This window comes from Acinetobacter sp. NBRC 110496 (genome assembly GCF_000876115.1).
Taxonomy (GTDB): Bacteria; Pseudomonadota; Gammaproteobacteria; order Pseudomonadales; family Moraxellaceae; genus Acinetobacter.
This window is the reverse complement of the sequence record NZ_BBTF01000007.1, coordinates 1-57,671: the sequence shown is the minus strand read 5'-3', so window position 1 is coordinate 57,671 and position 57,671 is coordinate 1. Positions and strand designations below refer to the sequence as shown.

Genomic DNA, 57,671 nt, shown 5'->3' with positions numbered 1-57,671 from the left:
ATATCTTTTACAACAAATTCTGATTTCTCAATATACACACTTAAGTTATTAATAAAATGATGTTTTTTATTTTTTGGTGGAATGCATTTAGAGATATCACAGTCAAAAACTCTACGCAATCTAGTTTACAATCACTAAAATCCAAAAAAAATTTTGAATTATTTTTTCCTAAAAATTTAATTTCTCTCAAAGTTCCAGAGAATTTGCACTCAATCCAATTCCAGGAATGCAAACTAATATCCCTGAAATTACAATTTTTTATTTCACATTTGGTCCATTTTGCACTATCTAAATTTAAGCCCCTCATATCACATTTTTCAAAAAAACATTTTTCAAATTGTGTTCTAAGCAAACCCACACTTCTAAAATCACAATATTCAAAGATACAACCATCGAAAATAACATTCGAAAAAAAACGGCAATTGCTTAAATTACAATTTCTAAAAATGCAGTTTTTGAAGCTACACGCTAAAAATACTGCTCTGTTGAAATCACAGTTAGATGCAGAAAAATCAAAAAAAAGAGCATCCTTATATTCTTGTATTTCTGGGAAATTAATATTTTTAAAAATTTCAGTTGAAGTAAGCTTCATCAATATTACCAACACTTTTTTTAATTTAGCTTTTTTTATAACATCAAAATAATGAATTTAATTGGATTTTTATAATTTGGCATATATTAACAATTAATATCTCCCAAACTGTCTTTCTTCAAGTTTAGTTTCCAACTGATCTCTAAGTGCTATGGCTGACCATGTTTTTGGTGTGATTTCAGCTTGTTTAATTAACTCAATCAGCTTTTGATTGATTGGTGCTTTTAAATTTAGTTGCGTTGCTAAACGAACAACTTCTCCATTAATCCAGTCAATTTCCGTTGCTCGCCCCGCCATAAGATCATCTGCCATTGATGATCGTGCCAACGGATCAATCGCCAGCATTTTCTTGCTCAGCAGATTGAAAATCGTATTTGGCAGTTTTAATACAAATGGAACGAACTGTGCAGGTAAAGCGGTCAATTGTGCAGGCTTAATTTTTGCGATTTTAAGTAGCTCTAAAGCTTCAATCTGCGCCATTGCCAAGCATTGACGATAATCTCTGATTGAAAGCTGCTGCTTTAAAGGAAGCTGCGACAAGGCATTCACTGCATTATTTAAATTCAGCAATAATTTTGCCCATTGAATCGCCTGCATATCTTGTTCAAGTTTCAGTTCAAGTTTGGCATTTTTGAATGCAGCCACAAGCTCAGTTAAAGCAGCATGTTGTTTCACATACAAAGCACCATCCGTACCTTGATGGAAGACCCCATTTCCTAAAGCAGCCACATTAAAAGGCACCATGCCTGCAAGAATGGTTTGCTCTGGTAAAATTTGTTTTAAAAGATCGACATTGCTTAAACCATTCTGAAAACTAATCACGATGGTCTTTTTCTTCAAAACCCCTTTTAGCGCCTGTGCAACTTGTTCTGTAGCTGCTGATTTTACACAGACCAGAATCAAATCTGCCTGAGCCGCAATATTGGGATCATTACTCAGTTGAAGTTTAGTGATCGGGATAGTTTGCTTATTTGCTAAATAATCTGAAACAATAAGACCATATTGTTGCAACTGTTGCTGTATTTTAGGTCGTACAATGAAATCGACATCTGCTCCTGCAGCAGCCAGTCGCCCACCAAGATAACATCCAATACTACCTGCACCATAAATACATATCTTCATGCAATGCCCCAACTGACTTCAATGCCTTTACTATTTCAATATAATCAAAAAATAGCTTGAAGTTGTCACATAGCTGACAACTCTATTTTTATCAGACTATTTTTTAATAGAAGTCGTCACTGATTTATTTCCAATACAGATTCTTCTTTAGGTATTCGTATTCCACGCCATTCTTCAAGTACGTATCCCATGCCATAGACATTATGAATGAGCTTGGGAATGAAATTGCGATCAATTTTATTTCTTAACCGACTGATTGCAACCTCAATCACTTTACTATCACGATCATGATAGCTATCCCATAGTTGTGAAGCAATCAAAGCCCGAGGCAGAATTTCCCCACGTCGACTCATAAACAGTTCAATGAGTGCATATTCTTGAGCCGTAAGATTGATACGTTTTCCTGCACGACGTACACAACGTTTCCATAAATCGAGTTCAAGATCGGCAACACAAATCTGGTTGGTGTTATCATTTCGCTGTTCTCTACCCAATAAGTTTTTGATCCGATTAAGCAGTTCAACAAAGGTAAATGTTAGGCCAAAATCTTTAATACGCTCCTCAATTTGATCACGCGCAATTAAAAACAAGAGCGGCATCGTTTTTCCACTCCTCCCGACATCTTGCAAAATATTCCAACCATTCAAGCCTACGAACATTACATCCAGTATCACAAGATCATATTCACTAAACAATAATGCAAGGTGCTTTCCTATTATTTCATCTGTAACCCAGTCAATCATATAACCTGCATCTGATAATTTTTGGTTCAGATAGCTGCCAATTTTTTGCTCATCTTCGACTAGTAATATTTTCATCTTAAACCTGTTAAAGCCTTGCTTAAGAGGATAATAACGTTGTAAAACTTTAAATAGTTTCAAATGACAGAAATGTAATTTTGGTGTCAGCCAAATGTTCATTTTTGGAATAGTGCAATAGATAGATATCGAAATCTGGTTTAACAACATCATTTATCTCGATACTTTATAGGTAAAAGCCCAACAACAAGGTTGGGCTCTTATCTATTGCAACATCTACAATTATTGAAGATCAGGATCTGCCAATAACGTTGTAGCTGCAAGTTTTCCAAGGTTATTTGACGCCAGCGGGCTATCGCCTGTTAATAATTTACGATCTTGATGAACTTGTCCTGTGATTCCTTTATTCAGTATTTCGACCCCAAGCTTTTCAAGGTTTTCACCAACCAACCAAGGTAATTGACCTGGCATATAACCAATATCAATATTGGCACCTTTATCGAGTGAATCAGGGAATACACAAACTTGATAATCTTTAAAAATATAATCTTTTGGATTTTCATCAACTGCTGCTGCAAGTAATGAGGCTGGGCCATGACATAAGGTAATCACGTATTTATCATTTGCAACTGCCCATTTTAACAGTGCTTTGACCTCTTTACTTTGTGGAATCTTCGCCAGTACACCATGCCCACCTGGAATAAAGATACCTGCATAAGGTGAATCTGCACTTAAGGCTTGTTCCAAAATATCTGCCAACTTCAGTGGTGCTTTGAGTTGTTTTTCATATTTTTTATAGGTATCTAAGACCACTTGCTCTTCATGCGGCATTGCCCACATTTCTAACTTAACCGGATTGCCAGACAGTGTTGCAACATCAAAAGCAAAACCAGCATTGTCCAGATGAAACATCGGCAATAACATTTCGACAGGGTGATTGCCTGTAGAAAAGAATTTTTCGTTTTGCATCAAGATATAACGTTCATCTGTTGCAATCATTAAAATCTTTTTATCGCCTTTATATGGGTTTAGATACGTTGTACCGTCATAATCTGTCTTAGCCGATGTATATTGGCTTAACGAATATGGCGATGGGAAAAAAGCATTGTCTTCTGCATGGTCTGGACTAGGATTGCGATCATCAGGATTTGTAGTCATTTTCAAAGTTCCTCATCATGTCGTTATGTTTAGATACATACTGCTTTAATGGCCTGTTGCACTCAAGTTCTGAGTATGAACAGGCATGGATTGAATATAATTAGGCAAATTCAGATTTAATTTCGAGTACCACTTTGCCCGTATGCTGACTGCTCTCTAGGCATTGATGCGCCTGAGCAACGTCATCAAATGCAAAAGTTTTATAGATCATTGGCTTGCATTGATCTGCTTCTATCAGAGGCCAGACAAACTGCTCAAGTTCTTGGGTAATTTGGGCTTTTTCAGCATTGGTTCTGGCACGCATGGTCGAACCTGTCACTACTGCACGTTTTAGCATTAGTTCCTGTATATCAAAACCATCAACTTTTCGACCACCCATAAAACCGATAATGACCAATCGACCATCACGTTTTAACAATCGCAGGTTTTGATTGAAATAGGCGGCACCAATAATATCGAGAATCACATCAACGCCCTGACCATCCGTTTGGGCCAAAACTTCTTGTTCAAAATCCTGCGTTTTGTAGTTAATTACCTGTGACACCGAAGCTAATTTTTCTACTTTGTCATCACTCCCAACCGTAGAAAAGTTTTTAATACCCATCGCATGACACAAGCTGATTGCTGTGGAACCAATACCACTGGCTCCACCATGAATCAGTACGGTTTCATTCTTCTTTAATTGTCCAATCTGAAACAGATTGGCCCAAACTGTAAAATAAGTTTCAGGGATAGCAGCAGCCTCAACAAAACTCAAATTCTTGGGGATTGTTAAAGTTTGATTGGCAGGCACCGCACAGTATTCCGCATAACCACCACCATTGGTCAGTGCACAGACTTTATCTCCAACTTTAAATTGTGTGACATGTTCACCTACTTCACTAACCACGCCTGAAACTTCTAGTCCGGGAATTGGCGTTACCCCTTTAGGCATCGGATAGAGACCTTGACGTTGTAAAATATCAGGTCGGTTAATTCCTGTTGCGTAGACTTCAATAAGCACTTCATCTGCTTTAATCTCTGGTCGAGGTCCTTGAGCCACTTGCAAAACTTCAGGACCGCCAGCTTGTGTAATTTCGATATATTTCATTTGTTCTACGCTATTTTGATTCATTTAATCATGACTCCGTTTCAGTATTAAATTCAGCGTGTTTGGGTGGAAAACCAAACTGCTTTTTAAATTCTCGGCTAAATTGAGAAGAGCTCTGATATCCAACAGCATAAGCCGCTTGAGCCACACTTTGGTCTGGGTTTTGCAACAATTGTTTTGCCTTATGCAACCGAACCACTTTCAAATATTGTAAAGGCGAATGCTGCGTCACCTGTTTAAAGGCTTTATGGAAGGCAGAGGTACTCATATTGGCTTGTTCTGCAAGCATCTCAACCGTTAACTTTTCGGTAAAATGATGTTGAATATATTCACAAATTTTATAAATCGGTCTGAGATTTCCCTGAGCGACCAGCCCTTTTAATGCATCGGCACCTGAATGTTGAATAACGCGATAGAGCAACTCCCGTTTAATTTGATCTCCCAAGATCAATACATCCTGTTCAGAAGTCAGGGTATTTAACAAACGGATGAGGACATTAGATATCGTTTGATCATACTGGATCACACTCATTCCTGTGGTGAGTGGCTTAAACTGGTAATTTTCAAAATAGGTTTTAGCCAATAGCTCATTCACCATATCCGCTTCCAATTTCATGCTGATCGCAATCATCGGTGTTTCTGGACTGGCTACGGTGTCACAATCAAATGGCATAGAAACCGAAACAATTAAACATTCGCTTTGCTTGAATGAATAAGTTTCTGTACCAATATAGCCACGCTTTTGACCTTGCAAAACAAACACTAAGGTTGGTTCTTGTAATACTGCAATCGGTGGTGTGTTGTGGTCAACACGCATCAAGGTTATGCCATCAATAGATGTGGCAAAAAAACCTTCTTTATGTACCAGTTTTAGAAATAAATTGATCAGTGTTTGGTCATTCATCATGTGTCATCTGATGATTGGAAATGTGATTTTTATTATTAAATAGCAAACAGATAAAAACTGTTAGTTTTATGCAGAATTAGGCATGGAAAAGAGAGTTTTGTGAAGCCTAGCTTTTATGTACTATTACATGGCTAAATCATCCAAAATTAATGCGCATGACTTGACCAAAAATCATTTTTTATTGTCGGAATGAGATAATAGAAAAAAGAATATTAGTGTTACAAATAGCCCTAATCCTGAGCTTATTAGAATAATTTCTAGATTTAAAAGTTCCCTTAATAAGCCATGTGCACCCCATGAGCCATCATCAAATCCACTATCATCAAAACGACGTCCAGTAAAACAAGAACATAAAAATCAATACTTGAGATCAAGAATATACTTAAGGAAATTTTCCATAATTTAAATCTTGAAAGCAATGCCGCTAAAGCCATACCTAATACTGTAACAGCAGTATGCTATCAAAGCATATTTTCAGTTATCCATGAAAATCCAAACATTTATATTTAAATACCCCCTAAAAAATAAAATACAATTTCAAAATCATCTTAAAACCTCAACCTAGCAACATATAAATTCAGAATAAAACCATGTTCAACTTATATTTTTAACAATCATCAACTTGAAAAACTCTACTATTTTCAATATAAAAACAACCATCTGCTGAAACAGGACCTCCTTTTACATTATAATAGTACTTTTTATTCTCTTTTAAATTTTCAGCAACATGTACAGTAGTAAACCCTTTAGGAACAACACCATACTCAATCAAGTTTATTTTTTGTATTTTCTTGTCAATCTTAACCCCATAATATTTAAACTCCCAAATCACCTTAACCAAATCTTCATTACTTTTTCTTGGTTCATAAAAATATAAACCTGAAAGAACAATAGATTTTTTCATACTATTTTCATCCACCATTTCAACGAACACACCATTATTTATGTCTCCATAAATTTTGGTATTAAAAGAATCGTCGCATGCCGTTAAAAGGATACTAATAGTTACAAAAATAAAAAAACGAATAATACTCACATTAAACTCCTAACAAAAAGAGAGCTGGCGTATACCAGCTCCTTATAAATCATCAATAAGACCAATTATTCCATTTTATTATATTCGTTAATTTTCCTCTATAAATATCTTCTGCAATCTGACCTTGTTGCTCTATATTATATCCATTAAATGGTTTGTTTGGAATAAAAATATAATCATATACGGGAATATTATTAACCATATAATTCCACTGTAAAGATTTACCTTCGCCTATTACACTTATACCATTTTGAAATTGCATAACATGAGTCATCTCATGAATAAAAGTTGCTCTTTCTCCTAGTTTTTGAGTTGAAAAATCTTCACGATATTTATCTTTGGGGTAATAAATATTTCCATCAGGCGCCATAGCTCTAGATTGTAGAGGATTATTTAGCCATGGACGATTAAAGACTCTAGGTTGAGAATAATCAATTTTATTCCCAAAAACAGGTTGAGACATTTTAATTTCACCATCACTTAATCCTCTACTATTACCAATTAAATTTATATTCTTTAATTGAAGATCCCACATTCTAGTATTTAATAGGGGATTCTCCAATTGTGATAAATCAAATCGCATCATTTGATCAAAATTCATAGGTTCAAGCTTCAAACCTTTGGAATCATTATTCATTATAGGATTACTTCCTGCATAGGCATACGGATTACTGCCACCTGCCAATCCAATTGGGTCAGGCTCCATATAGCGGCCTAATTCAGGGTTATAGAACTGGTTTGTACCTACATCATAGTACTGACCAGGGAAACGAAGATTAAAAGTAATAGAAGCTGTTGGATTCCCTAAACTAAAGGCTCTTGCGCAATGACAAAGCTTCAACCGCTTTGTTTATCATTGCTCATCCCATTCCCAGACTACTGCATGGCTAGCAATGTCGTCTTTTATTTATTATCAGACAAAAGAATGGATAAGAAGAAGATTAAAGTTATAAATGCACCTACTCCCAAGCTAATTATTATTATTTCTAGGTTCAGAAATTCCATCAATACACCATGTGCTCCCCATGGACCATCATCAACACCTCTATTATCCGAACGGCGTCCTAGTACTACAAGAATACAAAATCCTATACTTGAAACTAAAAAAATACTTAGCGAAACTTTCCACAATCTAAAACCTGTTAGTATAGAAACCAAACTCATCCCAACCACAGTTACAATCGATGCTATAAAAGCATAATCCCAATTATCCATAAAAATAATTTTTAAAGAGTAAACCTAATCCAATACCAAAAAAATATGAGGTATAGCAATAAAACCATAATTCATCTGGTATATATTGGGATAGCAATAATATATACAAGAAGAAAAATATAACAATAATTACTGACAAAATAAATGAGACAACTTTCTCAACTCCCCTATTAATACCAATCTTCATCATTGTTTTAGATAAAAAAAATAAATTTTTATTAAAAACTAAAACATAATACCTCCCAAATAAAAAACCTAAAATTAGACTGAAAGAAACAATTAGCGACACACTATTAATCATGTAAAAAATCTCTAATAACAGAGAAAGCATCCTACTTTAACGGTAAGACACCTTGATAACAATAGCTATAAGGGTTACTACCGCCAGCCAATCCAATTGGGTCAGGCTCCATATAACGACTAAGCTCAGGGTTTTAATAGCGATTGTGGTTATAGAACGGGTTGTACCTACATCATAGTACTGACCAGAGAAACGTAAATTAAAAGTAATAGAGCCTGTCGGACTACCTAAACCAAATGCTCTTTCGTAATGACAAAGCTTCAAAAACTTTGTTTATCATTGATTATCAAATACCCAGACAGCTTCACTTCCTATGCAACTAATGGTTTATCCCTTAACAAAATATACACAATTAAAGAAGTTTCATAAGCACCATATACATTCACTATGTATTTAAGAAAAAACCAATTACTCATTCATGAGTAATTGGTTTTTAGGTGCTGTGGATCAAGAGTCAAGACACATCAAAAAACATCATTCCGTATTGCCCAAACAGATAAGCTAAGTAAAAATGCAACTAGCCCCCCAGCACCGCATACTACAAGTAACATATCAAGTGCCAACTCATTTGGTGCTAATTTTCCACCAGAGAAAAACTGTACCTGCTCCCAATCCGAAGGAAAAGATTTCGCCAATATAACAAGTACAAGTAAAGCAGTTCCTAAAAAGCTTAATGGTGCAAGATACCTTATTTTCCACCCTACTCTTACGATTAAAGCACCAATTAATAATAAGCAGATAAAATAAAATAAATTTTCCAAAATGGACATAGTTTTCTTACCACCTATTATAGTAACCAACCATATTGTTCATCTGAGCTTGACGTATCATTTCAGTAGAATCAGTTGCTTGGATTTTAATGGACGAGAAAGTAAATGCCTTTACTTGATTCTGAGGTAAATAGAAATTTCGGGGTTGGTTAAACTGTTGATTAAGCATTTGCTGATTCATCTGTTGATTTAATCTCCGAGCCTCTTGTTGACTATTATAACTATCAAATACTAGACCTGTTGATTGTTTACCAAGCATCAAATTCGCTGTAATCACTGCACCACCTGTAGTTGTATATTCTCGCATTTTATTTGTCACAGTATTTGCCCCAGCAGCAATAACTTTTTGTCCGAGAGTTGCACTTTCTGGTAATACAGCTTTAGCAAGATGTATATCTGCTGCTAAAAATGCTGCTTTACCTATACCACCAAATACTGCACCTGCCACCATTTGCTGACCTAAGTCAACACCAGAAAATGAATTAGAAAAATTACTAAGTCCCTCTCTAAAGCTCAGGCCTTTTTCCCTTGCATCAAGGAATGCTTTAATACCAATTTTTCCAATATAAATACCTCCTCCAATGCCAGCTCCAACTCCCATAGCAACAAGACTGGGCTTTCTCCTGCTATGTCTACATACATAATCGGATTATTTAAAGTATACGCTACGGATTCAAACCACCTTCCAATCCAATTGGATCGGGCTCCATATAGCGGCCTAGCTCAGGGTTGTAATAACGATTGTGGTTATAAAATTGACCAGTACCTACGTCGTAATACTGCCCTGGGAAGCGCAAGTTAAATGTTACTGTTCCCATTGGTTCACCCAGACCAAAGGCTGTTGAGTCCCATGCCCATACTATCGAATGGCTAACACTATCTACTAAACGCCTTGGGGTATTCTGCACATCACTAATAATGTAATAGATCTTGGTTGCTGTACCATTGCCATAAATCGCTGCAATAGGTTTATCGCCTAGCCAAACATATTCAACCTGTACACCATTCTTGTCATATTCACCAATTAAATGACTTGTTCATCATAGATAAACTGGGTCATCACCGTAATAGCACCTGTACTATTTTTATTGATGACTGTATTTATTGATCCATCATTATTAAAACTTTGCGTAATGAACTTACATAAAAGCCAGCTGCCTTTCTGAACATCAAACTAATAAAACTGACTCGAATCCAGCATCTGTAAGGTAATTTTTTTCACTTCATCACGACTTTGCATAATATGCGCTTCAATTGCATTAATCGCTTGTTCAGTGTGTCGATCAAAAATAAAACCTAAGATTTTTTGATGTTCTTGATAAGTCGCCTCGACTCGATAATCTTTGGAGAAGTCCAAACGGCGGATAATACGAATGCGTTCACTCAAATCACGATGAATCCTCGCCATTTCATTATTGCCTGAAGCACGAACCAAGGCACAATGAAAGTCTTCATCTTGCTGAGACAACTGTTTGATATCTTTTAAATACTCAGACGGTTGCACCAACCATAATTCTTTTAAAACCGACAACTCAACCGAGTTGTGATGATCGATTTGACAGAGTTTTCGAATTGAATCTTTTTCCAGAACGATACGGACATCATAGAGTTCTTCGTAGTAACGAAAGTTAAGCGGTCGAATCTGCCAACCGCTCCGAAAGCTCACATCAACATAACCTTCTTGTTGCAAGCGATACAAGGCTTGTCGGATGGGAGTACGACTCACCTCATAGGCTTTGGCAACTTCAGACTCAGTAAAACGTTCACCCGGCATCAATTTGAAATCAAAGATGTCATTCTTGATGCGTTGGTAAACCAGCTCAGACAAATTGTCTGAGCTTTTTGCTGTGTTTTTTATGTTGATGCTGGCTTCTTTCATTCAAGCTTATTCCATATATACCAATGGCTCACCACTATGTACGGTTTGACCTGCTCGGCAAATAATGGCTTTGACGATACCATCTTCCTCTGCATAAACTGGTAACTCCATTTTCATGGCTTCAATAATCGCAACAGTTTCCCCTTTCTTGATCTCTTGACCATGTTCCACAAAGATCTTCCAGATATTTCCTGTCATTGAGGCATTTAATGAAGAAAGATGACTGTAATCGACGTGATTGGCTTGCTCAACATGTTGTTCCGGTTGTGCAGCAAATTCCTCTTTCCAACGACTGACTTCACTACTAAACGCCTGTTGTTGCTTCTGTTTAAATGCGGCGATGCTTTCCGCTTCATTGTCCAAAAACTGTACATAGTCAGCATAGTCAAACTCGGTTTCTTCAATCTGAATTTGAGCACGGCCATTTTCAAAATCTGCACGCCATTGATTCAATTCAGCTTCAGTCACAGGGAAGTATTTAATCTGGTCAAAGAATTGCAAGAACCATTGCTTATCACCAAATTGCTTGTTCTTTTTAAACTTGTTCCAGATCGGTAGCGTCCGTCCAATCAACTGATAACCACCGGGTGAATCCATGCCATAAATACACATGTACATCCCACCAATACCAACAGTACCTTCTGCAGTAAAGGTACGTGCAGGGTTGTATTTAGAGCTGAGTAAACGATGACGTGGATCAATTGGTACCGCACATGGTGCCGTCAGATAAACATCGCCCAAACCAAGGACTAAATAGTTGGCATCAAAAATAATGTCTTTCACTTCATCACGATGTGCTAGGCCATTAATCCGTTGGATAAAATCAACATTGTTCGGTAACCACGGCGCTTTGGCACAGACACTTTCCTGATAACGCTCTACTGCGCCTAAAGTGGCACTATCCTCAAAAGTCATTGGTAAATGCACAATACGTGATGGAATTTTCAGTTGGCTTAAATCACCCATTTGCTCTTCAAGTTTCAGCAATTGCTGAATCAGCTCAGTTTGAGGAATCACCAGACCATCATATTTAATTTGTAATGAGCGGACCCCTGGTGACAGTTCCAAAACGCCTGCCAGATTGGCATTACGAATCATCTGAATCAGTTGGTGCACACGCAAACGTAGTGCTAAATCTAAGACGTTTTCACCATATTCTAATAAAATATAACTATCACCCGCTTGGCGATACACGGTTTTTGGCGAGAGCTCTGTTGGTTCACGTTGGGCTAAAATGGTGGTAAAAATATCTTGAGCAGGCTCAATGGTTTCAACAACTTTGGCAGCATCTGCAAAGTTTTGGATATTATCAATTTGTTCCCGTTCTAACGCATTGGCTTGTTCTGCCGTGATTGGATAAAAACGGATTTTATCATCGGCTTTCAGTTGGCCTACTTTCCACAGCTCAGCTTTCGCAATCGTGACTGGACAAACGAAACCGCCGAGACTTGGGCCATCTTTTGCCAAAATCACGGGGAAATCACCGGTAAAGTTGATCGCACCAATTGCATATTCACAATCATGCACATTGGATGGATGTAGACCTGCTTCACCACCATTTTCTCGCGCCCAACTTGGTGTTGGACCTGAAAGTCTGACCCCTAAACGGTTTGAATTAAAATGCACCGTCCACTCAGAGGCAAAGAACTCTTCCACATATTCAGGTTTAAAGAAATCAGGTGCACCGTGCGGCCCATACAACACGGCGATTTCCCATTCATTGCTATATTCAGGGATGAGATCTTTGGATAGCGCTTGTGGTGTATCTGTTGCCAGCGGTAATTCGGCACTGGCCAGTTCTGCATCAACCATTTTAATCATGTCACCAACACGTAAAGTACGTCCTGCATGACCACCGAAATTGCCCAATGCAAAGGTTGAACGGCTACCCAAATATAAGGGAACATCCAGTCCATCACGCACGGCCAAATAAGTCCGGCAGCCTGATGTCACTTGTCCAACTTTTAAGGTTTGACCGGCTTTGACTTTTATCGGCTGCCAAAACGCAATGCGTTGCTCATCTAACACTGCTGTACAGCTTGCACCAGTCAGTGCAATCGTTGTATCGGCATGGAACTTTAAAGTTGGCCCGACCAAGGTAAATTCAAAGCCCGCTGCTTTTGCATCATTACCGACAATACGATTGGCCAGCTGGAAGGCATAATCATCCATTGGCCCTGAAGGTGGTACACCGATATCCCAATAACCAGTACGTCCTGGATAATCTTGAATTGAACTCAATGTTCCTGCTTGTACCACCTCAATCACTTTTGGTGAATAGTTGAAATCATCGAGCATCCGTGTCCAGATTTGCATAGACTCAAAACGTTGGTCTGAAACAATGGCTAGAGCATAATCCAAGTTGGTGCTGATACCATTTAAACGGGTTTCAGCCAAAACTACTTTTAATTTTTCAATTGCAGCAGCCCGATCTTCGGCATGTACAATAATCTTGGCAATCATAGGATCAAAATATTGTGATATTTCGGTCCCTGTTTTGACCCAAGTATCGACGCGAATACCTTCTGGAAAAGAAACTTCGGTCAGAATCCCCGGACTTGGTTGGAAGTTTTTAACGGGGTCTTCAGCATAGATACGGACTTCAATCGCAGCACCTTGCGGTTGGATATTGCTGAGATAGTCCCAATCCAAGGCATCACCTGCCGCGACTTTGAGCATACACTCGATTAAGTCGAGACCTGTCACCATTTCCGTCACAGGATGCTCTACCTGTAAACGTGTATTCACTTCAAGGAAATAAAACTCATCGCGTTGCGCATCATAAATAAACTCAACCGTTCCTGCACTGCGATAATTGACAGAGCGCCCCAGTTCCACTGCGGCCTGATGTAACTTTTTACGGGTTGCTTCAGGTAAGTTCGCTGCAGGTGTTTCTTCAACCACTTTTTGGTTACGGCGTTGCAATGAACAATCCCGCTCACCCAATGCCACCACTTGACCTTGACCATCACCAAAAATCTGTACTTCGACATGGCGTGCTTTATCAATAAAGCATTCAATAAACACACCAGCATCTTTAAAGAACTGCTCACCTAGGCGTTTCACACTTTCATAAGCATCCGTGAGTGCTTGTGGAGTATCACAACGGGTGAGACCAATACCACCGCCTCCAGCAGTGCTTTTTAGCATGATTGGATAACCAATACGCTCAGCCGCACTCAATGCTTCTTCTAAACTATCCAGTAAGCCTGTACCGGGTGTCATTGGAACATGAGCTGCTGCGGCAAGTTCACGTGCACGGTGTTTTAAACCAAATTCCAGAATCTGCTCTGCGGTTGGCCCCATAAAGGCAATATTGTTTTCTTCACAGGCACGAGAGAAATCTGCACTCTCAGACAGGAAACCATAGCCCGGAAAAATCGCTTCAGCCCCAGTTTGTTTAGCAGCTTGAATGAGTTTTTCGATACTCAAATACGTATCAGCAGGCTTTAATCCATCCAGTGCAATTGCAACATCTGCATCCTGCACATGTTGAGCATAACGGTCACTCTCCGAATAGACCGCGACACTGGTGATACCTAATTTTTTTAGTGTTCGAATTGCACGGACAGCAATTTCACCACGGTTTGCAATAAGTACAGTCTTAAACATGATGATTCCCCTCAAAAATTAGTTGGCTGCATTGGCTGATTGACTGTTGCGATGCTGGATATAAGCTCTCCAACCGCCAAAATGGCTGATATTCTCTGCATCACCTAAGCCATACGGCTCACAAATAAAGCCTTTGACCCAGCGACCATCTTCCAGTTCAACATTACCCATGCCCAACGGCGTTGGGATTTCTGCCACAAACTCGCCAAAGCGCGCTGTAGGTACATCCCACAATTCGACAATGATGTTTTGCCCCTCTTGCTGACGCGCCAAGCCTGGTTTTGGGGGAACAGTGCCATTTAAGGCATATAGGGCATAATCCTGAGAGGTTTTAGTGGTTTCGACATGTACTGCACCACGTGTGGTGAGCTGAAAATTCAATGGCATGCCTGTCAAATGTGCACCGACAACCGCGACTCGGATATGATGAGGTGATACCAAAGTTGGTGCACTGATCGATGATGTTTTATCTAAAGCACCGAGTTTCAGGGCCAAGTAGTTTTGCCAAGCTTTACCAAAATGTACCAAGGCTGCATCATGCCAAGCAGGTGCAATCAAAGTGATACCAAATGGTAAATTGTCTGCTCTAAAGCCAGCGGGTAATGCCAATGCGCTTAAATCGGCGAGATTGGTGAAATTGGTATACGTGCCGAAATGTGCGTTATATTCAATCGGATGCTGCTGTATTTGTTCAATGGTATAAATCGTTGGCGAAGTTGGCACAATCAACGCATCAAATTCAGCCAAACTGTCCTGAATCTTTCGAGCCAAATCCAATCTTAAATATTCAGCATTGTAGGCATCGACTGCAGAATATTTTTCACCCTGCCGTACAATTTCCAGTACCGTCGGATCAAAATCATCAGCATTGCTTGTGAGTAAATCTTTGACCGCAGCAGTACGTTCAGCGACCCAAGAGCCTTGATAAAGCTGTGCCGCCAATTGTTGAAAAGCTGAAAAATCAATTGGAGTAATTTCAGCATTTAAACTTTCCAGTAATTGGATGGTCTGTAAAAAAGCTTTTTCTGCCTGCTCATCACCAAAGAAGTTCAATTGATCTGGAATTGCAAACTTCAACTGACTTGAAAAGCGTGCCGGTACATTCTTAGGATGCTGACGTGAATAACTATCTAAGGGATCATAGACTTCGGCTTGGGCGGCAACTAATTCAGCATCTGCAACAGTTAAGGCAAAGATTGAAATACAATCGATACTTTTTACTGCGGGTAATAGGCCGCGATTGGAAAAACGACCTTTGGTCGGCTTTAAACCCACAATATTATTGAAGGCTGCAGGAACTCGACCCGATCCTGCGGTATCAGTCCCGAGAGAAAATGGGACCAAACCACGTGCCACTACACTGGCCGAACCTGAACTTGAACCACCGCTGACATATTCAGATTTAAAACTATTCGGTACTACTCCAAAAGGAGAACGTGTTCCAACCAACCCTGTTGCAAATTGATCAAGGTTAGTTTTACCAATGACTATCGCACCCGCTTGTTTGAGTAGACGCACTGTTTCAGCATCTTGGGTGGCAACTGTAGTGAGTGCCTTACAAGCTGCTGTGGTGACAAAACCAGCCACATCAATATTGTCTTTAACGGCAAATGGTATACCGTAAAGCGGAAATTGTTTTTGCAGGTTATCCGTATCTTGGGTTCGTTGCGTTAAGGATTGGATTTGTTGTTGCAACAAATCGCTGCTTGCAACAGAAATCCAAGCAACATCATTAGGATCAATCGCTGCAACCAGTTCTTTTAAAATATCCAGCTGGATCTCTTGTTTTGAATACGCCGTTTGCCATTCAGAAATTGTCCAGCCTAAAGTTTTTAGTTCGCTCACTTTATGAATCCTATCTTGTATACAAGTTTGAATAGATAGAAGCAGAAAGCGTGCCAGTTTTATTTTTTATATAATAATCAATATGTTAATTATTTACTTGGATCGATGATAACTTACATGGCTCAACACGGGTGCCAAAACACGTACCACAATAATGCCTATGCCTTATAGGTCAGCACATTTTCAACAAGTAAAATTGAGAACAATAAATTTGGGGAAGTTTCATTTAAGCTAATTATTTTTATAAAATTATTTATTTACTTTCAAATAATTAGATAATTCTTCGAACTCAGTCGCTACTGCCTGAATCGCTTGCTGTTCCATCGCTCTAAATTTTTTGAGCACGACTTGCCCCAATTCGGTCACCACTGCACCACCACCATGCGTTCCGCCTGTTTGGGTGTCGACCAGATTGGAATGAAAGCATTGATTCATGGTATCCACCAGTTGCCATGCACGGCGGTAACTCATATCCATGGATTTTGCGGCTTGAGAAATTGATCCTGTACGCTGAATTGCATCCAATAACTCTGCCTTACCCGGGCCAAAGGCAATCTGTTCATCAGATAGAATACGAACATGCAGTTTTAAGCGTGGTTTTGACATCAAGATCTACTCAAGATTTGATGATGTATCGCACACCATCAAATCTTATCTTTAAAATTTAGAAATGAATCACGGTACGAATCGACTTGCCTTCATGCATCAAGTCAAAGGCATCATTAATATCGTCCAACGGCATGGTATGTGTTACGAATGGTTCAAGTTGGATCTCACCCTTCATTGCGTCTTCTACCATTTTGGGTAATTGGCTACGACCCTTTACCCCACCAAAAGCAGTTCCCATCCATTTACGTCCTGTTACCAGCTGGAATGGACGCGTTGAGATTTCCTGACCTGCACCAGCAACGCCAATAATCACAGATTGTCCCCAACCACGGTGTGCACATTCCAATGCAGAACGCATCACATTGGTATTGCCGATACATTCAAAAGAATGGTCAACCCCCCAACCCGTCATTTCAACAATTACTTGTTGAATCGGCTGCTCATACTCTTTTGGATTGAGGAAATCAGTGGCACCGAACTGTTTTGCCAACTCAAATTTATCTGGATTGGTATCCACTACGATAATACGTCCTGCTTTGGCTTGACGAGCGCCTTGTACCACAGCAAGACCGATACCGCCTAAACCAAAGACAGCGACGCTATCGCCTTCCTGTACTTTCGCCGTATTATGTACTGCACCGATACCTGTAGTCACACCACAACCCAATAAACAGACTTGTTCATGATTGGCTTCAGGATTGATTTTTGCCAAAGAGACTTCCGCAACAACGGTGTATTCGCTAAAGGTTGAACAGCCCATATAGTGATAAATCGGTTGGCCATTATAAGAGAAACGCGTTGTACCGTCTGGCATCACACCTTTACCTTGAGTGGCACGAACAGCAACACAGAGATTGGTTTTACCCGATTTACAAAATAGGCATTCCTTACACTCAGCGGTATACAACGGAATGACATGGTCACCAACCGCAACACTGGTCACACCTTCACCGACCTGAACCACCACCCCAGCGCCTTCATGCCCCAATACTGCAGGAAAAACACCTTCAGGATCATCACCAGATAACGTAAAGGCATCGGTATGACACACACCTGTATGAGTAATTTTAATCAGAACTTCACCTGCTTTCGGTGCTTCAACATCAAGTTCTACAATTTGTAATGGTTCGCCTGCGGCAAAAGCCACGGCTGCACGGGATTTAATCACAATGATACTCCTTAGGGTCGGTTGATATTTCAGTTGCCCTATTTTTTTACTTTAAATAAGATTTAAGAATTTTACTGACTTGAATCAGCTCTTGACTGCGATGCAACTCAGAAGATTCACCGACAACCAAAGTATCTTTTAAATGAATTTCGAGAAGTTCAGTCATCAAACCATTTAATGCACCACGAACTGCACAGATTTGCTGCAAAATATCAGCACATTCAGTGTCATTTTCCAAAGCACGTTCAACGCTCTGGACTTGACCTTGAATTCGCCTTACACGTGTGAGAATCTTTTTTTTATCCTCTAGTTGTTTAGGCATAATGTGACCAGATTGAATCCAAAAATATACTATACACCAGTATAGTAATTTAGCTCAATATTTACTGATTTATATTCCATAAAGCTTAGTTTACAGAAAGCTATTTACGGAGAAAAAAATGAAGAGTGCGATAAGAGTTTGATTATAATCAGATTTACATTTAAACCTTGGAAATGAATAATATTTAGATATATAAGAAAATCAATTCGCTACAAATTACTGTTGGGCTCGCACGTTTGATCAATAAAATGATAAACAAATCATACCATTTCAAGATCATCACACTTGCTATCATGTTCGGAATTAGTGGCTGTTCTTTGCCACCCAATCAGAAACATGATCGGAGTAACTCCTTGCACACTAAAACAAAGTGGATGAATGATCCACAAGCCGATCTCAATATTGAAAAGGGTTTAACAGCTTACTTAGCTTTAGATGATGCCTTTTTAAGTATTGCCTCTCGTATTCACTTAATTCGAAATGCCAAGCATACACTTGATTTACAATACTATATTTGGAATGACGATGCGATTGGCAACCTGATGTTGCATGAGCTGTTAAAAGCGGCTGATCGTGGGGTGAAAGTCCGTTTATTGATTGATGATCAAAATGGCATAAAACTGGATAAAACCCTAAAAGCCCTCGCCCAGCATCCAAATTTTGAAATCCGTATTTTTAATCCTTATAAATTTAGACACTTACGCGTTATTGATTATGTATTTAGACTGAAACAAATCAATCATCGTATGCATAATAAACTCACCATCGCCGATTACTCGATTGCAGTGACAGGTGGTCGTAATATCAGTAGCGAATATTTTGAAGCCAGTGATCAGTTCCAGTTTAGTGACATGGATATCTTATTCTACGGAAAAGCCGTTGATCGAGCGGAACAGGTGTTTGATGAGTTCTGGACAAATCATCTGAGTTATTCGACTGAACAATTAATGGGCTCTGGTACACCTCAACAATTAGAGCGTATAAGAAATACTTATAAAGCTTTAGATCAAATCAATACACCAACTGACGATAAACTCGAAGCCGCTCAAGATTATTTAAAACTACGTCTGCAAAACTATCCAATCCAATGGGCGAAAGCACATTTTGTGGCCGATCATCCCAATAAAGCCTTAGGGCAAGCAAAAGATCAGCAATTATTATATTCGCAAGTTCTCAACATTATGAGAAAACCAGAACAACATATGGAGTTGGTATCTGCTTATTTTGTTCCTACCAAACGGGGTACAGCATATTTAAAGCAACTTTCTCAAGATGGTATCAAGGTTCGTGTTCTAACCAATAGCTTGGTGGCCAATGATGTCGCCGTAGTGCATTCTTTTTATAGCCAATATCGCAAACCACTTTTACAAAGTGGCGTGCAGCTCTTTGAGTTTAAGCCGAATATTGAACGTAAAAAACGGACTTGGTATGAAATTGCCACTGGTAGTGTGATTCCGGTTAAAGGCAAGAATCGCTCTAGTCTGCATGCTAAATTCTTTGATGTAGACGGAAAAGTTTTTATTGGTTCATTTAACTTCGACCCCCGCTCCGCCCATTTAAATACAGAAGTTGGTTTAGTGGTTGAATCTGACCATTTACAAGACCAAATTACCGCCATGCTTGATCAGCATTTATTACAAGTGGCATATCAACTGAAACTTGATTCAAATGGCAACATTGTTTGGTATGAACATAAACAAAATGGTGAAGTTGTTGAGCATCATCATGACCCTGAAAGCACCAGATTCCAGCGTTTCACCATGCATGTTGTGTCTTATTTTCCAGTGGAATGGATGATGTAAATTAAATTAGATATGTATCAATTCCTACCGAACTCAACTCATATTGTAGACCTGAAGCTAAAGAAATCAATGTGAGTGTTCCACAAAAAGGAGGAGTTCCACTAGTTAATATCCCACTAAATAATTTCAATTTAACTCCATCGGTGTAACCTCTTTCATTAATAATTGCAAACAATGATCCAATCTCTAAGCCTTTCAAATTAGAAAGGCTATTAAATTCTTTATACTCTTCAAAATTGATCTCTAATTTACTTTTAAGGATTAATTCAATTTCATCAAATTCTCGATTTACTTGAAAGACCCAAAGCTTAAAATCAATTTCAATCATTAATTGTTCTATAGAAAATGAGTTATCTTCACTACTTCCATCTCTATCTATATAAATATTATCGATCCTTCTGATGCCACTTTCATTCTGTATAGCCTCAAAAACATTACTATGAATCATACTTATATTCCTTTTATTTTATAGTAGTAGCTTATAATCATGATTGGTCATTTTCATAACAACCAACTACACCAAACCAATTTGTCTAAAGAACTGTTGATAGGCTTCTGCTTTCTTTTCCAGCGCTAAAGGATATGCCCGTGATGATGAAGGTAAGCGATATAGATTCAGCTCACGGTTGATATAACTCACTTGTACTGATTGACCAATCATTGGCTTATTTACTTGCTCTGGAAAATGCTGCATCAGTGTATCTGTTGCTTTATCCCCCGTTGTCATTATGGTGTGGCACTGTGGTATTTGTTCGAGTAATTTAGATAGATTTGTAGGTGTGACAATTTCTAAAAACTTATCTGACGCATTACCTTGCAAGCGTTTCACTTGGTAAGCGGTGTCAAAAATTCCAACGCCAATCTGGGTTAAGAACTCACGGATCAGTTGTTCTTCAAAGTTCTTATTCGGTAAATCTAAAAAGTGATCTTTATCTTTAAAAAAGATCAGACCAAAGATACGCCACATGTCATTTTGATAGTTAGGATAGTAAAAATCCATCTTCCAACGGATTTTTGGCGGTGGAAAACTGCCCAGCATCAATAACTTCGTACTGGAGGGTAAAAATGGTTGTAATGGATGTGTTTCTATTTCGATATCAGTCATTTATCTAAAGAACCAAATTTTAAATTGAGTGAATCATGTTGTTTATTTTATAGAATTTTCCAGTTTTTTGCTTTGGTGTTTTTGTAGGACATAATTGGCAAGCATCCTCACGATGAACAGTTTCACTTTTTGGGTAATACATGCCATTTCAACCATTCCATCTAAGAAGAATGGCAAAAAAATTTAAACCACTCTTAGAAAGCAAGTCCCACATGCATGATAGACATCAGCCTTTGCCACAGTTGGCCGTTGATTTGCAGCGTTCACCATTTCTTGAACTTCCTTATTTGCGCCATAACTGCATAATACACCCGTGAATTCTTCTACGTCATGTCCTTGCATCGCCAAATTAGGTTTACCCGTCTCGCGGTTATATGAAGGAATTCCACATTGATCTTTCTTATGTGCGATGTGATAAAACTCATGTTCAATCAAAGCACAGAAATCAACATCATTTGCGTACTGGCCATAGGGCAAAGACCGTTTACGGTAATCCAATTAATTTAGTAAATGGCCTATCCGCTGAATCAACCACAACATTTACCCCATCGAACTCAGCTTTAGCAGATCAAAACCCATTATTTTTATCTCCAAGTGTTCGGTTTCAAGTCGTAAAATCGAACGAATCATTTGATAATGCTGCAAATTTTGAACCAGGTATTTATAATCCTAGTGTGCGTTGTGATATTGGAAAGGCTAAAGCAAATACAAAAGGATGTGTATACCCTACCGCACCTGCTGTTATGACAACAATTAAGCTTACTGATCCAGACGTGGATGAATCGGCAAAGCATATTAAAGAAGCATTTCTTGCAGGTAAACCAGGTCAATTCATTGCAGCTTCACCTAATTCTATTTTTAGAAGTTCAAGTGCAAGACCATTAACCCGTTTGAGAGATGCTGCACAGCGTAAAGCTAACCAGGCTGAATCTGTAAAAATGTGTAAAATTAAATATGGTCCAAGTGTTGGTTCAAAGTGCTTCTTTACGGGTGATTCTGATGAAGTAGCAACTGATTGTGATTGTGATGAATTTCCTTTTGCAGCAACAAATCAAGGTGGAACTGATGCGTCTGTTAAAAAGATTGATGCATCTGACAATCGTAGAGCTGGTAGTCGTTTAGGTACTTTCTTCAATGCCGAAAGGGTTCTTGATGGCGATGAATTTTTTCTAAATGTTGATTAACTATTAATTTAAAGAGGTAGCTCAAATTAGAGTTACCTCTCGGGCTTATATTTATGCGCAAACTTCCAGTACCAGAAGATCTTCCATATGATTTGACTTCTACCTACTATCGTCTTTTTATGCAACTCCCTCAGGGTGAATTAAAAGATATCGTGGATTTTGAAGCAGCACTTAATCAAGTGAATGCAAGTGATGTTTATGCCTTACAAGATTATCCAGCTAATAGTCTTTCAGCCTACGCAGGCTGGGCCATTAACTCTGAGTCGACTCAAACTGCAAGTAAACAGCACCCTGTATTAATCAATAGTTTATACTGCTGGGGAGCACAACTGTATCGATCAGTGAACCCATATAAACTGGATCTAAGCGGTAATAATCTACTCAGAATTCCACAATATACAAAATTACCTGAATCTATTGATGCCATTATTCCAGAAGACGATGAGCGTTTAGATATTTCTGATTACGATAATAAAAAAATTATAGCGCCAATATCTGCAATGCAAGGCGTGATCCAACAAGGAAGCATCATTAAACAAGGTGATCTGATCTTAGCTAAAAATGAGAAAATCTCACCAGAAAAGTTGATTGCTCTAAGACGGGCTGGAATTAAAGAACTAACAATTTATAGAGATCCACGAATTCTTGTTGTTAGCATGCATACTTTTGATGATGAGCATACACTTTGTGAAGAAAGCTTGTACGTTAAAGACTTATTAAAAACGTGGGGCTATAACCACGTTGATATAAAACTGCTTAAACCACAGCGTTATGATTCAGCATTTAATAGCCTTAAGAAGCACGGAGATCCAACTTTAGATGATACATTAACTACTAATTGGGAGGATTATAATCAATTTTTTGAAGATCATATTCCTAATTTTGATGTGATGATTCTGTGTTCTCATAAGGACATTGGTGGTTCAGTATTTTCAATCGGTGGACTTGCTGCCTTTGATCCTAGCAGTATGACCTCAAATTTCCAAACACGTTCTATCCCTGCGAATGAAATGAGCATCATTAGGAGTATGCCTAGAACACCTCCTGTGCGTGAAACAGTTCAACTGTACGATGATCAGGGAAACCATAAAGGCTCAAGAGTCATCACCACAGAAGATAAGGCGACGATCATCAATTTACCTGGTGATATGCAAGATATTGCCTTACTCATGCATCTCATGGTGAAGTATGTTTTAAATAAGCATGATCCCGATTTTCTCAACAGAATATTTATTAAAGGTCGTACCAATCAAGAGATTGAAACTGATCAAAATAAAAGAAAATTGTTATGGGGTAAATATCAGTTGCAAGATGATGGTCAATATTCATTAGAAATCATTGAACAGCAGCACGCATATCAGATCGAACCTTTTCTTACTGCAAATTGTATTGTGATCGTCCCCTTTGCAGAGCAGCCGATTCAAGTAAATGATGTTATTTATTTCATGAAGATTAATTAACTATAATTTTAGAAATCAACTCTATGAAATGCATAAAAGCCCTCATCAGAGGGCTTTCACACATATGCCGACATGAATATTGTTATTGGTCATATGTGCTGTGCATCCAGATAAAAAGCACACAATGCAGGCGCTTAAGAGTAGTGAAATCACTGAGCGCCTGCAGTGATAAATTACTTTTTTATGAACAGCTCACATTCAGCTTCACAGCGGCGAACAAGCCCTTTCATAACTTTGCCGCCACCTTTGTTCCATTGTAGGAACTGATCAACAGCACCCACATAGTCTTTTGCATTCAGTTTTTAAGCGAGGTAGATCCTTTAAATTAAGTGAATTAAATTACATTTATGCTTGTCACAGTAGATGATTTCAGAATCAAACTACGCTATAAATTATAACAATGGTTAATTCAACCATCTGTTCTTAATAAGTTATTTATCATTTTTTTGTTTTTATAATTTTTCCACTTGATAAGGTAATTTCATGTCAAAAAATAAAGATCTCCTCGAAGCCATAAATGGATACACACGTGCTTGGAAAGAACTATTCAATAGTTCTAATCCAGCAGATCAGTATGAAGAAATTGGTATTGCAATGCGTTGGGAAGACTCAAAATTCCCTTTTTCAAATGCGGCATTTTTAACTGGTGAAATTAGTGACTCAACGATCCTAAAACAGCGATTAGAAACAGTCGTAGACCGTATGAAAAAGAAAGAAAACGGCGGATTGCTTAATATATGTAATGATCTCATCACGGGTGAAGCAGCAACTTCCTTTGATCAAATACTTAAGGATGTTGGTCTAGCATATGTTATGCCGCTTAATGGGATGGCTGGAGATATTCTGCCTCTTGAACCGAAACCAATTAAAGGGCTAGAAATTAAAAGAGTAACCACAACGTCAGAATTTAATGACTTTTCAGATATGAACTGTTTAGCTTATGGATTTGACATTGCATGGGGGCGTACGGGATTAGGCAATGTATGGATTGATAACGCTTACTCTTTTGTCGGCTATGTTGATAACCAGCCTGTATGTGCTGCATCAACCGCTCAAATCGATAACGTGCTCTACCTTGCTTTGGTTGCAACACTCCCTAACGCTCAACGTAAAGGATATAGTGAAGCAATTGTACGACACGCATTAATTGAAGGTCATAAAGCAACAGGGTTAAAGCGTACATTACTGCATGCCACTCCTGCCGGTGCACCTGTTTATGAACGTATTGGCTATTATAAGTCTGCCAATATAAGTGCCTATCAATTAAACAGCTCAGATGAATAAAGTTGAGCTAAAAAGCCCTCTCCAAAGGGCTTTTTAGCTCAACAAACAAATGTTGTTCTTTATTTAAGCAAATGCTCTTTTACAATATGTTCACTTAATAGTTTAATCACTGCTGAACGTTCATCTAAAGAGGTTTCACTCTTTCTCACATAAATGCTAATAAAAACAGGTGCATGATTTTCTGACCAAACCATAGAAGTTATTCCCCGAATGCCATAGTCACTGGCACCGGTACGATCTGCGATTTTCCATCCTTTAGGTAAAGCTGCTCTCAACATATTGTCTGCAACTTTATTTCCTATCATCCATTCTTTTAATTGTTCTTTCGAGCTTTTAGATAATACATCATCCATTAATAACTTTTTCATACTATCATTCATAGCATTGGGACTCGTTGTATCTCGAATATCACCTTCTGGATTAATAACCAGATCTGGCTCATATCTATCGGATCTCGTAACCTCATCACCAATGGAACGCATAAATGAAGTGAGACCCGCAGGCCCCCCGCCAGCCTCAATAGCAAAGTTCGCAGCCGTATTATCACTATATGCCGTTGTAATTTCACACGCTTGTTTGATCGTCAATTTTTTATTTACATAATCTTTGACAACGGGTGAGTATGTAACAAGATCTTTTTGTCGGATCGTTTTTGAATGATCTAACGTAAGTTTTTTTGCATCAACCTGAGCCAATACATGAGCGCAAGCAAGAGCTTTTACAGTACTGTCTAGCGGAAACCGTTTGTCTCCATTGATAGAAATCCTTTTATTCTCCATATCTAAAATAGATACACCAACCTGCCATCCCTTTTCTGATAGTGATTTAACCTGCTCTTCAAGAGTCGCAGCCATAGTAACTGACAGCGAAGAACCAAACAAAACAACAGCTATGGCAGATTTCAATAAAGATCTCATCTTGTATCCGTATATCATAAAATGAAGTAAATACCGCCAAGTATACCTTTAATTGATTGTTTGGCTTGCTTATACTTTGTGAGCCCAATTATCTTAAAATTCAAAAAACAGAAATGCTCAAAATCACAGATGATAATGAGCATTTATAGTTAAAAAACTTTAGTTATATTTGTATTTTCGAAAAATCCTTGCAATAAAATACCTTTTTAGAAACGATAACCTACACCAACATAGGTGATGAGCGGGTCAATATCGATCTTAGTCGTTGCGTGAATTAACTTATTCCCTGTATTCTTGTTAACGACATTAATTGTTGCCTCGTTATTCAACTTGGCATACGAGACAGAGCCAACACCATACCAAGAATTATTAAAGTCATAAGTAAAACCAACCGAAACAATTGGTGCAATTGTATCATCGGCATCAACTTTAACAGTCATATCAGCACTGGATACTTTCCGATCCAATGCAGCCCCTGCTTTTCCATCTAATACATTCTGAATCATATGTCCAGCCGAGATTAGATCAGATCGAATACCGCCATTTAGCTTAATTTGATTAAAATGGGCATACATTAAACCAGCGCCAATATATGGTCTAAACTTGTCTACCCCACTTTTACCAAATTGATATTGTGCTTCTATTGCTGGTGTCCATGCACGAGCCGTTGCAGCATTAGATTTATTCCCTAAGTTAGTAATAGGAATTGCTTGACCTAATTCAATGCCATCAGGAAACAGGTATTTGACTAAATCTGCCGATGACATAGCTAGTCCACTTAATGGCGCAAATATTTCACCTTTGCCTTTAATATCAACCTTAGGAGGTACTCCACCGATTAGCTGTAAGGACACATTGTCATTTATATAATAATTAAACATAAGGCCCAATGTATCTACGTCATCAACTTCTAGGCCTGCATCTTTTTGCTGCCAGTTTTCTAATCCATTAATTCTTGCGGTGCCCGAAACTTCAGCTAAAACATTCCCATTGCCATCAGTTAGTTGGTTTTGGATATCAGGCTGTGCCAGAAACTCGGTAAGAGTCTCTTTTAAATTCCAGACCTCTCCTCCTAAATCCGTCATAGTTGCATTAGGGTCAACCGAGTTCAAGAAACTATTCGTTGAAATGCTTCCAACTTTGGCTACAGTTCCATTTTTAACATTCGTATTAATATTAAAAGGATTTGCTTTACCCTGAGGCATAACATGCAACCAGCCTGCTGAAACAGAGAACCGCTTGAATTCCTGAGCATAAGTTAGGTGAGTTAAAGTCATTAAAGTCGTTGCTATTGCAATTTTTATTGCTGTTTTTTTCATTTTATTTCATCCTGAAATTCCACATTACCTGATTTAGTAATATGTATTCTGAATATAACCATAAACATATTTTTATCAAATATTAAATTTTACTTCCTGATAAAAGGTGATTAATCACTTAACTATGTGAACCAATTAACAAATAAGCATATCATTATTTATTATTTTTAAAGCTATATATTAGATTAATTTAATTATCTGTATTACAATCAAAAATAATAAGAATCATAAAATTCCAGAATAATGAATAAAAAAATCAGTTCATCAATACCACCATATGAACCAAAACAAACAACACTCTATGCTAAAAATAGAAGATTTAAATAAAATTCCATACTGCCTAAAATCTATAATTATTAATTTAAGAATAAAACAAAATAACCCACATATTACCAAGACATAAAATAAAGTAAAAAACAGGATAAAAATACAATAACATCTTACATCATATCTCACCCCAAAATGCGCACAACAAGATAACACTTTATAATAATTTTCACATTAACACCAAAGCAAAAATAATTTAAAGTTAATAGCAACCCTAAAATTAATTCAAAAAGTTAAAAATATAATACTTTTTAGTTAAAAATACTAAAAAGCATTTAATAAAATAACATTAAACAAAGCAATAATTTTAAAAAACCTAATTTTTTTAATTCAAAGTTTTTCCATTTAGATTAGTTTTTCTATACAAAAAAAGACTATTTAAAATAAATAATTTAACCTAAAAAACGCCAATCACTAAAATTAGCGTTTTATAAATCTAAACTTTTAAGAGTTAAATCAACCAGACCTTCATCTCTAAGTATTGAACTGTGCCTGTGTCATTTCTCCCAAATAGCTGATGGAGATTGCAAATAAATTCTCCGGCTGGCTCGTAGGATCATTCTTTTTGATCCACTCTGCTCCGATGACATTAAACTCATTTAATTTTGACTTCGAGACGGGTGGAAGGAATGTTTCCAAGGGTAATTGAATACTAAAATTTCGAGTACTACCGTTGTTGCTGTTATCACTAAAGGTATAACCAATTAAGTACCAATGATATTTCTGTTCAGACATTTGTTATTCTCAAGTTTAATTATTGAGGTTTTTTTATAGCATAAAAAACCAAGAAATCTATACTAAAACTCATCTCTGTAATAAGTTTTTTTCATATAAATAAAGGACTCACCACAAATTGTGATAATCCTTGGATGCTTAAAGACTGTCACGATATCAAACAGCGATCGAGAATATAGCTTCAACTATATATGAGCATTCAGCAAGCCTTTATCTTTCAAAATTGGCAAGACATGGTCTCTAAAATATGGAAACTCTTGAGTATAATTAAGAAAAGATAAAGTACATCCTGAAAAACCTGTTTCCTGTAACTGTATTAACCCTGCTGCAACTTGTTCAGCAGTACCAACTAATGGAAAACCGCCATGACCAACAGCAATGCGTTGACGCAGTTGTTCTCGTAAATCGGCGGGAAACGATTTACAAAAGGAGAATAAGGTATCTATTAAATTTTGTACTGCATCATGATCAGCATGATTCAGTTGTCGATCCCACTCGGCTTTGGCTTGTTCTTCCGTAGGGCGACAAATTACATGCGCAAAGGTCAGCACCTTGATGTTTCGGCCTAAATGCCCAGCTTCTTTTTTGAGTTCTTGAATCTCAGTCACTGAACGCGCCAAGTCAGATGCAGGTGTAAATAAAAAATCTGAGTTCTTTACCGCAAACTCACGGCCTTCTTTAGAACCTGCGGCATTAAAAATCGGTGGAAATATTTGTGGATTCGGTTTGCCATACGTACCTTGAGTTTGGAAAAATTTCCCATCCCAATTAAACGGCTCAGTGCTTTGCCATGTTTTTTTAATTAACTCGTACCACTCTTGTGCATAACCATATCGCGTTTCATGGTCATCTGGTAATTTTAAACCCATTGCATCATATTCAGGCTTGTTCCAACCCGCGACAATATTTAATCCAACTCGATTGTCACTGACTTGCGCCATAGTCGCGATTTGCTTTGCCACTACAATTGGATGATTCAGCGCCGTATGTAGTGTTGCAAAAATTTGAATATTTTTAGTTTTGGCCAATAAAGCCGATGTCCAGGTCACCGTTTCTAATACTGTTCCATGAAAATCCTTTTTACCACCATGACCAATAAAACGAGCAGTAGATAACATGAAATCAATTCCCGCCTCATCTGCCATTTCTGCCAATTTTAAATTTTGGCTCCAGCTGGCATCCCAGCCATCATCTAAGGTTGAAGGAGTTAGCCCTCCAGAACAATTAGCAGCAAAGATACCGAGTTTAAAATGATCAGATAAATTGAAGTTATGTTGAAGCATGTTGTTTCCTTTTTCATATAAATAGTAAAGGGGTACAAAATTTATTTATCAAGTAAAGTTCGTCGTTATAGAAATCATCACAACTTCCACGATCGTATTGCTTAACCAATTATGTGAAATGTGATTAAAAATTTAAGCAAATAAAGATAGTCTAGCAAATAATATAATGAGTGAATAACTTTTTATATTGTTAACCTTTCTCATCAATACCAGATTTGGCATATTTTCTTGATTGACACCTCTTTAAAATTTAACCTATAAATTAAAATCGTTTTCATGTAATTATAAGATCTAGGGATAACAATGCAAAATCAAAAAGACGTTGACTCTTTGGTTGCACCATTAGAAGCGCTAAATTTTCTGCATCAAGATTATCAATACATCAATAAACAATTCAATGCTCTTCAAGCCTATCACTTTATGACGAGGAATCCACCATTTTGGCTACGCATCGCCTTTAGGATCAGAGATGTCTTAAGCTTAAAACTAGCAGGTGTACAACCTATTCAAGGTTTTGGCTCGCCCAAGGCACAAACTGTTAAAGTGAATGATAAGTTGGATTTTTTTGATGTAATCAAAATCACAGAGACAGAATTATTTTTACAGTCAGCAGATAAACACCTACGTGTATTAGTGGCTTTGCAAATTCATGAGCATGATGACATCAAGAATAAGCTGAGCGTTACAACCAGTGTGGTGACTTATAATTTTTTTGGAAAGGTCTATATGCTGCCTGTTTCTTTGGTTCACGGACTGATTGTCAGGAACTCATTCAGAAATTTAAATTAAGCAGTTGAATGGGCTATCACTAAAAGCGAACATTCAATATCGCTTTTAGTGAACCGACTCGAAGTTTGTAGCTCAGAAAGAACTATATTTTCATGTTAATCCCCAGTTGAAAACCTCGTCCAGGTAAGGGAGCAATATATTTCAACGGTGAATTATGCGGTCTCGCTTCTTCATTGAGTAAATTTGAACCGTTGAGGAACACATCAATATCTGAATTTTTTAATTTTAGATGCTTACTAATCTGCATATCGACCATATTAAATGCTGGCAATGGTACTTCTTCTGACACATTCTTACCCAGATATTTAGGTTGATCATAATAAATACTCGACAAACGTGCTGCCCAATCTCGTCTGCTCCATTCTACGTTGGCACCATAACGATTAGTGGGCATGTTTGGTAGATAATTACCATCATTAAATAAACTGGTCCGACTTGGATTTAGATTCTTATTTTTCACCAAATCAGCAAATGCACCCACTGTAAAAACACCCCATTGCTGAGTATTGATTTTTTGCTTGAGATCAACTTCAAAGCCTGTAATTTCAGTATCGGTTTGGGTCCAGTATTTGAGAGGGAGTCGATTGGCCGTCTGCATGCCAGAGTGCGTGAGATAGAGATAGTTCTCATATTTCATCTTATATACCGTCGCTTCCAGATTAAAATCTTTATAGCTAAATAAGCCCGTAAGCTCGGTATTTTTAGATTTTTCTGGTTCTAGTTTTTGATTGCCTTGCTCATTGATCATAATGGAATAATGATTACCGCTGGCATAAAGCTCATTAAGCTCTGGTGCACGCTCAGACACCGAATATCTGAGTTTCGCTCCAAAATAGTCATTGATTTTAAGATAGGAACCAAAACTATAACTTTCCAAATCAAAACGGGTGTCTTGTAGCTTGGTATTGGCTGAATTACGTGCAACCTTAAAATCACTATCTTTGATTGAATGATCAACACTTTCTTGGCGATAACCTGCATCAAAAGAGAGTCGTTCCAAATCAATCTTCTCTTGAATAAAGATGGCTTGGGTCTTGGTATTGACATTGGGAAGATAACGTAGCTTGCCCTGTCCTTCGACGCTTCGGTTGCTCTGACTCACACCTAGTAAACCATTCACATAGCGACTAGGTTGATGTCTCAATACAATCTCGGCTTGTTTGGTATCAAAGCGGTAATCATTTGCAAGCTGCGTACCGAGATATTCCCCCGAACGATTGATCACCTGATTCGCTTTGATATCGATCCCCTTTAGAAATGGGAGATCAAAATTAAACTGGCTATCTAGGCTATATTTTCTTTGATCAGTTTTCACAGCAACGGGCATACCATCCTCATAAGAAGATTGAAATGACTTATTTTCTAAAGAAAAACCAGGTACACCATAGGCATTCTTTTTCGAATCGGCACTCAAGCCAATATAGCCATTTTCCAAGAAATAGGTACTGCCAATCGCATAATGCTGATTTTCTAAATAACTATTCCCTAATTTACGATGGTAATTGGGGGTCACATCTTGATTAATCTTGTTTTCTTTAAATTTAGGTGTATCAGGCTTATATTCAGGATTGACTGGATTGGTATAAGTCTTACCACTCCAAACAGATGTCGGTTTATCGGTATAAAATGAAAACTGGCCATCCGCCCAATCTGGATTTTCAGTCATAAATTGGTCGATATATTTTTGCGATGCGGTGTTATAGATTTGCTGTATACGTGCATCCTTTTGGCACGCATCTGCCAAGGCTGAACTTACCCCACCCGTTGCAGGAAAAATTCCACTATTACATTGTTCAGCTTTGCTATTCCCCGGAATTTTATACGACGAAATGTCCTGTTTAGAAAATAAGAAGTTGGTTGAAAAATTACTTTGGTTATTTAAATTCAGCTTAAAGCCATGGGCATCTGTATTATTCCACCCTTTTCTCACTGCCAGTTCAAGATTGCTATTTTTGTCTGGCATATCTTTACTGATCAAACCGGTCTCGACATTGACACTTCCTCCGATCGCATTGCCGCCGTATCGAACACTATCTGATGATTTATTAATGTGAATGGCTTGGCTGAACAATGGGTCAAACGGGATACTGATATTGCCACTCATGGCATTCATGCCATAAATCGACTGCCCGTCTTCAAGAATCTGTACACGATTCCCGCTTAAACTTCGAATAACAGGTGCGCCTGCGTTGGGGCCAAAAGCACTACTTTGTACGCCTGACACCTGCTTAAGTGTATCCCCTAAAGTTTGATGTTGTGAATTGTGATTCTCTACAACGGTATTGTTCCCGATTGAAAGATCTGTTTCTGCTTTTAAACTAATCTTTGGCAAAATTACAGGACTATCCTGCTCATTTGCAGAGGCTTGATAATGAATAAATAAAATGGCGATTGCTAAGACTTTGTGACGCACGTTGAACTCCTTAATTACAATTGTTATGTTATAACATAACAATTAAGTGTTCAAACAAAACCTAAGCTCCATTTTTTCTGCTAAATATGGAATGTATGCAAAAACTTGATAGAGAAAAGCCCAGATGACTCAAAAAAATCTGAGCAATCTGGGCTTTTCTCTCTTAGTGACTAAAGTAGTTTAACGGCAGTTTTAGATAGCGAATGCCATTCGATTCCGGTTCTGGGAAGCGCCCTGCATCCATGTTAATTTGAATTGCAGGCAGAATAAGCTTGGGCATCGACAATGTCGCATCACGGCTTTGACGCATCTGTACAAAGTCTTGTTTAAGGGTTTTCATATTGATATGAATATTATGCTGCTTTTGCGTGCTAATACTGGTTTCATACACATATTTATCTCGACCTTCAGGCTTATAGTCATGACATAAGAAAACACGTGTTTGATCAGGAAGTTGATAAAGCTTTTGTACAGAATCAAATAACTGATCAGCACTTCCTTTGGGAAAGTCACAGCGCGCCGTTCCATAATCTGGCATGAATAAAGTATCGCCAACGAAAATAGCATCACCAATGATATAACTTAAGCATGCAGGAGTATGTCCCGGCGTTGGTATGTTATATGCACCTAAGTTTCCGATACTGAAGTGCTCATTGTCCTTGAATAAATAATCAAACACTTGATGCGTATTAAAATATTTAAGATCAAAATGATAAATTGCACTAAAGGTATCCTGAACAATCGCAATTTTCTCACTCATGGCAATCTTGCCACCGAGCTTTGATTTTAGATATTGGGATGCGGTTAAATGATCTGCATGAACATGCGTTTCCAGTATCCATTCAACTGTGAACGCTTGAGATTGAATGTAGGTAATAATCTGATCTGCATGTTGTGTGGAAGTCGAAGCCGAGGCAGCATCATAATCCAAAACACTGTCAATAATTGCACAATACTTTGTTTCAGGATCATGCACAACATAACTAAATGTATTGCTCTGTTCATCAAAAAAGGCTTTAACTATTGGATGTTGCATCGCATTTCTCCAGTTGTTTCGACCATAAACGATGGATTAACATCCCGATCAACATTGCGCTAATAAAATACCACACTTCAGAATATCCAAGTCCAATCAGAGTCATCGCGGGTGCTGGACAAATGCCTGAAATCCCCCAACCGATCCCAAACAAGATAGCGCCAATAATCAATTTCTTATCAATTTGATGATTGCTAGGGAATGAAATGGTTTCACCAGATAATGTTTTGGGATTGCGTAAGGCTCTTTGAAATGGAATGAATGCAACTGCAATTGCACCAATCATCACAAACATCAAGCTAATATCCCATGCACCAAAAATATCTAGAAAACTTAATACTTTCTCAGGATTTGACATGCCTGAAATCAATAGACCCAATGCAAATATACTGCCAAAAATAAATGCAAATAGATTTTTCATTATGCGGCCCCCAGAATATGACGTACTAGATACACCGTAACAAATCCAGCAAACATAAATGTGATTGTGGCAACCATCGAACGTGGAGATAATCGGCTAATCCCACAAATGCCATGCCCACTGGTACAACCTGAGCCTAAGCGAGTCCCAAAACCCACCAACAGCCCAGCAATAATCAAAGCTAAGGGAGACGACTGCATAATAATTTCAGGTTGCACAAACATTTGGTAAATAAATGGTGTAATGATTAAACCCAGTAAGAACCAAAACGCAGAACCTCTGAATAAAGTTGTAGGTTGTAAGAGCTGTGCTAGTAGGCCACTGATCCCAGCAATACGACCATTGACGTATAAATAGCCAACAGCAGCTAATCCAATCAACGCACCACCAATTAAAGCTAACAGAATACTTGTCATCATCCACCCACCAATCAATATATACATTTATAATATATTATTTTAAATAATATTGAAATTAATCTATTCAATATCCGCGTTTGAATCGTAATTTTTGCAAAAAATGACACATATTGGTCAATATTTTCTAAAATCAAGTAATTTAATTTGAGTATTGGGCATAAAACATAATGCAAACAAGCACTGTATTTCTTGAAAAGATTGACTATTCGAACTCAGAAAGTACTCTTTCTGCAAACCAAACAGGAAATACTGTCACGATAGGATTGATTTTTAGTCGATCAGCCTGTTCAATTTCTGCTAAAAAAGCTGCTTTTTCACCATTTGAAGAATTGTCAAATATAAAAGCTCTATCACTCGCTTCAATGGCTTGCATAAGTAAGTTCATGCTGCGGTAATAACGATCACGAATTTTCGGTTCTGGTACAGCATGTCCACCGGTACTCACCCGATACTGTACCCGTGCAATATTGATTTCAGGATCAATCGTTGAAACATAATACAGATAAGTTTTAAACCCTTGCTCCTGAGCCATTCTCAGAAATTCAACTTTACTGATATGCGACATAACAGTTTCAAAGGTAAAACTAATTTTTAACCTTAGAAATTCTAAACGAATAAAGTCGATAATTCGTGCAGCGAGATATGAATCAATATCCTGAATAGCAAAAACAATATGATGCTCACCTAGCAATTCAGGTTCTTGGCTTAATAAATCACAGATTTTTTGATTCAGTTTCTTCTTTTTGGTTTTTAAAAAAGCAATCAGCTTTAGTGCATCTAGAGACTCGTTATAAATCTTTAAGTCCAAGCTATGAGTCTGATTTAAGTTTTTTTCGAGTTCATCTGCATTTAGATATGCCCCAATATGGCGGGGCAATAAATATTCCTTAATCGTACTTTTACCAGAACCATTTGGGCCGGCAAACATGCGAATTCTAGGCGTAGACTGTTGCATTAACTTATACAACAGCCTTCTTTTTTTTACGTTTCAACAGAGTACGAGATGGATAAATAACGGTATAAGCGCCTGATATATCCTTGATCACTTCGGTTTCACCAGTTGAATGCTGCTTTAACAGTTGATGACCTTTGGCATAGACCACAGTAGAAGATTCACTTGCCTCTTCAAACGCATTACGGAATGCTTCTACAGCAAGCTTAGGAAGAAGGTTTTCCTCTTGCCTACTCATTTTCATGATTGTAAAAGCTGTCATTAAAGACTCCTCCGCCTGATTGCGCTTATACCTATACTAGCATAAATGTTAGTTTTGTCTATTTTTACAGCAACCAGTTTAACGAACGAGATCTTCAATACCAATCAACTTTGGTAATTTCTCAATCACCTTGTTTAACTCAGCGTTTGCAGGTGAAATACAGCCCGTATAGTGGCTTAACTTAGTGACTGTACCATCTGGACGTTTCCAAGCAAAATAAGCACTTTGCTGATCACTGGCAGTTTCAGCACAGCCGGTCGTTTTTACATTTGCACCTGTTGCCGGGCGATAGGTTTTTAACTCTTGTTGCAGCTTGTTATAAACAGAAGGATCAACGGTTAAGTCCTGGGTACCTGTTACTTTGGTATATTGTTTGCCATCAAAATGAACAGCCCCTTCAGGTGTAATTTCAACAGAATAAATTGGGCATGTACCGAAACAAGGACTAGTCGAATAACGAATGCTTTCTTGTACAGTATCCTGAGGTTGTTGAGGTGTCGTTGCGCAACCAACTAAAGAAAAAGTGAAAAGGCCCGCAAGTAATAATTTTTTCATCGGTTGATCCGTTATAAAGTATGTTATTCAAATTTAACAAATAGTAGAAATTTTGTCATTTAGATTGATGTAAAAAAAATGGAAAAATCACTTAAATTTACTTAGGCTATTTTGAATTAAACAAAAAATAAGAGCCACTCTTAGGCTAATTAAGCATGGTTTTGAGATTGAAGAATTAATCGTGCCAGCTCTAAATCATCAGCATAGGTAATTTTGATATTATCAGAACGACCTTGTACCACCTGTACAGGTTCATCCACATGTTCTAAGGCACTCGCTTCATCTGTTATCGTAATATCATGGGTTAAAGCTTTTTCAATCGCATTTTTTAGTACACCGAGTCTCGCCATTTGTGGCGTTTGTGCTTGCCATAATAATTCACGGCTTACAGTTTTTTTGATCTGGTTTTCACTGACCACCTGCTTTAAGGTATCGCGAACTGGAATAGCCAAAATTGCACTTTGATTTGAAGCTTCTGCTGTCTGAACCAACCGAGTAAGACATTCTTTCGTCACACATGGTCGCGCAGCGTCATGGACCAATACCCAATCCTCTTCATGGGCAATTTCAGATAAATAGATCAAGGCATTTAAAACAGAATGTACGCGCTCGGCACCACCTAAACAAAAATGCAGTTTATCTAGATGCTGAAAAGACAGGGTTTTTGCAAAATTATCTTGTACACCAATGGCAAGTACGCAACCTGCTAAATCTAGCGAATTCAGTCGATTGACGGTGTGCTCAAGTACTGTATGATCTTGAATATACTGATATTGTTTCAATTCAGTTTGTGAAAAACGACTGCCCGAACCTGCTGCTGGTACAACCGCCCACAGCCTAGTCTGGGTTTTCATTAGTTGCAGTGTCTTCTTTTGCGTTTGGATCAATATAAATTGGTTTGTAGTGGGTACTAATGGTACTCATTTGCACAAACGTCTCATTAGGTTTGATTAAACCCAAATCTAAACGTGCATGTTCTTCAATGGCTTCGCTACCATTTTTTAAATCAAAAACTTCTGCGGCTAAAATACGATTCCGCTCTTTTAGTTCAGTATTAATTTCTGCTTGTTGCTTAATTTGCTGAGTCAAAGCTTGATGAGGGAAATATCCCCCCTCACCTAGCCAAAATTGATACTGTAAGCTTGCCACCAAAGCGATGACAAGCACTAGAATCAATTTACTCGAGGTCGATCGAAACATCTCTATCATGAAAAATTCCTTACATCCTTCTAAGAGGAAGATCACTTGCAAATTCTATAGGATTATGAATTTGCAAAGTTTCTCTCTTTTGTAAAGAAAGATGATCAGACGTATTCAACATAGAGAAATTGACCTTATTTTAGACCTTTGAATTCAGCTTTACCGCGGTAAGCTGCTTTCGTTAATTCTTCGATACGAAGCAATTGGTTATATTTCGCTACGCGGTCAGAACGGCAAAGTGAACCCGTCTTGATTTGACCCGCTGCTGTACCTACTGCCAAGTCTGCAATAGTTGAATCTTCAGTTTCACCAGAACGGTGTGAGATTACAGTGCTATAACCATTTGCTTTCGCAAGATAGATTGCATCTAGCGTTTCAGTCAACGTACCAATCTGATTATATTTGATCAGAATCGAGTTACCCACTTTCTCATTAATACCACGTTGTAAAATCTTAGGATTGGTTACGAATAAATCGTCGCCAACCAATTGGATTTTGTCACCGAGGATTGAGGTTAAGTAGCTCCAACCTTCCCAGTCAGACTCATCCAAACCATCTTCAATCGAAATGATTGGGTATTGGTTTACAAGACCAGCTAAGTAGTCAGAGAACTGGTTGCTTGTGAATGCTTTATTACCTTCACCTGCAAGCACATATTGACCATTTTTGTAGAATTCTGAAGATGCGCAGTCAAGTGCCAGCATAATATCAGAACCAGCTTTGTAACCCGTTTGGCCAATCGCTTCAAGAATAACAGTGATTGCTTCTTCATTTGAGCGCAAGTTTGGTGCAAAACCACCTTCATCACCCACAGCAGTGTTTAAACCTTTTTTGTTTAAAACTGATTTTAACGAATGGAAGATTTCAGCACCTGCGCGTAATGCTTCAGCAAAAGAAGTAAAGCCTACAGGCTCAATCATGAACTCTTGAATATCAACATTATTGTCTGCATGCGAACCACCATTGATGATGTTCATCATTGGTACAGGCATGGTCAAAGTCGTTTGACCGCGAAGATCAGCGATATATTGGAAAAGAGGAATTTTCTTTTCATCTGCGGCAGCGCGAGCAGCAGCCAATGAAACGGCTAAAGTTGCGTTAGCACCTAATTTTTCTTTATTTTCAGTACCATCAAGTGCAATCATCGTATTATCGATGTCTTTTTGTTCGAATACTGATTTGCCCACTAAAGCATCACGGATAATCGTATTTACGTTATTAACCGCAGTTTTAACACCTTTGCCCAAATAACGTGCTTTATCGCCATCACGAAGTTCTAAAGCTTCACGAGAACCAGTTGAAGCACCAGATGGTGCACATGCACGACCAACAACCCCAGATTCTAAAATAACGTCTGCTTCGATGGTTGGGTTACCACGAGAGTCCAAAATTTCACGTGCGCGGATGTCAACGATTTGGCTCATGAACAATTCCTCTGTTGAATGAAAAACAAAATGCAAGTTACTGCATCAATGGGTGTCTAACTTCTTGAATCCTTTAACTAAAGTATCCAATTCTTTTAATTGTGCCAAGAATGGCTCAAGCTGAGATAAACGCAATGCACATGGTCCATCACATTTTGCAATTTCTGGTTCTGGATGTGCTTCCAAGAATAACCCAGCTAAACCTGTCGCCATACCTGCACGCGCTAAAGTCGTGATTTGAGCACGACGACCACCTGCAGAATCTGCACGCCCACCTGGGGTTTGCAATGCATGAGTGACATCAAAGAATACTGGCACATTCATTTCTTTCATGATATCAAAGCCAAGCATATCAACAACCAAGTTGTTATAGCCGAATGCTGAACCACGTTCACAAAGAATGAGTTTGTCATTCCCAGCTTCCAAACACTTATGCAAAATATGACGCATTTCATGTGGCGCTAAAAACTGTGCTTTTTTGATATTGATAATGGCTTGAGTTTTTGCCATTGCTTCAACAAGATCAGTCTGACGACTTAAGAAGGCAGGAAGTTGGATAATGTCGGCAACTTCAGCAACAGGCGCTGCTTGGTAAGGCTCATGAACGTCTGTGATAATCGGCACATTAAAATGCTTTTTAATCTCAGCAAGCCACTCAATTCCCTTTTCAAGACCTGGGCCACGGTAAGAGTTTAGGCTTGAGCGGTTTGCTTTATCAAAGCTCGCCTTAAATACATAAGGAATATCCAAGCGCTTGCAAATATCAACATAAGTTTCAGCAATTTCAAATGCCAAATCTTTTGACTCTAATACGTTCATTCCGCCAAATAATACAAATGGCAAATGATTTGCCATTTGTATATCGCCTAAACGTACAACTTCTTGTGGTTTTAATTGTGACATTTAAACTTTCCCAGTTTATTTAAAACTCATTACTTACTTTTGGTGCTGATTTTTAGCAGCCCCGATAAAACTAGCAAATAATGGGTGTCCATCGCGTGGTGAACTTGTAAATTCTGGGTGGAATTGTACAGCAATAAACCAAGGATGTTCAGGAATTTCTACAGTTTCAACTAAATGTTGTACTGACGAATAGCCTGAAATTTTCATACCTGCTTGTTCAAGTGCTGGAATAAAACGATCATTCATTTCATAGCGATGACGATGACGCTCAGTAATTTCGGCTTTACCATAAACCTCACGCGTCTTCGTGCCTTCAACCAATTCAGATTTTTGTGCACCTAAACGCATGGTTCCGCCCAGATCGGACTCAAGGCTACGCTGTTGTAATTCACCACGCTCATCTAACCATTCAGTGATTAAACCAATCAATGGATATTTGGTTGAGCGGTTAAATTCTGTTGAGCTTGCTTCAGGCATTGCTGCAACATTACGTGCATACTCAATCACAGCGAGTTGCATACCTAAACAAATACCAAGGAATGGGATCTTGTTTTCACGGGCATATTGAATAGCTTTCATTTTGCCTTCAGTACCACGCTCACCAAACCCGCCTGGAACCAAGATCGCATCAGCAGTACTTAAAATGCTAATGTCTTGCTGCTCAAGCTCTTCAGCATTGACATAATCAATCTGAACTTTGACACGGTTTTGAATACCAGCATGTAAAAGTGCTTCATTCACAGATTTATAAGCATCTGGAAGTTCAACATATTTACCCACCATCGCAACACGAACTGTGTATTCAGGGTTCAATAATGCTTCAACTACATTATCCCAATCTTCAAGATTTGCTTCTGGAAGATCATTGAAACCAAAACGTTCACAGATCAAGTCATCAACATTCTGTTCGTAGAATGTACGTGGAATTTGATAAATTGTTTTTGCATCTTTACATACTACAACAGCACGTGCTTCCACGTTTGTGAATAATGCAATCTTACGTTTCGTATCAACATCGACATCATATTCAGTACGGCAGATCAAGATATCTGGCTGAATCCCGATTGAAAGAAGCTCTTTCACTGAGTGTTGAGTTGGCTTGGTTTTGAGCTCAGCTGCCGATTTGATATATGGCAATAAAGTCAAATGCATAAGCATAGTACGTTTATGACCAAGTTCCACCATCAATTGACGTACTGATTCCATAAATGGAAGTGATTCGATATCACCAACCGTACCACCAATCTCAACGATTGCAACGTCGTAGCCTTCACCTGCGCGAAGTACGCGTTCTTTAATGTTGTCTGTAATATGTGGAATAACTTGAACCGTACCACCTAAGTAATCACCACGACGTTCTTTATTTAAAACATCCTGATATACGCGACCACTGGTAAAGTTATTCAGTTTGGTCATTTTCGCACGACGTAAGAAACGTTCGTAATATCCCAAATCTAAGTCAGTTTCAGCACCATCCTCTGTGACGAAAACTTCACCGTGCTGAAATGGGCTCATGGTACCTGGATCGACATTAATGTATGGATCCATTTTTACCATAGTGACTTTTAAGCCACGAGCTTCCAAAAGTGCAGCAACAGAAGCAGCAGAAATACCTTTACCTAGTGATGAAACCACACCACCAGTGACAAAAATAAAATGGGTCATTGAGTTTCTCGTACAATCGAGCCGAAATCGGCCTACAATGTTGGGCAATTTTACTGTACTCTGCCCCTATAAAGCAAAGTCAAACCGCATCAATTCAAAGAACTATAAACAACTGCTTATTCTATCAGCATTTTCGATAAAAATTTACGGGTTTTGTGGATTTTTCATACAGATATTCAGTCGAGTGATTCAAATGCATGAAAAAGTATGGCAAAAATCTACTTTTCCCGCTTACAACGTCTCAACCTCTATCTGCTAATTTGCAAGCTTTTATAAAATATAAACAAACACAACATTACACAGTGATTTCTTCACCTTGATTTGCTGTTATAATTGTTGCGTCCTTATTTAATATGTTGTTTTAGCAATGGCGAATAAAAAACTTTTAATTTGTGCAGCACTTGCGACTGGTCTTTTATTAACTGCTTGTGTCAAAAAAGAAGAACCTAAAAACGAAGAGCAGCAAGAACAGGCAGCAACCGAGAGCCAAACTCAGCCTGAACCTGCAAAAATCCAAGAGTTTGAATCTTTAGAAAGTGTTGATAAACACGAAGCTCCAGCACCTGTTGTTGAAACAACGCGTGAACAAACTCCAAATACTACCACTGAAGTTCGTCGTGAAACTCGTCCAGCTCAAACAGAAAATCCAACTGCGACTGAGACTCCACGCACTGAAGAACCAAAACCAGCTAAAACAGAGCAGCCAAAAACTGAACAAACTGTAAAAGCTGAGCAAAAACCTGCGAAGACTGAACAAGTAAAAGCACCAAAATCTTCAGCACCAGCTCAAAGTGAAGATGATGCTGTCGCTGCTGCAATTGCTGCTGCAACCCCTGCGTTAAACAATTAATCTTTTAATTGCAAAAAAGGCCAGTTCATTTCGACTGGCTTTTTTTATCTTGATCAATTTAGTAATTCTTAAAAAAATCAGCCATCAAGCGTGAAGCCCAAGACTTCACACTGAAACTTTCATAAAAACCGCAATGACTTCCCTTTTTCGTCGTCACAACCGCAATATTTTCCATTTGCTGAATTGCACCTTTATAAGGTTCCAAGTTTTTGATTGAACAGACAGGATCATCTTCAGCATTCAAAATCATCAAGGGAACTTTAATATTCTCGAAGACATAAATTGGATTAATTGCCTGACAATAACTTTGATAATCCTGAAACCCAGCCATTTCAAAATATTCTTTTTCAAAGTCTTCCAAGCTTGTTGTTGCCAACACCTTATTTACCGAAGCGACCTGCTGCCAAGTTTTTTGATAAGGGTAAATGAAATATTTAAATAACTTTTTGGTCATCATTTTACTATAAAAAGGATGTACATTTTTAAAACCTATTTCGGTGTTATAGCCTGGGCACATTGCAAACGCAGCTTTAAATGGTGTATCCGATCCTTGCTCACCTAAATAGCGTACCAAGAGCCCCGTTCCCGCAGAAGAGCCAACGGCATATAAGTTTGATGATGGAAACAAATCTTGGATATGAGCCAGTTGCTCTTTGAGGTCACTGGTCGAACCAAACAGTGAAATCTGCGGTACGGGCATTGGTAAACCCGCATGACCACGGCGCAAACATAGTGCGATTCGCCAACCAGTATATTCATGTAAGTCTTTAACCAATTCGCGCATACTCTCGGGAGTGCCCGTAATGGTATGCATAATCACAACGGTGGGCGTGTCTGCTGGTAGATCATAACCATACCAAGCAATGGCAGTGATACCACCATCCTGCATTTTAAGTTGCTCAATACGATCATATTCAAGTTTAACCGTTTTCTTCCGAATCACATCGAAATAAAGGAGATGTACATGTGTATTACTGAGCCATGGGGTCGGGCGATATTTCTGCTTTAACTGCGGCAACTTTTCTAAAACATCTTTAATTTTCCCTTTCGGGTCATAATAGATTTTAGGCTGCTCTGCACCAAGTACCGAATCAAATAGTTCTGAACCTAAGACTCTAATTTTATTTAAAGTAGATAAACTCATATTCAACCGCCACCTCTAAGGATGAGTAAATGTTTGTCGCACTAAAGCTGCGATTTGTTGCCCCCAAATGGCATAGATTTCTTTGCCTGGATGAAAACCATCACTTGCCATTGGCAAATCCAATGCCTGAAAAGTTTCAAGATCATATTGAATAAATTGAAACTGTGGCTGTGGTGCCAACCACTGTTGTAATGCCTGATTCATCTGTTGTGCATATCGCCCAAACAACCAAGCCAATGGATTAGGCAACGCTGGAAAATGCTGCATCGGCGGCACACCCGATACAATGATGAGTTTAGGTTGAAATTGGCTCTGTATATAGGTGAATACCTGTTTTTGTTGTTTAATCCACGATTTAACAGAGGTCAGTTTAGTCACATCATTGACACCAATTGAAGTGATTACAACATCATAGCACTGCTGTTCTAACTGTTGCACTGCCTGAAAAACCTGCTGTGTGGTATCACCTGTTTTAGCGTGTAGTTTCCATTGCAACAAATAGTCTTGCTGCAACTGGGAAATAATCGCTCCAGATAAAGCATCTTGCTGCGATTCAACGCCAACCCCAGCCGCCGCTGAATCGCCAAGGATAAGTAATGAAAGTGGTTTACCATTGCCAACAGAACCCTCCCGATCACCACTGGCTTCTAAAAGACGAGGTGTATTCTTCCGAACTTTCATACCTTGTATAAGAAGTATAGGAAGTAATGCAAAAGTTGAAAGCTTTAACCACATTACAAGAGTCTCAATATTACTTAGGCTATTTTAGCGAGATTAGCTTGGCTGATATTTTGCAAATCTCGCACCCATTTTCTCAGCCAACGCAGCTAAACCACTCATTGGGCGAATCATCACTTCAAAATCAATGATTTTCCCTTGTTGGTTAAATCGAACCATATCAATGCCTTTGAGCGATTTTCCGCTAACATCGGCACTAAACTCCAACACCACATTTTCCCCATCCTCAGTATAGAATTCGCGGTGATAGGTGAAATTTTCAAAAACCTGAATGACATTGGTCAAAATAAAGAAAACCACATGCTTTCCTTCATAAGGCTTATAAGCAACGGGAGAACGGAATACGACATCTTCAGCCAACAAATCATTTAAATTCGATAAGTCACCTGTTTTAATCATGTGATGCCAGTTTTCCAAAGCCTGTTTTGTTGTTTCGAGTGTCATTGTTATTTTTCCTTGTGATTTAATGGATCGGTTTATGAGCACCCCCTCCTGAAAGAGAATGCTCATCAAGATTTTATAATATGGCTGCTAACTCAGCACCTTGGCGAATTGCCCGTTTGGCATCTAATTCACCCGCTTCTTTCGCACCGCCAATCAGATGAACATTTTTACCGTCTGCTTTCAGTTGGTCGAACATTGCGGTATACGATTCTTGACCGGCACAAATCACCACATTATCGACCTCAAGCACTCGACTTTGACCATCAACGGTAATATGCAAGCCTTGGTCATCCACCTTGTCGTAACTGGCACCTGCAATCATTTTTACATCACGATGCTTTAAGCCAGTACGGTGAATCCAACCAGTTGTTTTACCTAAACCAGCACCTACCGCAGCAGTCTTACGCTGTAATAAATAAATTTCTCGTTCTGACTTTTCCAACGTTGCTGGTTTTAAGCCACCGACATGCTCATAGGCTGTATCAATCCCCCATTCAGCATAGAATTTTTGAGGATTTAAACTACCACTGTCACCTTCATGCGTTAAATATTCTGCGGTATCAAAGCCAATACCACCTGCACCAATAATGGCAACACGTTTACCAACAGGTACACGTTCTTTCAATACTTGGATATAGCTCAACACTTTTGGATGATCAATGCCGTCAATATGGAGTTGACGTGGTGTTACCCCAGTTGCAACCACAATCTCGTCATAGTTTGCCCGACTCAGCTCTTCATAAGTCGCAGTATGGTTAAGTACTAATTCAATATTGGGCTGTAATTCAATTTGACGTTTAAAGTAGCGTAAGGTCTCGTAGAACTCTTCTTTGCCTGGAATGGTCTTCGCAATATTGAATTGACCGCCAATTTGATTGCTTGCATCGAAGACTTTGACTTTATGCCCACGGCTTGCAGCGTATACTGCAAAACTTAAACCCGCAGGGCCAGCACCAATCACTGCAATATTTTTTATCGCATTGGTTTCTTTAAAAATAAGCTCTGTTTCATAGCAAGCACGCGGATTCACTAAGCAGGTTGCAATTTTCATTGAGAAAATATGATCTAAACAGGCTTGGTTACAACCAATACAGGTATTAATTTCATCACTGCGACCTTCACTTGCTTTTAATACAAACTCAGGATCAGCTAGCATTGGACGTGCCATAGACACCATATCAGCCTGCCCAGAAGCCAATACATGCTCTGCCATTTCAGGGGTATTAATACGGTTCGAGGTAATTAATGGAACTGAAACTTCGCCTTTTAGCTTCTCCGTCACCCAAGTAAATGCCGCACGAGGTACTTTGGTCGCAATCGTTGGAATACGCGCTTCATGCCAACCAATCCCTGTATTGATAATGGTTGCACCAGCTTTTTCTATTTCTTTAGCCAACTGAATGACTTCTTCTAAACTTGAACCACCCTCAACCAAATCCAGCATTGATAGGCGATAAATAATGATGAAGTTTTCACCCACTAAATCACGGGTACGCTTTACGATTTCAATCGGAAAGCGAATACGATTTTCATAGCTACCACCCCACTCATCATCACGATGATTGGTACGTGCCGCAATAAACTCATTGATCAGATAGCCTTCCGACCCCATGATTTCGACACCATCATAACCTGCGTATTGTGCCAGCTTGGCGCAGTTAGCAAAGTCATCAATTGTTTGCTGTACTTCAACTGAACTTAATGCTTTAGGCTTAATTGGATTAATCGGTGCTTGAATCGCAGAAGGTGCAACAATCTCAGGCTGATAAGAATAACGACCTGTATGTAAAATCTGCATCGCGATTTTACCACCCGCATCATGTACCGCTTGGGTGATCACCTTATGTTTTTCTGCTTCTGCAATGCTGTCTAGCTTCGATGCATGAGCAAAGGTAAGACCTGCATCATTGGGAGAAATACCACCCGTGACAATTAATCCTACATCCCCTTTGGCACGCTCAGCATAAAATGCAGCCATACGCTCATAACCTTGTGGTGCTTCTTCCAAGCCAACATGCATAGACCCCATAAGCACACGGTTTTTTAAAGTGGTAAAGCCTAAATCAAGTGGCTTTAATAAATGTGGATAAGCTGACATGTTTTCTCCTTTGGCTCGCACACTGCTAGCTAATGCAACTTGTTGCATAAAGTTATAAACAAGATTTGATTTTTATGCAACATATTGCATAATTCTGATGAGTCATTTTTTATTATGGAACATCATGTCACTCGCCCATGTTTTATTGACCAGCTTACTCGAAAAACCAAGTACAGGTTTCGAATTGGCTCGTCGCTTTGACCGTTCAATGGGCTTCTTTTGGAATGCGACTCATCAGCAAATCTATCGAGAACTCAATGGAATGCTGAAAAAAGGATGGATTTCTACATTAGAAGAACAAGCTGCGAATAGCCGAAAAAAAACTTACCAAGTCGAGCAACTTGGAAGAATAGAACTCGCTGCATGGATTGAACAACAAAGCGAACCCGCGCAATTACGCGATGACCTTATGGTGAGGTTAAGAGCGGAAGCTCAACTTGACGGTAATATCATTCTGCCGGAATTGGAACGTCATTTATCGATACATAAGGAAAAATTAAGCCTTTATCAAGCCATCCATGATAAAGATTTTAAAAATAGTGAACCAACCAACCGTGTCTTATTCATTCATAAAATGATTCTCGAACTTGGTATCATTACAGAAAGTGAATGGATAAAATGGTTGGAACAAATGATTCCTCAGCTGAGAAAGTTTGAGGAAACGGACAAGATTGGAGAAAAATAATGCCATTTTATACCATGCCGGATCAGGAAAAATTATTTGTACGACGTGTCGGCGAAGGTGAACCTGTCTTGGTTTTATCGGGGTTGGGAATGCAAAGCTGGCAATGGCTCCCGTTCTTGTTTGCCAATCGTAAACAATATGAATTTATTATCCCTGATTGGCGTGGTTTCGGTGGTTCAAAAAATTGTGCCATCCCGGACTTGGATGCCATTTCAAGCCACTGGAATGATGTAGATGCACTGATCAAACAATTAAAGCTGGACCAATTTATTTTGATGGGTTATTCCATGGGCGCAACGACGGCAATGCATGGCATGAAACATGGCGGTTTAGCAGAAAAACTTAAGGCCTACTTGCATATTGATCAAACCCCTAAAATTGCGGTCGATGAATCTTGGCAATATGGTTTATTTGGTACCAAAAACTCTCAATTTAAAAAGCTGCTACTTGAGATTCAAACCTTATTGCTCAACTATAAACATGCCCAAAAGCTTGAAGATTTACCGAATGATATTCGCTACAATCTTGTAAGCTTATGGGGGGCATTCATTGAACTTCAAGGAAGTAATAATTATAGCCCCAAGATCTTTAAGCTTGCACTAAACCGCCCATTTTTACAGAAATATTTACTACCAATTCAACGCCTTGACTACTTACTTTGGTATGTCGAAAATTATTTAAATCATGATGAAGACTATCGTGAGGCTATCAGCCAGCTGAATTGCCCAACCACTTTCTTTATTGGTCGCGAATCTACACTCTACCCAGAAACTGGACAAACCCTGATTGCCGAAAGCTTAGCGAATGCCACTGCAATTTATTTTGAGCGCTCTGGGCATACACCACTGATTACCGAACCTAGAAAATTTAGCCAGGAAATTGGACACTTCCTTTGTGCTCAAGCAACACACGCGGCTTAATTGCGCATAAATAAAAAAGCCAATCAATTCAGATTGGCTTTTTTATTTACAACTTATTTCTTCAATCTCATTTTTTCCGCAACATCCAATAAGGCCTGTTCCGTTTTATCCCATCCTAAGCAGCCGTCAGTAACTGACTGACCGTAAGTCATATCACAGGAAATCTTTTGATTGCCATCAACTAAATGGCTTTCAATCATCACACCACGCACTTTAGATTCCGCACGTTCTGCAATAATTTGCTGTAAAACCTGTGGTTGTAGTAGTGGATCTTTACCGCTGTTACCATGACTACAATCAATCACCAATGCCGGCAATTGCTTATGCTTGAAATGCATTGCCTGAATCGAAGCCAAATCATAGTTGGTACCCTGATTTGAGCCACGTAAAATTAAATGTGGTAATGGATTACCTTCACTATGCAAAATTGCAGGTAGACCTTGTTGAGTCATCCCCAAGAATTGATGGCCATGCAGTGCAGACTGAATTGCATCCAAAGCAATCTGAATCGAGCCATCTGTACCATTCTTGAAGCCAATGCTGTATGGCATATGGCTTGCTATTTCACGATGAATTTGTGATTCACTGGTACGTGCTCCAATTGCCCCCCAAGCCAATAGGTCGTCAAAATAACCTGTCGCCATTGGGCTTAAAATTTCACTGGCAATCGGTAAGCCTTTTTCAATCAGTTGTAAGTAAAGCTGACGCGATTTTTCTAAACCGAGTTGTAAGTCTGATGATCCATCTAAATTTGGATCGTATAAGAAACCTTTCCAACCCACCGTGGTACGCGGTTTTTCGATATATGCACGCATAACAAGGAAAATCTGATCTTTAACCTGTTCTTGTAATTGTTGGAGGCGATCAGCATATTCTAGTACTGCGATAGGATCATGAATTGAGCAAGGACCTGTAATCACCATCAAGCGATGATCATGTCCTGATAAAATATTCTGAATCGTTTGACGATGTTTTGAAATTTGCTGCGCTAAAGTTGCAGACAAGGGATACTGCGCTTTGAGTTGTGATGGCAAGCTAAGCATTGATTCTTTTGTATGTGTTTGTGGTTGTGTCAAAGCAGTATTTAAAGCATTCATTTTCAATTCCTTTGGACTGGCCTTCTTCGCAGTCCTATCATTTATTTGAGCAAGTGTGATCTAAGCGATGTTGATTTTTTTGCAAAGTAAAACCAAGAAATCTTGCTAAAATATGAATAGTTAAATGTGTACATGGTATTTCTCCTAAAATCTTGATTGTTAAAGCATAAAAAAACCTGATCGGTGTTGCCGATCAGGTATTAACTGGTTGGGCAACCTTTTTGCTGCCCGAAACGCATCAGGCAACGATCAATATTGCCAAAAGTAAAAGTATGCGTTGGTGTTTACAGTATGCTTTAACATCTTTATTTCAAATATCTAAAAAACGGTGTCTAACTATTAAATTACGCACTATTTCAGCATTTGACAAGCACTTTTTATATTTTTTTAATGCTATCTTCAAAACCTTAAAGTTTGACCTTTCGCCAGTTCCCCCATAGAATAGTGTAAAAATAAACCAATTTGAGATTACGCCAATGAAGTAAGTTCTATTTCCATCATCAAAGTTCATTTTTCTTTTTGATGTGCAAAATAGACTTAGCTATCGTTTAGCGCTTCCTTATTCTAAAACTTATCTCGATCTCTCTATTTTGCATATCCTGTTTATGAGGTTTCTTATGACTCAACAGGCATGTATTATTTCCAACCTATCCCTTGAATTAGCCCAGCAAAAACTGTTTGATCGGCTTAGCTTTCAACTTCCATTACATCAGTTCACAGGACTGGTCGGGCGCAATGGTCAAGGCAAATCAGTATTGATGTCTCTTCTGCATGAACAGACAAAATTCAAGCTACCCTATTCAGGCCAAATTTCTTGGCAATGCCCACATCAATATTTAACTCAGCTTCAGCGCGTACAAGCAGATACTATCGCTCAAGCTTTACATATTGAAGATTTAAACGGATGCTTTGAGCGAATCCAGCAAGGTACGGCAACTTTTACAGATTATGATCAGGTTGAAGGGCTTTGGCATTTACCCACAGAATGGCAGCAGCTTTTGCAAAGTGCAGGCTTACCTATAAATCTTGATACACCCATTCAGCATTTAAGCGAGGGCCAAAAAACCAAACTCGCGCTATGCCGTTTATTTTTACTCAAAGATCATTACCTGCTGCTCGATGAACCAAGCAATCACTTAGATAACCAAGGACGTGAATGGCTGATCCAACAAATGTCTCAACACCGAACGGGTGGACTGATCATTAGTCATGACCGACAACTATTGGCACATGTACAAGGCATTCTTGCTTTAAATCAGTTAGGTTTACACTATTACGGTGGTAATTATACGCTTTATCAACAGCAGCAACTGTTGCAGGTCGAAGCTTTATCCCAAGCTGTTCAGCAAGAAAAACGCGAGTTAAAACAACTAAAAGAGCAACAGCATCAAAGCCAGATGAAAGCGCAGAAACGTCAAAAATCTGGTGAAAAGTTAAGAGCCTCTGGATCTCAAGCCCCCATCTTACTCGATGCCAAGAAAGAACAATCCGAGCAATCTCTTTCTCACCTCAGAAAACAACAGAGCAAACAGCTTGCAGATGCCAAAGATGAGTTACAGCAAAAGCAAACGCAACTGGAACATCTTAAATCACAATTTTTTGAGTTTACCCAAAAGACGGTTAAATCAGGTGAGATTTTACGCTGCCAGCAATTACAACTTGCTTACGCAAAAACACAACCAATTGATCTAGCGCTATCGACTGGTGAAAAATTGCATTTAAGTGGCGCAAATGGTACCGGTAAGTCCACTTTACTCAAAACCCTTCAAGGCTTAATCCCGCCACTTGCAGGAGAGATTTATTGCAAAGTAAGCTCTGTTTATCTGGATCAGAATCTTTCATTACTCAATGAAAGTCTATCTGCCGTTGAATATTTATGTGGTATTAACCCCGATCTGACTGAGCAACAAGCACGCACCCTCTTGGGCAACTTACAAATTCGTAGAGATAAAGCCCTTAGCTCTATAAGAAATTTAAGTGGTGGTGAACGCTTAAAAGTCGCTTTGCTTGCGTTGAAACAACAAGCTGTTGAACTATTACTTTTAGATGAACCAGAAAACCATCTTGATATTGAATCTCGCGAGTTACTCGCTCAAGCTATTCACTCATTTCATGGTGCAGTGATATTGGTATCCCATGATGAAAATTTTGTTGGAGAGTGCGGGATTACAGCATCGTATCTGTTGGGATAATTTTTAATTTTTTAAAATTCAGGCATGGCAAAATAATGTTCATGCCTGAATGAAACAGTCACTTCAAGCGACCTGATTGTTTTAAGATTTAAATAGCATCATCAAAACTTATAATTAAGGGTTGCCATAAAATTACGTAGCTCCCCCCAAGTATTGATTGCCGTTCTTTTATAGACTGTATTTCCGACATTATCAACATTGACCGCAATACTGAGATCTGGATTGATCTGATATTTCCCCATTAGATTCAATAAAGCATAGTCATCTTGTCGATTAAACTGAGTTGCTACGCCGCGTGCACGTGTATCAAAAATTTCACTTTGCCAATTCACCCCAGCCCCTAATGTCAATTTATCCCATTGATAGGTTGTGAACAATTTCAGCGTCTGTCGTGGAAGTGAACTTCCTGTAGCTGTTGTTAAGGTTTTTCCATCCCGATCTTTTGCATCTGTGTAAGTATATCCACCAGAAATATGCCAATAAGGACTCAATTCACCAGCAACCGATAACTCTATGCCCTTTACCTTAGCGCCATTCACTGCAATATAAGCAAATTCACCATCAGTAGTAAACTTCTCACCATCTCTAACAGCAAAGTTATCTTGCTTGGTTTCGAAGTAAGCAAGGTTGGTATTTAAGCGTTGATTAAAGAATTCTGCTTTTAAGCCTATTTCTACACTATTTCCCTCTTCTGGGTCTAAGAATTGGCCTGTAACATTTTTTCGAGTAGATGGATTAAAAATAGAGGTATAGCTTGTATATGCAGAGATCTGATCATTTATATCTAAAATCAAACCTACATAAGGCGTATAAATATGACTTTGTTTTTGTTCAGCCCCTGTACTTTTGCGCTCCCAACTACTCAAACGTGAGCCTAAAATCAGTTTTACTGGATCTGCTAACTGTAGTTTGGCCGAGGCAAACCCACCAATCTGATATTCATCGGTTATCGTCCGCCCTATAGGAGTCAAATTGATATAGTCTCCCACATCACCATGGTAGTCTTGGATCGGTCTAGATGAAAATTGCCAAACTTTATAAGCAGGATCATTGGCATTTACTTTGTATCCATTAATCCCAAAACTTAATTCATGCTCACGACCAAGTGCTTGAAACCGCCCCGAAACAAAACTATCAATTGCATGAACTTCCGGTGTATTTATAAACTTACTCCCATGAATACTCATTTCTCCCGGCTTTAAGATAATAGGGTTACCATCCCAGTCAGTACCGTTGACGACACCATTTTCATCTTGATAATTTAGAGTATAGCCTGCTATGTTTTTAATTTGATCGCTGTCTGTCTTGGCATAACTATAGTTAATCACCCCTTTCCAATCTGGACTAAATTGATGTTCTAAGCCCAGTACAACATATAAATTATCTACTTTAAGATTTGAATCGTGAGTGGCTGGATTATCCCTTGGTCCAAATGTGGTTTGTTTCAAACCATCCCCACTCACAAATGGAAAACCATGTTGTGCGGCATTGTAAATTTTATTTTGTTGTAAACTCAGTGCAGTTGTTAATGTCGTCTGATCACTGAGCTCATAATCTACTGTGCCATACAGTAAAGTAAAATCTTTATGATAACGATCTTGCTGATTGCCTCCTGACGAATGTGCCGCAACCAATCGTCCTTTCAAAGTTTTATCTGTATTTAATCCACCCGATACATCAAATTGACTACGGTATCGATCCCAACTTCCCGCCTGAACTTTAATCGAGCCTTGTGTATTTTCAGTCGCGCGTTTACGGATATAATTAATACTGGCACTTGGATTACCTGAACCACCCAACAGACCTGTAGCACCTTTTAAAATTTCGATACGGTCATAAATGGCCGTGTCCTCCAAACCAATGTTATAAGCTCCACCAAAAGATGCCGCACTGGTTGGAATACCATCGCGCATAAAATTATTGAGCTTAAAACCACGAGCGTAATAATCTGAAAAGCCAGCACCTTCTTGTCCATGCTGACTTCTACTTACCCCAGGTGTTTCCTCTAAAACTCTGCTTATATCTGTTAGATTTTGATCCTCTATCTGCTGCTGCGTCAGCACTGTTAAGCTCTGTGGAGTATCTTTTAAATTTAAATCGAGTTTAGTTGAGCTTCGACTTGATTGAACAGTATAGCTCTCATGATTGTCTTCAGCTTTAACCGTTATTGTAGGCAATGTATTGGTTGTGTCGGCTGCCCACACATCTGAACCAATTACCAAGGAAATCGCTGATACTAAAATTCTGGGAGAAAATACACTTCTGTTGGAAACTAAGGATTCCATGAACACACTCGATTGTAAAAATGAAAATAAAAATCATTATCAATCGTAGCAATATTCTGTCAGCCTGATTTTCATAACAGGCCGTAAAAGTAGCCTTTTTGTGCCTAAATTCGGCTTATCATGGCCTCGCTTATTTAATTTGAATAATAAGCATAACCTAGTGCTTTGATGTTGTTTTACTTTTCTTATTCAAAAATTAAGCATGGTATATACCATGCTTAATGAAACTAACGCACTAAACCTTGCGGTTGCAAAATGATTAGACTTGCGCCACACAAAACAACGAAACCACCTAAAACATCCCAACGTGTTAGCATGATTTGATCAACATAACGTAGCCACAATAATGCAGTAAATATATAAATTCCACCATAAGCCGCATAAATACGACCTGATGCCGCAGGGTGCAAAGTCAGCAACCATACAAAGACCGCCAAGCTTAGTGCTGTGGGAATCCATAACCAATTTGACTTGCCTTGATTCAAAATTAAATAAGGGAAATAACAACCCAGAATTTCAGCAATTGCTGTGACGAAAAATAACCCAAATACTTTAAGTACTTGGGTTATCGAGAAAGATAGTTCAAACATTAAGCAGGTTCAGCACTCGGGTTAATATGATCTTCAAAGACTTCCAATTTTAAGCCGACTTCTTTGCCATTTTCTGTTTTTACAGAAACTGCCACATTACCACCATGCTCAGCAAGTTCACCAAACAAAATCATCTCAGCAAGCGGCTTTTTCAAATGTTCCTGAATCAGACGTTGCATTGGACGAGCCCCCATGAGACGGTCGTAGCCATTGGCTGATAACCAGTCACGTGCACTTTGATCAACATCAAGTACCACCTGTTTTTCATCAAGCTGTGCTTGTAACTCAGTCAAGAATTTGTCTACCACTGAATCGATGATCGTGGTCGGAAGTGCTTTAAATTGAATCACGCCATCCAAACGGTTACGGAATTCAGGCGAGAATGCACGTTTCATTGCATCTTGGTTATCTGCACTATGATCTTGCTCAGTGAAACCAATACTTGCACGGACAATACTCTCTGCGCCAATATTGGTGGTGAGCACAATAATCACATTTCTGAAGTCAGATTTGCGACCATTATTATCAGTCAAAGCACCATGATCCATGACTTGTAATAACAAGTTAAATACATCTGGGTGCGCCTTCTCGATTTCATCTAATAACAAGACACAATGCGGATTTTTATGAATCGCGTCGGTCAGTAAACCACCTTGATCATAACCAACATAACCCGGAGGCGCACCGATCAAACGAGAAACTGCATGACGTTCCATATACTCAGACATATCAAAACGAACCAGCTCTACACCTAACAACTTGGCAAGCTGTTTGGTCACTTCGGTTTTACCCACACCTGTTGGGCCAGCAAACACAAAGCTGCCGACTGGTTTATCTGGTGCTTTTAAACCTGCCCGTGATAATTTGATCGCTGAAGCAAGCGCTGTAATCGCCTCATCCTGACCAAACACCACACGTTTCAGATCACGTTCCAGATTTTCAAGTACCGACTTGTCATCTTTAGATACCGTTTTCGGTGGAATACGGGCAATCTTGGAAACAATATCTTCAATATTTTCAACTGAAATCGTTGTGCCATCAATCTCAGCTTTTAAACGGCGTTGAGCCCCAGCCTCATCAATGACATCAATTGCTTTGTCTGGCAAGAAGCGATCATTGATAAATTTAGCTGATAACTCAACTGCAGCAACCAATGCTTTGTCATCATATTCGACATGATGGAAATCTTCGAACTTGTTTTTCAAACCACGTAAAATTTCAATCGTTTCATTAATGCTTGGTTCATTCACATCAATCTTTTGGAAACGGCGAGACAAGGCATGGTCTTTTTCGAATACCTGACGATATTCCTGGAAAGTTGTTGAACCGATACAACGCAAGGTCCCATTCGCCAAAGCAGGTTTAATTAAATTCGATGCGTCCATTGTGCTACCCATACTCGAACCAGCACCAATGATCATATGAATTTCATCGATAAATAAAATCACATTTGGATTTTTTTTCAACGCATTCAAAAGCTGTTTCAAACGCTTTTCAAAGTCACCACGATATTTAGTCCCTGCAACCAAGGCACCAATGTCTAAACTATAAACTTCTGCATTCGCCAATGGTTTTGGTGCTTTACCATTCACAATCAGCCATGCCAAACCTTCAGCAATCGAAGTTTTGCCTACACCAGGGTCACCCACTAAAAGTGGATTGTTTTTACGACGACGGCATAAAATTTGTGCTGCACGCTCAATTTCTTTCTCACGACCAATTAACGGATCCGTTTTGCCCTTTTGCGCTTCGACATTTAAGTTCAGCGTGTATTGTTCAAGTGGTCCAGCATTTGCTGAAGCTGCACTTTCGCCTTCAATATCTTCGACTTCTTCTTCAACCTGAATCTCATCTTTGCGTGTGCCATGAGATAGATATTGAGTCAAAGTTAAACGGTTAATTTGATGGCGTTTAAGCAAATAAACCGCAAATGAATCTCGTTCTGAATACATCGCAACTAAAACGTCAGCACCTTCAACCGTACGGTCACCGCCGCTTGATTGAACATGGAAGATGGCACGCTGTAAAATTCGATCAAAACTCTCTGTTGGATGAGGGGCTTGTTCGCTATTATCACCAAGTTTTGGGGTATGTTGCTCTACATATTCCTCTAATTCTTTACGTAAAGTAACGATATCCGCGCCACATGCTTTTAATGCATTCACAGCAGAATCATTATCTAGCAAGGCAAGCAACAAATGTTCAACTGTCAGAAACTCATGTCTCTTTTGACGAGCCATGCTAACAGCCAAACGTAACGATACTTCTAATTGACGACTGAGCATGTAACCCCCTTATATCTTGGGCTTTCTCAAAAAAAAAGACACTTCTTTTAGTGAAAAAGCTGATTATTGACTTGATCCGCTGAGCTTCTCAAAGCGTAATTGAATATACGTCTACAAGCCTCTTTGCTTCATAATCTACTGTTAGCATTAGTTGAGTATCTTGGTCAAGATTCAAAACCAAGTATTGTTGTAAAAATTCAATTACAAAGAGAATAGGACTAATCCAATTGTTCAAAAAGACAGCGAAATAGTTATTAATTTATGAAACCACATTAAACCTATGAAAAATTGTAATACTTTATGGCCTTACCTAAAGCCTAACAAATCATACATAGGTTTAACATAGAAATACTCAGTATATTGTTTCATGTTTTTAGCATAAAACAATATATGCTTTGAACCATCTTTATCTCGAAAGCTGAAATGAAAGTGATATTTCTTAACACTTTCACGCATAACATCTAAGCCATATTACGACGCAAGGTCTTGCGCATGAGGAATAGC

The 57,671-nt window shown here is 38.7% G+C and carries 53 protein-coding genes and 5 pseudogenes (1 of these 58 running past the window's edge); 9 read left to right on the top strand and 49 right to left on the bottom strand.

The window, feature by feature from the left end:
- The 20 genes and pseudogenes from Aba26S_RS21365 to Aba26S_RS05725 all read right to left on the bottom strand — a co-directional run.
- Positions 1-2: a 2-nt sliver of a hypothetical protein gene (locus tag Aba26S_RS21365; protein ID WP_227541458.1), read on the bottom strand. It extends 145 nt beyond the left edge of the window; just 2 of its 147 coding nucleotides fall inside the window; only part of the start codon is in view: it crosses the left edge, with 2 bases visible at positions 1-2; the stop codon falls past the left edge of the window.
- A 38-nt stretch (positions 3-40) separates the two neighbouring features.
- Positions 41-592, bottom strand: a complete 552-nt coding sequence (locus Aba26S_RS05810; RefSeq protein ID WP_245106439.1) for a pentapeptide repeat-containing protein — start codon at positions 590-592, stop codon at positions 41-43.
- A 93-nt stretch (positions 593-685) separates the two neighbouring features.
- Positions 686-1,714: a 2-dehydropantoate 2-reductase gene (locus Aba26S_RS05805; protein WP_043970670.1), complete on the bottom strand. Its 1,029-nt coding sequence runs from the start codon at positions 1,712-1,714 to the stop codon at positions 686-688.
- 116 nt (positions 1,715-1,830) lie between these two features.
- The gene (locus Aba26S_RS05800) at positions 1,831-2,532 is read right to left on the bottom strand and encodes a winged helix-turn-helix domain-containing protein (protein ID WP_043970771.1); all 702 of its coding nucleotides are present in this window, start codon (positions 2,530-2,532) and stop codon (positions 1,831-1,833) included.
- Between the two features lie 222 nt (positions 2,533-2,754).
- Positions 2,755-3,630: a glyoxalase III HchA gene (hchA, locus tag Aba26S_RS05795; protein WP_043970667.1), complete on the bottom strand. Its 876-nt coding sequence runs from the start codon at positions 3,628-3,630 to the stop codon at positions 2,755-2,757.
- A 100-nt stretch (positions 3,631-3,730) separates the two neighbouring features.
- Positions 3,731-4,744 carry an NAD(P)H-quinone oxidoreductase gene (locus tag Aba26S_RS05790; protein WP_043970658.1) on the bottom strand — a complete coding sequence of 338 codons (1,014 nt, stop codon included), beginning with the start codon at positions 4,742-4,744 and terminating at the stop codon, positions 3,731-3,733.
- Between the two features lie 4 nt (positions 4,745-4,748).
- Complete coding sequence (locus tag Aba26S_RS05785; RefSeq protein WP_043970656.1) at positions 4,749-5,627, bottom strand: AraC family transcriptional regulator; 879 nt, start codon at positions 5,625-5,627, stop codon at positions 4,749-4,751.
- A 607-nt stretch (positions 5,628-6,234) separates the two neighbouring features.
- Positions 6,235-6,663, bottom strand: a complete 429-nt coding sequence (locus Aba26S_RS05780) for a hypothetical protein (protein WP_043970653.1) — start codon at positions 6,661-6,663, stop codon at positions 6,235-6,237.
- Positions 6,664-7,279: 616 nt separating this feature from the next.
- Positions 7,280-7,480: pseudogene (locus tag Aba26S_RS21610) on the bottom strand (RHS repeat-associated core domain-containing protein); the annotation flags it as partial.
- An 86-nt stretch (positions 7,481-7,566) separates the two neighbouring features.
- A complete protein-coding gene (locus Aba26S_RS05765; protein WP_043970651.1) occupies positions 7,567-7,878 on the bottom strand; it encodes a hypothetical protein in 312 nt (103 codons plus the stop codon).
- Positions 7,879-8,240: 362 nt separating this feature from the next.
- Positions 8,241-8,419: pseudogene (locus Aba26S_RS21605) on the bottom strand (RHS repeat-associated core domain-containing protein); the annotation flags it as partial.
- Positions 8,420-8,643: 224 nt separating this feature from the next.
- Positions 8,644-8,949, bottom strand: a complete 306-nt coding sequence (locus Aba26S_RS05760; protein ID WP_043970650.1) for a hypothetical protein — start codon at positions 8,947-8,949, stop codon at positions 8,644-8,646.
- A 7-nt stretch (positions 8,950-8,956) separates the two neighbouring features.
- The gene (locus Aba26S_RS05755) at positions 8,957-9,550 is read right to left on the bottom strand and encodes a hypothetical protein (protein ID WP_151750581.1); all 594 of its coding nucleotides are present in this window, start codon (positions 9,548-9,550) and stop codon (positions 8,957-8,959) included.
- A 64-nt stretch (positions 9,551-9,614) separates the two neighbouring features.
- Positions 9,615-9,857, bottom strand: coding sequence for an RHS repeat-associated core domain-containing protein (locus Aba26S_RS21600; RefSeq protein ID WP_370538955.1), 243 nt, complete (start codon positions 9,855-9,857; stop codon positions 9,615-9,617).
- A gap of 266 nt (positions 9,858-10,123) precedes the next feature.
- Entirely contained in the window at positions 10,124-10,828 is a 705-nt protein-coding gene (locus Aba26S_RS05750) for a GntR family transcriptional regulator (RefSeq protein ID WP_043970638.1), read from the bottom strand.
- A gap of 6 nt (positions 10,829-10,834) precedes the next feature.
- Entirely contained in the window at positions 10,835-14,440 is a 3,606-nt protein-coding gene (gene uca / locus Aba26S_RS05745; protein ID WP_043970634.1) for an urea carboxylase, read from the bottom strand.
- An 18-nt stretch (positions 14,441-14,458) separates the two neighbouring features.
- Positions 14,459-16,285, bottom strand: a complete 1,827-nt coding sequence (gene atzF / locus Aba26S_RS05740; protein WP_043970631.1) for an allophanate hydrolase — start codon at positions 16,283-16,285, stop codon at positions 14,459-14,461.
- Positions 16,286-16,534: 249 nt separating this feature from the next.
- Positions 16,535-16,891 (bottom strand): winged helix-turn-helix domain-containing protein, encoded by a 357-nt coding sequence (locus Aba26S_RS05735; protein ID WP_043970628.1) that lies wholly within the window; start codon positions 16,889-16,891, stop codon positions 16,535-16,537.
- Between the two features lie 58 nt (positions 16,892-16,949).
- Complete coding sequence (locus tag Aba26S_RS05730; RefSeq protein WP_026040171.1) at positions 16,950-18,059, bottom strand: S-(hydroxymethyl)glutathione dehydrogenase/class III alcohol dehydrogenase; 1,110 nt, start codon at positions 18,057-18,059, stop codon at positions 16,950-16,952.
- A gap of 49 nt (positions 18,060-18,108) precedes the next feature.
- On the bottom strand, positions 18,109-18,384 hold the full coding sequence (locus Aba26S_RS05725) for a metal/formaldehyde-sensitive transcriptional repressor (RefSeq protein ID WP_043970625.1): 276 nt from the start codon (positions 18,382-18,384) through the stop codon (positions 18,109-18,111).
- 293 nt (positions 18,385-18,677) lie between these two features.
- Between Aba26S_RS05725 and Aba26S_RS05720 the strand changes: the two genes are divergently transcribed.
- The gene (locus tag Aba26S_RS05720; RefSeq protein ID WP_043970614.1) at positions 18,678-20,186 is read left to right on the top strand and encodes a phospholipase D family protein; all 1,509 of its coding nucleotides are present in this window, start codon (positions 18,678-18,680) and stop codon (positions 20,184-20,186) included.
- A gap of 1 nt (position 20,187) precedes the next feature.
- Here Aba26S_RS05720 and Aba26S_RS05715 read toward each other — a convergent pair whose 3' ends face one another.
- The 3 genes and pseudogenes from Aba26S_RS05715 to Aba26S_RS05705 form a co-directional block, all read right to left on the bottom strand.
- Positions 20,188-20,634 carry a DUF6334 family protein gene (locus tag Aba26S_RS05715; protein ID WP_043970611.1) on the bottom strand — a complete coding sequence of 149 codons (447 nt, stop codon included), beginning with the start codon at positions 20,632-20,634 and terminating at the stop codon, positions 20,188-20,190.
- A 66-nt stretch (positions 20,635-20,700) separates the two neighbouring features.
- Complete coding sequence (locus Aba26S_RS05710) at positions 20,701-21,291, bottom strand: uracil-DNA glycosylase family protein (protein WP_043970605.1); 591 nt, start codon at positions 21,289-21,291, stop codon at positions 20,701-20,703.
- A gap of 183 nt (positions 21,292-21,474) precedes the next feature.
- Positions 21,475-21,762, bottom strand: a pseudogene (locus tag Aba26S_RS05705) (putative metallopeptidase); the annotation flags it as partial.
- Positions 21,763-21,764: 2 nt separating this feature from the next.
- Here Aba26S_RS05705 and Aba26S_RS05700 point away from each other — a divergent pair.
- Together Aba26S_RS05700 and Aba26S_RS05695 are read left to right on the top strand one after the other, a co-directional pair.
- Positions 21,765-22,475: pseudogene (locus tag Aba26S_RS05700) on the top strand (NucA/NucB deoxyribonuclease domain-containing protein); the annotation flags it as partial.
- Positions 22,476-22,528: 53 nt separating this feature from the next.
- Positions 22,529-23,935 carry a molybdenum cofactor biosysnthesis protein MoeA gene (locus Aba26S_RS05695; protein ID WP_043970603.1) on the top strand — a complete coding sequence of 469 codons (1,407 nt, stop codon included), beginning with the start codon at positions 22,529-22,531 and terminating at the stop codon, positions 23,933-23,935.
- A gap of 173 nt (positions 23,936-24,108) precedes the next feature.
- On the opposite strand, the pseudogene Aba26S_RS21350 reads toward Aba26S_RS05695, so the two are convergent.
- A pseudogene (locus tag Aba26S_RS21350) lies at positions 24,109-24,237 on the bottom strand (lysozyme); the annotation flags it as partial.
- Positions 24,238-24,418: 181 nt separating this feature from the next.
- On the opposite strand from Aba26S_RS21350, the gene Aba26S_RS05690 reads away from it, so the two are divergent.
- Positions 24,419-25,219 (top strand): GNAT family N-acetyltransferase, encoded by an 801-nt coding sequence (locus Aba26S_RS05690; protein WP_043970601.1) that lies wholly within the window; start codon positions 24,419-24,421, stop codon positions 25,217-25,219.
- 59 nt (positions 25,220-25,278) lie between these two features.
- Here Aba26S_RS05690 and bla read toward each other — a convergent pair whose 3' ends face one another.
- The 4 genes from bla to Aba26S_RS05670 all read right to left on the bottom strand — a co-directional run bounded on the left by bla (position 25,279) and on the right by Aba26S_RS05670 (position 29,800).
- Entirely contained in the window at positions 25,279-26,136 is an 858-nt protein-coding gene (bla, locus tag Aba26S_RS05685) for a class A beta-lactamase (protein ID WP_043970760.1), read from the bottom strand.
- Between the two features lie 206 nt (positions 26,137-26,342).
- The gene (locus Aba26S_RS05680) at positions 26,343-27,455 is read right to left on the bottom strand and encodes an OmpW family protein (protein ID WP_043970599.1); all 1,113 of its coding nucleotides are present in this window, start codon (positions 27,453-27,455) and stop codon (positions 26,343-26,345) included.
- 801 nt (positions 27,456-28,256) lie between these two features.
- The gene (locus Aba26S_RS05675; RefSeq protein ID WP_043970595.1) at positions 28,257-28,517 is read right to left on the bottom strand and encodes a hypothetical protein; all 261 of its coding nucleotides are present in this window, start codon (positions 28,515-28,517) and stop codon (positions 28,257-28,259) included.
- 185 nt (positions 28,518-28,702) lie between these two features.
- Positions 28,703-29,800 (bottom strand): LLM class flavin-dependent oxidoreductase, encoded by a 1,098-nt coding sequence (locus Aba26S_RS05670; protein ID WP_005241708.1) that lies wholly within the window; start codon positions 29,798-29,800, stop codon positions 28,703-28,705.
- Between the two features lie 303 nt (positions 29,801-30,103).
- Between Aba26S_RS05670 and Aba26S_RS05665 the strand changes: the two genes are divergently transcribed.
- Positions 30,104-30,589 (top strand): DUF2867 domain-containing protein, encoded by a 486-nt coding sequence (locus Aba26S_RS05665; protein WP_043970592.1) that lies wholly within the window; start codon positions 30,104-30,106, stop codon positions 30,587-30,589.
- 82 nt (positions 30,590-30,671) lie between these two features.
- Here Aba26S_RS05665 and Aba26S_RS05660 read toward each other — a convergent pair whose 3' ends face one another.
- The 12 genes from Aba26S_RS05660 to Aba26S_RS05605 form a co-directional block, all read right to left on the bottom strand.
- Positions 30,672-33,002 carry a TonB-dependent receptor gene (locus tag Aba26S_RS05660; protein WP_043970589.1) on the bottom strand — a complete coding sequence of 777 codons (2,331 nt, stop codon included), beginning with the start codon at positions 33,000-33,002 and terminating at the stop codon, positions 30,672-30,674.
- 163 nt (positions 33,003-33,165) lie between these two features.
- The gene (locus Aba26S_RS05655) at positions 33,166-34,038 is read right to left on the bottom strand and encodes an MBL fold metallo-hydrolase (RefSeq protein WP_043970585.1); all 873 of its coding nucleotides are present in this window, start codon (positions 34,036-34,038) and stop codon (positions 33,166-33,168) included.
- Positions 34,019-34,459, bottom strand: a complete 441-nt coding sequence (locus tag Aba26S_RS05650) for a YeeE/YedE family protein (RefSeq protein WP_043970582.1) — start codon at positions 34,457-34,459, stop codon at positions 34,019-34,021. The genes Aba26S_RS05655 and Aba26S_RS05650 overlap by 20 nt, the downstream gene beginning before the upstream one ends.
- The gene (locus Aba26S_RS05645; protein WP_010590017.1) at positions 34,459-34,875 is read right to left on the bottom strand and encodes a YeeE/YedE family protein; all 417 of its coding nucleotides are present in this window, start codon (positions 34,873-34,875) and stop codon (positions 34,459-34,461) included. Before Aba26S_RS05645 ends, Aba26S_RS05650 begins: the two co-directional genes overlap by 1 nt.
- Positions 34,876-35,080: 205 nt before the next feature.
- Positions 35,081-35,833, bottom strand: a complete 753-nt coding sequence (locus tag Aba26S_RS05640; protein WP_005241718.1) for a hypothetical protein — start codon at positions 35,831-35,833, stop codon at positions 35,081-35,083.
- A 4-nt stretch (positions 35,834-35,837) separates the two neighbouring features.
- Positions 35,838-36,092, bottom strand: a complete 255-nt coding sequence (locus tag Aba26S_RS05635) for a hypothetical protein (protein WP_005241725.1) — start codon at positions 36,090-36,092, stop codon at positions 35,838-35,840.
- A gap of 78 nt (positions 36,093-36,170) precedes the next feature.
- Positions 36,171-36,647: a DUF6438 domain-containing protein gene (locus Aba26S_RS05630; protein WP_005241726.1), complete on the bottom strand. Its 477-nt coding sequence runs from the start codon at positions 36,645-36,647 to the stop codon at positions 36,171-36,173.
- Positions 36,648-36,796: 149 nt separating this feature from the next.
- Positions 36,797-37,501 (bottom strand): 2-C-methyl-D-erythritol 4-phosphate cytidylyltransferase, encoded by a 705-nt coding sequence (ispD, locus tag Aba26S_RS05625; protein WP_043970579.1) that lies wholly within the window; start codon positions 37,499-37,501, stop codon positions 36,797-36,799.
- Positions 37,485-37,856, bottom strand: a complete 372-nt coding sequence (ftsB, locus tag Aba26S_RS05620; protein WP_005241728.1) for a cell division protein FtsB — start codon at positions 37,854-37,856, stop codon at positions 37,485-37,487. The genes ispD and ftsB overlap by 17 nt, the downstream gene beginning before the upstream one ends.
- 125 nt (positions 37,857-37,981) lie before the next feature.
- On the bottom strand, positions 37,982-39,271 hold the full coding sequence (gene eno, locus Aba26S_RS05615; RefSeq protein WP_005241729.1) for a phosphopyruvate hydratase: 1,290 nt from the start codon (positions 39,269-39,271) through the stop codon (positions 37,982-37,984).
- Between the two features lie 45 nt (positions 39,272-39,316).
- Positions 39,317-40,174: a 3-deoxy-8-phosphooctulonate synthase gene (gene kdsA / locus Aba26S_RS05610; protein WP_005241730.1), complete on the bottom strand. Its 858-nt coding sequence runs from the start codon at positions 40,172-40,174 to the stop codon at positions 39,317-39,319.
- Between the two features lie 33 nt (positions 40,175-40,207).
- Positions 40,208-41,839, bottom strand: a complete 1,632-nt coding sequence (locus Aba26S_RS05605) for a CTP synthase (RefSeq protein WP_005241732.1) — start codon at positions 41,837-41,839, stop codon at positions 40,208-40,210.
- A 367-nt stretch (positions 41,840-42,206) separates the two neighbouring features.
- Between Aba26S_RS05605 and Aba26S_RS05600 the strand changes: the two genes are divergently transcribed.
- Complete coding sequence (locus tag Aba26S_RS05600; protein WP_005241733.1) at positions 42,207-42,689, top strand: hypothetical protein; 483 nt, start codon at positions 42,207-42,209, stop codon at positions 42,687-42,689.
- A 58-nt stretch (positions 42,690-42,747) separates the two neighbouring features.
- Here Aba26S_RS05600 and Aba26S_RS05595 read toward each other — a convergent pair whose 3' ends face one another.
- The 4 genes from Aba26S_RS05595 to Aba26S_RS05580 all read right to left on the bottom strand — a co-directional run bounded on the left by Aba26S_RS05595 (position 42,748) and on the right by Aba26S_RS05580 (position 47,113).
- A complete protein-coding gene (locus Aba26S_RS05595) occupies positions 42,748-43,833 on the bottom strand; it encodes a YheT family hydrolase (RefSeq protein ID WP_005241735.1) in 1,086 nt (361 codons plus the stop codon).
- A 15-nt stretch (positions 43,834-43,848) separates the two neighbouring features.
- Positions 43,849-44,568 carry an SGNH/GDSL hydrolase family protein gene (locus Aba26S_RS05590; protein WP_043970573.1) on the bottom strand — a complete coding sequence of 240 codons (720 nt, stop codon included), beginning with the start codon at positions 44,566-44,568 and terminating at the stop codon, positions 43,849-43,851.
- 39 nt (positions 44,569-44,607) lie between these two features.
- Entirely contained in the window at positions 44,608-45,015 is a 408-nt protein-coding gene (locus tag Aba26S_RS05585; protein WP_005241738.1) for a nuclear transport factor 2 family protein, read from the bottom strand.
- Between the two features lie 73 nt (positions 45,016-45,088).
- On the bottom strand, positions 45,089-47,113 hold the full coding sequence (locus Aba26S_RS05580) for an NADPH-dependent 2,4-dienoyl-CoA reductase (protein WP_043970572.1): 2,025 nt from the start codon (positions 47,111-47,113) through the stop codon (positions 45,089-45,091).
- Positions 47,114-47,237: 124 nt separating this feature from the next.
- Here Aba26S_RS05580 and Aba26S_RS05575 point away from each other — a divergent pair, with 124 nt between their 5' ends.
- Complete coding sequence (locus tag Aba26S_RS05575) at positions 47,238-47,798, top strand: PadR family transcriptional regulator (protein WP_043970570.1); 561 nt, start codon at positions 47,238-47,240, stop codon at positions 47,796-47,798.
- Positions 47,798-48,718, top strand: coding sequence for an alpha/beta fold hydrolase (locus tag Aba26S_RS05570; protein WP_043970569.1), 921 nt, complete (start codon positions 47,798-47,800; stop codon positions 48,716-48,718). The genes Aba26S_RS05575 and Aba26S_RS05570 overlap by 1 nt, the downstream gene beginning before the upstream one ends.
- A 53-nt stretch (positions 48,719-48,771) precedes the next feature.
- On the opposite strand, the gene Aba26S_RS05565 is transcribed toward Aba26S_RS05570, so the two are convergent.
- A complete protein-coding gene (locus tag Aba26S_RS05565) occupies positions 48,772-49,815 on the bottom strand; it encodes a 3-deoxy-7-phosphoheptulonate synthase (RefSeq protein ID WP_043970568.1) in 1,044 nt (347 codons plus the stop codon).
- 617 nt (positions 49,816-50,432) lie between these two features.
- On the opposite strand from Aba26S_RS05565, the gene Aba26S_RS05560 reads away from it, so the two are divergent.
- On the top strand, positions 50,433-52,007 hold the full coding sequence (locus Aba26S_RS05560; RefSeq protein ID WP_043970566.1) for an ATP-binding cassette domain-containing protein: 1,575 nt from the start codon (positions 50,433-50,435) through the stop codon (positions 52,005-52,007).
- 101 nt (positions 52,008-52,108) lie between these two features.
- Here Aba26S_RS05560 and Aba26S_RS05555 read toward each other — a convergent pair whose 3' ends face one another.
- The 4 genes from Aba26S_RS05555 to Aba26S_RS05540 all read right to left on the bottom strand — a co-directional run bounded on the left by Aba26S_RS05555 (position 52,109) and on the right by Aba26S_RS05540 (position 57,402).
- Positions 52,109-54,292, bottom strand: a complete 2,184-nt coding sequence (locus Aba26S_RS05555; protein WP_043970564.1) for a TonB-dependent siderophore receptor — start codon at positions 54,290-54,292, stop codon at positions 52,109-52,111.
- A gap of 227 nt (positions 54,293-54,519) precedes the next feature.
- Entirely contained in the window at positions 54,520-54,882 is a 363-nt protein-coding gene (locus tag Aba26S_RS05550; RefSeq protein ID WP_005241760.1) for a YnfA family protein, read from the bottom strand.
- Positions 54,882-57,167, bottom strand: a complete 2,286-nt coding sequence (clpA, locus tag Aba26S_RS05545) for an ATP-dependent Clp protease ATP-binding subunit ClpA (RefSeq protein ID WP_043970562.1) — start codon at positions 57,165-57,167, stop codon at positions 54,882-54,884. The genes Aba26S_RS05550 and clpA overlap by 1 nt, the downstream gene beginning before the upstream one ends.
- An 88-nt stretch (positions 57,168-57,255) precedes the next feature.
- Entirely contained in the window at positions 57,256-57,402 is a 147-nt protein-coding gene (locus Aba26S_RS05540; RefSeq protein ID WP_245106440.1) for an ATP-dependent Clp protease adaptor ClpS, read from the bottom strand.
- Positions 57,403-57,671 lie beyond the last annotated feature (269 nt).

What these genes read in the sequence shown, in the direction of transcription:
- Aba26S_RS05805 (WP_043970670.1), bottom strand. Translation starts at nt 1,714, where the DNA reads ATGAAGATATGTATTTATGGTGCAGGTAGTATTGGATGTTATCTTGGT.
- Aba26S_RS05790 (WP_043970658.1), bottom strand. Translation starts at nt 4,744, where the DNA reads ATGAATCAAAATAGCGTAGAACAAATGAAATATATCGAAATTACACAA.
- Aba26S_RS05715 (WP_043970611.1), bottom strand. Translation starts at nt 20,634, where the DNA reads ATGATTCATAGTAATGTTTTTGAGGCTATACAGAATGAAAGTGGCATC.
- Aba26S_RS05755 (WP_151750581.1), bottom strand. Translation starts at nt 9,550, where the DNA reads ATGGGAGTTGGAGCTGGCATTGGAGGAGGTATTTATATTGGAAAAATT.
- Aba26S_RS05655 (WP_043970585.1), bottom strand. Translation starts at nt 34,038, where the DNA reads ATGCAACATCCAATAGTTAAAGCCTTTTTTGATGAACAGAGCAATACA.
- Aba26S_RS05690 (WP_043970601.1), top strand. Translation starts at nt 24,419, where the DNA reads ATGTCAAAAAATAAAGATCTCCTCGAAGCCATAAATGGATACACACGT.
- Aba26S_RS05750 (WP_043970638.1), bottom strand. Translation starts at nt 10,828, where the DNA reads ATGAAAGAAGCCAGCATCAACATAAAAAACACAGCAAAAAGCTCAGAC.
- Aba26S_RS05645 (WP_010590017.1), bottom strand. Translation starts at nt 34,875, where the DNA reads ATGACAAGTATTCTGTTAGCTTTAATTGGTGGTGCGTTGATTGGATTA.
- Aba26S_RS05710 (WP_043970605.1), bottom strand. Translation starts at nt 21,291, where the DNA reads ATGACTGATATCGAAATAGAAACACATCCATTACAACCATTTTTACCC.
- Aba26S_RS05650 (WP_043970582.1), bottom strand. Translation starts at nt 34,459, where the DNA reads ATGAAAAATCTATTTGCATTTATTTTTGGCAGTATATTTGCATTGGGT.
- Aba26S_RS05560 (WP_043970566.1), top strand. Translation starts at nt 50,433, where the DNA reads ATGACTCAACAGGCATGTATTATTTCCAACCTATCCCTTGAATTAGCC.
- Aba26S_RS05595 (WP_005241735.1), bottom strand. Translation starts at nt 43,833, where the DNA reads ATGAGTTTATCTACTTTAAATAAAATTAGAGTCTTAGGTTCAGAACTA.
- Aba26S_RS05565 (WP_043970568.1), bottom strand. Translation starts at nt 49,815, where the DNA reads ATGAATGCTTTAAATACTGCTTTGACACAACCACAAACACATACAAAA.
- Aba26S_RS05590 (WP_043970573.1), bottom strand. Translation starts at nt 44,568, where the DNA reads ATGTGGTTAAAGCTTTCAACTTTTGCATTACTTCCTATACTTCTTATA.
- Aba26S_RS05570 (WP_043970569.1), top strand. Translation starts at nt 47,798, where the DNA reads ATGCCATTTTATACCATGCCGGATCAGGAAAAATTATTTGTACGACGT.
- Aba26S_RS05640 (WP_005241718.1), bottom strand. Translation starts at nt 35,833, where the DNA reads ATGCAACAGTCTACGCCTAGAATTCGCATGTTTGCCGGCCCAAATGGT.
- Aba26S_RS05760 (WP_043970650.1), bottom strand. Translation starts at nt 8,949, where the DNA reads ATGTCCATTTTGGAAAATTTATTTTATTTTATCTGCTTATTATTAATT.
- clpA (WP_043970562.1), bottom strand. Translation starts at nt 57,167, where the DNA reads ATGCTCAGTCGTCAATTAGAAGTATCGTTACGTTTGGCTGTTAGCATG.
- Aba26S_RS05810 (WP_245106439.1), bottom strand. Translation starts at nt 592, where the DNA reads ATGAAGCTTACTTCAACTGAAATTTTTAAAAATATTAATTTCCCAGAA.
- Aba26S_RS05725 (WP_043970625.1), bottom strand. Translation starts at nt 18,384, where the DNA reads ATGCCTAAACAACTAGAGGATAAAAAAAAGATTCTCACACGTGTAAGG.
- Aba26S_RS05630 (WP_005241726.1), bottom strand. Translation starts at nt 36,647, where the DNA reads ATGAAAAAATTATTACTTGCGGGCCTTTTCACTTTTTCTTTAGTTGGT.
- Aba26S_RS05635 (WP_005241725.1), bottom strand. Translation starts at nt 36,092, where the DNA reads ATGACAGCTTTTACAATCATGAAAATGAGTAGGCAAGAGGAAAACCTT.
- Aba26S_RS05785 (WP_043970656.1), bottom strand. Translation starts at nt 5,627, where the DNA reads ATGATGAATGACCAAACACTGATCAATTTATTTCTAAAACTGGTACAT.
- Aba26S_RS05575 (WP_043970570.1), top strand. Translation starts at nt 47,238, where the DNA reads ATGTCACTCGCCCATGTTTTATTGACCAGCTTACTCGAAAAACCAAGT.
- bla (WP_043970760.1), bottom strand. Translation starts at nt 26,136, where the DNA reads ATGAGATCTTTATTGAAATCTGCCATAGCTGTTGTTTTGTTTGGTTCT.
- Aba26S_RS05600 (WP_005241733.1), top strand. Translation starts at nt 42,207, where the DNA reads ATGGCGAATAAAAAACTTTTAATTTGTGCAGCACTTGCGACTGGTCTT.
- uca (WP_043970634.1), bottom strand. Translation starts at nt 14,440, where the DNA reads ATGTTTAAGACTGTACTTATTGCAAACCGTGGTGAAATTGCTGTCCGT.
- Aba26S_RS05555 (WP_043970564.1), bottom strand. Translation starts at nt 54,292, where the DNA reads ATGGAATCCTTAGTTTCCAACAGAAGTGTATTTTCTCCCAGAATTTTA.
- Aba26S_RS05800 (WP_043970771.1), bottom strand. Translation starts at nt 2,532, where the DNA reads ATGAAAATATTACTAGTCGAAGATGAGCAAAAAATTGGCAGCTATCTG.
- Aba26S_RS05665 (WP_043970592.1), top strand. Translation starts at nt 30,104, where the DNA reads ATGCAAAATCAAAAAGACGTTGACTCTTTGGTTGCACCATTAGAAGCG.
- Aba26S_RS05680 (WP_043970599.1), bottom strand. Translation starts at nt 27,455, where the DNA reads ATGAAAAAAACAGCAATAAAAATTGCAATAGCAACGACTTTAATGACT.
- Aba26S_RS05765 (WP_043970651.1), bottom strand. Translation starts at nt 7,878, where the DNA reads ATGGATAATTGGGATTATGCTTTTATAGCATCGATTGTAACTGTGGTT.
- Aba26S_RS05675 (WP_043970595.1), bottom strand. Translation starts at nt 28,517, where the DNA reads ATGTCTGAACAGAAATATCATTGGTACTTAATTGGTTATACCTTTAGT.
- Aba26S_RS05720 (WP_043970614.1), top strand. Translation starts at nt 18,678, where the DNA reads ATGTTCGGAATTAGTGGCTGTTCTTTGCCACCCAATCAGAAACATGAT.
- ispD (WP_043970579.1), bottom strand. Translation starts at nt 37,501, where the DNA reads ATGAAAACCCAGACTAGGCTGTGGGCGGTTGTACCAGCAGCAGGTTCG.
- hchA (WP_043970667.1), bottom strand. Translation starts at nt 3,630, where the DNA reads ATGACTACAAATCCTGATGATCGCAATCCTAGTCCAGACCATGCAGAA.
- Aba26S_RS05580 (WP_043970572.1), bottom strand. Translation starts at nt 47,113, where the DNA reads ATGTCAGCTTATCCACATTTATTAAAGCCACTTGATTTAGGCTTTACC.
- kdsA (WP_005241730.1), bottom strand. Translation starts at nt 40,174, where the DNA reads ATGTCACAATTAAAACCACAAGAAGTTGTACGTTTAGGCGATATACAA.
- Aba26S_RS05695 (WP_043970603.1), top strand. Translation starts at nt 22,529, where the DNA reads ATGCGCAAACTTCCAGTACCAGAAGATCTTCCATATGATTTGACTTCT.
- eno (WP_005241729.1), bottom strand. Translation starts at nt 39,271, where the DNA reads ATGAGCCAAATCGTTGACATCCGCGCACGTGAAATTTTGGACTCTCGT.
- Aba26S_RS05585 (WP_005241738.1), bottom strand. Translation starts at nt 45,015, where the DNA reads ATGACACTCGAAACAACAAAACAGGCTTTGGAAAACTGGCATCACATG.
- Aba26S_RS05735 (WP_043970628.1), bottom strand. Translation starts at nt 16,891, where the DNA reads ATGTCAAAACCACGCTTAAAACTGCATGTTCGTATTCTATCTGATGAA.
- Aba26S_RS05550 (WP_005241760.1), bottom strand. Translation starts at nt 54,882, where the DNA reads ATGTTTGAACTATCTTTCTCGATAACCCAAGTACTTAAAGTATTTGGG.
- Aba26S_RS05605 (WP_005241732.1), bottom strand. Translation starts at nt 41,839, where the DNA reads ATGACCCATTTTATTTTTGTCACTGGTGGTGTGGTTTCATCACTAGGT.
- Aba26S_RS05670 (WP_005241708.1), bottom strand. Translation starts at nt 29,800, where the DNA reads ATGCTTCAACATAACTTCAATTTATCTGATCATTTTAAACTCGGTATC.
- ftsB (WP_005241728.1), bottom strand. Translation starts at nt 37,856, where the DNA reads ATGATAGAGATGTTTCGATCGACCTCGAGTAAATTGATTCTAGTGCTT.